This is a genomic window from Labrenzia sp. 011 (assembly GCF_003075075.1).
GTDB lineage: Bacteria > Pseudomonadota > Alphaproteobacteria > Rhizobiales > Stappiaceae > Roseibium.
This window is the reverse complement of the sequence record NZ_QCYM01000001.1, coordinates 1-56,838: the sequence shown is the minus strand read 5'-3', so window position 1 is coordinate 56,838 and position 56,838 is coordinate 1. Positions and strand designations below refer to the sequence as shown.

Sequence of the window (56,838 nt, the reverse complement as noted above, 5' to 3'; positions counted from 1 at the left end):
GACTGCCCCTCGGACAGACCGATCAGCGCCACGCCTATGGGCGTCAGGATAGACACCTTTCCTTCGGCGATATCCGCCTCGCCCGGAAAGACGAGGGTGACATGCCGGTCTTCGCCAAGGTCACTGGTGAAGCGAAGGGCCGACCCCATGCGCACGACGGTTGCGGCAATGCGGGTATCATCGACAATGCGTGCCCGGTCGAGTTCTCCCAGCAGCACCTCGGCAAGGTCCTCATCGCGCGCTGCATGGGTTTCGGCCAGCAGCGACAGCCGCTCGTGCTCGGATCGGGTCACCGTTATGGCGGGTTTGCGGTGTTTCTTTTTCTGGGGAGCCATCCCGGCCTCCTTGCCACGCTTGCTGCAGATGCACCTGTGGCGTTGTTGTCGTCCTGATTTTCGGGGGTGATGTCGCTTGTGTTCCTGTTGACCGTCAATCAGGTCAACCGCCTGTGCCCCGCGGCTGGCGCGACGCGACCGAGCCGGGGGTTAAATGCCCGGGATGGGGCATACCCGATTGAAATTCAAATGGAGCGGCTCGAACAACATGCTGCGAGCTTGGCGTCAGCCGATACGGAAGTCAAGGGACGCGGCGGCACGGTCCTGGCAAAGGGGCCGGCCCCCGCCGCATTGCGGCTTTCCGCCGCGCCCGAACGCGGTGGATGGTCCCAACAGGCCCTGTCACAAAGCTGCGGGCGCCTTGCTCAACGCTCCCTTCCGCCGGCGGAGGATGCGGGCTCGGCGGGCGCTTGTCGCAGACAGGACAGCACCAGGAAACTCTGACCGACGACAAGGGGTAGAAAGCTCATCGAGACAGCGAGAAGCATCCCCTCCGTGCCTGGCCAGTGAAGGCCAAGAACATCGGCAAGGGCGGGATGTCCCATCGCAATACCCAGGAGGCCGAGACAGAGCGCCAGGGCGCCCCAGACATATGGATTGCGGCTGACATCATTGCGGACGATGGACAGGGAGGGTCGGCGGACGTTGAACACGTTCCACAGCTGCCCCAGGGCAAGGGTCAGAAACGCAACGACCACCGCGCTCTCCGTTCCCAGGTCAAAGTAAAAAAGCGCCAGCGTGAAGGCCGCGAGCGTGGCCAGGGTGATCGCCCCGCCCAGCAGCCCGATCAGGATCCATCGCGTCCTGTCTATGATCGGCTCGCTCGGATCCCGGGGAGGTTCCGACATGGTTTCGTCGTCTCCCCGGCCGAGCCCCAGCGCGAAGGCGGGAAAGACATCCGTGACGAGATTCAGGAACAGGATCTGCAGAGGCAGGAGCGGAGCCGGCAGGCCGACGCCGACGGCAATGCCGACGATCAGGATTTCGCTGACATTGCAGGACATCAAGTAGACCACGAATTTGCGGATGTTTTCGAAGATCGTCCGTCCCTGGCGCATGGCCGCGATGATCGTCGCGAAGGCGTCGTCCTTCAGAACGATGTCGGAAGCCTCGCGGGCCACCTGCGTGCCACGCAGCCCCATGGCAATGCCGATATCCGCCTTTTTCAACGCCGGCGCGTCGTTGACACCGTCGCCCGTCATGGCGACCACATGCCCCTGATCCTGAAAAAGCGACACCAGCTTGAGTTTCGTATCCGGCGCCACGCGTGCGAAAACGTCTGTCTGAAGCACGCTCTCACGGGTTTCCGCGTCGGCGGTTTCGGGATCGATACCGGCAAGCTCGCGCCCCGTCAGCACCTTGAGCGGCCCGGCGCCGAGACCGGCTTCCTCGGCGATCTTGGCGGCGGTGTCCGCATGATCCCCGGTCATCATCACGACGCGCACGCCCGCATGCTGGCTTGCCCGGATGGCCGCGGGAATATCCTCGCGCAGGGGATCGAGAAAGCAGACCAGCGCGACCAGCGTCAGCCCCTCGTAGGGGTCTTCGCCTTCCGTTGCCGCCGTCTTCATGGCCAGGGCCAGAACCCTCAGCCCTCTGCCTGCCGCGAGATCGCTGCGCGCGCGCCATTGCGCCAGATCCTGCGCGCTCATCTCCCGCGGGCCGCCGTCCGCAAGAACCGACCGGGACACCTCGAGCACGGATTCGGGTGCGCCCTTGACCGCATAAAGGATGTCGCCATTGCAGGAAAAGACCGTCGCCATCATCTTGCGGACCGGGTCGAAAGCATACTGCCTGAGCGGCCGGAACTGCGCGGCAAGGGACGTCCGGGTCAGCTCCGCCCGGGCGGCAACCGCCAGCAGCGCGATTTCCATGGGGTCACCTATGCGGGCGCTGCCGTCCTGCAGGTCCGGTTCGGCCGTGTTGCACAGCACACCGACCTTCAGAGCCCAGTCCAGAGTGTCCGGTCCGGCAGTGTCATCACCGCTGTCAGCCAGGCGGAAGGGAACCTCTTCCCCCTCGCGCGCAACCTCGACGTCATGGCCATCGAGGAGATAGCTGACCACCGACATCCGGTTCTCCGTCAGCGTGCCGGTCTTGTCGGTCAGAATCAGGGTGGTGGCTCCGAGGGTTTCCACCGAAGACAATTGAGTGACGATCGCATTGCGGGCCGCCATCCGCCACATGCCGCGCGCCAGACACAGTGTGGCGACCACCGGAAGCCCCTCCGGAATCGCCGCCACGGCCAATGCCACTCCGGTCTTGATCATCTCGGCAACGGAGTTCCCCCACAGAATACCCGCCAGGCTGGTGAGCGTCGCCAGGCCGAGCGTCAGCCAGACCAGCTTCTGTCCCAGTTTGTCGAGACGCTGCTCCAGGGGGGACGCATCGGCATCGGCTTCCTCGGCGAGCGCGCTGATATGACCGAGCTGCGTCGCCATCCCGGTGGCGACGACAATCCCCTCCCCGAGGCCCTGGGTGACCGCCGTTCCGCTGAACGCCATGTTCGTCCGCTCCGCGACAGCGGTGTCGGGGTCGATGCTTTCGGTCTGTTTCACAACGGGCGCGGATTCCCCGGTGAGCAGGGATTCATCGCAGAATAGATTCGATACGTTCACCAGCCGCAGATCCGCGGTAACCACGTCGCCGGCTTCCAGAACGACAATATCTCCCGGCACCAGCTCGTGCGCGTTGATCTCCTGCACCTGCCCGTTCCGCCGCACGCGCGTGCGCACTTCGGTAATGCGCATGAGTGCTTCCATCGACCGTGCCGCGCGCAGTTCGGTGAAGAATCCGATCGCGCCATTGAGCAGCAACACGATCACGATTGCGATGGAGTCCGCGACATCTCCCAGAACGAATGACAGAACCGCTGCAGCCGCGAGCATCCAGACGATGATGCCTGTGAACTGATGGGCCAGGATGAGCAGCGTGCTGCGGGTCTTGTGTTCCCGGAGCCGGTTGGGGCCATGGACCCGGCGCCGGCGAATGGCCTCGGCCTCCGTCAGCCCCTGCGCCGGCTGCGTGGCCAATCTCTCGGCGACCTCTCCAGCCTCCAGAGCAAAGGCGGTCTCAACGGTTCCGGTCTTTTCCATAGTTCCTCGGGTCAGGCTTTCCACTTTGTTGCCGCCGGGCAAGGCGCGTCGCACCGCGCCACCTGAAGCGACCGGAGCCTTCTTGTTGCTGAAAAACGAAAAGGATCATCGCATCCGGCGGCAGGCCTGTTCCAGCCCCCCCGAACGGGGCGCCCCGGCATAGCGGCAGCGACAGGCGTGTCACGGGCGCTTACCGGCATTCAGGAACACCTCAGGCCCTTGCGGTCGGAGCCCAAGCCGGAAATGCCTGAAGAGAGTGATTTCCACCTGCCCTCTGTCCGGGCGGCATGCCGCCCGGACAGAGGGCAGGTCGCGCCCGTCGCAGGGCCTGATCAGTCGGGTTTCGGATTCGAATCCGGTTCCAGCATTGCCGGCGGATCGCTGGCCGGGAAGGTTTCGTCCAGGGCCTCGTCGAGCAGATCCTCGATATGCTCGCGCTTCTCCTGTGGCGTGCTGCCGCTTTTCGGCTTTTTTCCGGGGGCTTCGGGTCTCGGCACCATTTCTCGTCTCCACAGTACGGGCGAATTCACCCGGTTCAGAGAGCATGGAAAGAACAGCTGCACATTGAGCGGAATCAATCGCCGGCAACCATGCTCCAATTTCGCCTTTGGCATCCTCTTGCCGCAGACCGGGAGATAACGGTTCCGGTAAAGAGCTCCTGTTCGGGGGGCACCACGCTCAGGCAGCTTCGCGTTTCGCCCGTTCGATCCGGCCGATGAAATCCGACAGCCAGGCAATTTCCTTCAGGTAGACATCCATGCTGAGCGAGGCGAGTTCCATCAGCAGCGCCTGCGGATTCGGGTTTTCCAACCCGGTCTCCTGCAAGAAACTCTGATATTCTTCCCTGAAAGCCTCCGGAATACGCATAACGGCCTCACGCACTTCATAAATCGCTGATCTTGAGCGGGATCGGCTCACCCCGCGTTAACGAACTGTTAAGAATCCCGTTCTCCCGCCGTTATCGTCAAATCTGCCCTTTCCTCGCTATCCCCAGGCGGTATCCTCACCCGCCGGAAAAAGCATGAATAACTGCGAAAAACGGAACGGACCCCGCGCTTTCCGCTTGCAAGCGTCCGGCGAAATCCCCGACGCTGCCAAGAATCACAATTGTATCCGATCCCTGGCTGCCTCAAGAGTCCTCCATGACGCCGTCCACAGACCTTTGCTTCGATCCCCTGTCAGCCGAATTCGCCCGGGATCCCTACCGCCATTATGCGGCTCTGCGCGCCAGGAACGGCCTGACCTACTATGAGGATTTCGACATCTGGCTGGCCTCGCGCTTCGATGACGTCTCGCAAATCGTCCTTGACGAGAACATGGTCCGCTCTCTCGACCATATCGCCGCACCGGAGGAAATCGCGGCCCGGAAACGGGCGCAAAACTGGCATGACATGCCGCATCATTCCCGCTTCGTGCAATTCTCCCTGCTGGACAGCGACGGCGCGGTGCACGACCGGCTGCGCAAGCAGGTGTTCAGGCTGTTCACGCCGGTCATGGTGGGCAAGCTGAGGGAGGACATCCAGGCATATGTCGACACGCTGATCGACAATCTGAGCGATCAGGACGAGATCGACTTCATCGGCGAGCTGGCCGCCCATGTGCCCGGTCACATCATCGGCCGGGTTCTGGGCGTGCCCGACGAGGACTGCCCGCAATTGCGGATCTGGTCGGAAAACATCGTGCAGTTCTTCGATATCGACCGCTCGGATGAACGCAAGGAGCTGGCCGAACGCAACACCACCGAGTTCTACCGCTATCTGCTCAAGCTCAAGGCCGAACGGGAAGCCAACCCCGAAGACGACCTGATGAGCCTGATGATCGAGGCCGAACGGCAGGGGCAGATGAACCATGACGAGTTCATCTCCACCGCCATGCTGATCCTGATGGCCGGACACGGATCGACCATCGACGTGCTGGGCAGCGGCATGCATGCGCTGCTCAGGTTCCCGGAGGAAATGCAGCGCCTGCGCACCGAGCCGGGCCTGATGAAGACGGCGGTCCAGGAAATGTTCCGCTATGAATCTCCCCTGCCCTTCTTTCACCGTTACTCCACGGAAGATGTCGAGATCGGCGGGCGGAGGTTTCCGAGCGGCACCAGGTTCGGCGTGCTGTACGGGTCCGCCAACCGCGATCCGGCGCAGTTTCCCGATGCGGACAGGTTCGACGCGGGCCGCACGCCCAACTGGCATATCGCCTTCGGACGCGGCGCGCACTTCTGCCTTGGCAATCACCTTGCGCGGCTGGACATGGACATCATCTTCTCGACCCTGCTGAAACGCTTCCGGACGATCGAACTCGCCGAGGAGGCCGTCACCTACAGGCGGGGCCTGTCCGTACGCGGCCCCGAGGCCCTGAGGATCGGCTGGAAGGCGGCCTGAGTCGTTGTTGCCCCGGGCCGCCGGTCCTCTATATATCGACAGAAGCCCAGGTTGCCCTGGTTCCCGCCCTCGTGACTTACCGGAAAAAAGATGCGTTCTGCCCTTGCCGCCCTCTCCCTGACCGGACTGACACTCGCCTGCCCTGCACAGGCAGAGCATATCGAACTCGGCCCGCGCCCGGCCTATCTCGTCAGCCAGATGCCGGCAGGGCCACTGAAGGAGAAGCTCGCCGCCTGTATCGGCCAGCCGGCGAAACGGACGCTGTTTTCCGTCAGCCATCGCGGCGCGCCCCTGCAGTTTCCCGAACATACGGAAGAAGGCTACCGGGCTGCCAGCCTGATGGGAGCCGGCATTCTGGAATGCGATGTCACCTTCACGAAGGACAAGGAGCTGGTCTGCCGCCACTCCCAGAACGATCTGCATACGACCACCAACATTCTGGCGACCGACCTGGCGGAGACCTGCACGCAAGGCTTCACGCCGGCCTCGGGCGATGCCCCTGCATCGGCGGAATGCCGGACGTCCGATATCACGCTGGCGGAATTCAAGTCCCTGCGCGGAAAAATGGATGCAGCAGACAAGACCGCGAGCACCGTGGACGCCTATATGTCCGCCACCGCACCGTGGCGGACAGACCTTTATGCGGGGACCGGCACGCTGCTGTCCCACAGGGAGTCCATAGAGCTTTTCAGGGATCTGGGCGTGAAGTTCATGCCGGAGCTGAAGGGGCCTGCTGTCGACATGCCCTTTGACGGCCTTACCCGCGAAGCCTACGCGCAAAAACTGATCGAGGACTACAAGGCCGCCGGCATTCCGCCGGAAGATGTCTACCCGCAGTCGTTCGATCTCGACGATGTTCGCTACTGGATCAGCCATGAGCCGGAGTTCGGCCGGCAGGCGGTCTATCTCGACGGGCGCCGCGGGCTCGACCCCATGGATCCGGGCACATTCTCTCCGTCCATGGCCGAGCTGAAGGCGATGGGGCTGAATTACATCGCACCGCCGCTCTTCATGCTGCTGACCCTCGAAGACGGCAGGATCGTGCCCTCCGCCTATGCGAAGGCCGCCAGGGATGCGGGCCTGGAGATCGTCACCTGGTCTCTGGAGCGCTCCGGTCCGCTCAATGGCGGCGGCGGCTGGTATTACCAGAGCGTGAGCGACGCCATCGATGGCGACGGGCGCATGCTGGAGGTGGTTGACGTGCTGGCGCGGGACGTCGGCGTGAAGGGCATCTTTTCGGACTGGCCGGCAACGACCAGCTTCTATGCGTCCTGCATGGGACTGGAGTAGGGCCAACGCGCCTCGAAGCCGCACAGGAGGGCGGGTGTTCCGGACCGATCGGCCCGGGTCTGCCGCGGGCCGTCAGCGGGCCTGATCGAGGGTGCGCTTGCACTCAAGCAATTCGAACAGCGTGGCCTGCAGCCGGCGGATATCGTCCTTGGAGACGGCGGACTGAGCCGCGGCAACGCCTGCGGCCGGCTTTTCCCCGCGAAGCCTTCCGAGAATGTTCAGCCCGCCGGAGGAGCCATGGCCGGCTTCGGGAGCCGCTTCAGCCAGAACGCCGCTCGGCAGTTTTTCCTGATGTCCGTTGGAGGCAGGCTGTGGCGCCGTCCGGGCCTCCTGCCCGCCGTTGCCAGGGGCCGCGGCCTGCGGCTGCGCGATGACCTGCAGCGGTGAGGCATCCTCCCGCCAGATCTGCATGACAAACCTCGGGCCCTGCTCCTTCAGGATTCGCTGCACCCCTTTGATGGTGTAGCCTTCTCCATAGAGCAGGTGCCGGATACCCTTCAAAAGCTCGATGTCGTCCGGACGGTAATAGCGCCGGCCGCCGCCTCTTTTCAGCGGCTTGATCTGGGAGAACCGCGTTTCCCAGAACCGCAACACGTGTTGCGGCAGATCCAAGTCGTCAGCGACCTCGCTGATGGTTCTGAAGGCGTCCGGGCTTTTATCCAGTGAACTCATCCGGTCTTGTTTTATTTGCTGGCCTGTCCTGTGAGCGCATCATTGATCCGCTGCTTCAAAACATTGGATGGCTTGAACACCATCACGCGGCGCGGTGAAATCGGAACTTCTTCGCCAGTCTTCGGATTGCGGCCGATACGCTCGCCCTTTGAGCGAACCACAAACGAACCGAAGCTTGACAATTTTACCGATTCTCCTGTGACAAGACAGTCTGAAATTTCAGAAAGTACACGTTCGACCAGTTCGGACGACTCCGTGCGTGACAAACCCACTTTTTGATAAACTGCCTCGCACAGATCCGCACGGGTAATAGTCCGGTTGCCCATAACCCCTCCTCAACGACGCCAGTGATCTGGCTGATTTTGCAAGAGAACTCCGACGCAATACAATACGGTACGGCCTCCCGGCGGGCCGGTCAACCAGAACTCCGCGACAAGTTAAGATTTGTCGCAAGAAGGCCGCAGCGCCGATTACCAGCGCAGGAGAACCGATCCCCAGGTGAACCCGCCGCCCATGGCTTCCAGCATCAGGAGATCGTTCTTCTTGATCCGGCCATCCCGGACAGCCGTGTCGAGCGCCAGCGGAATCGAGGCTGCGGACGTGTTGCCGTGCAACTGCACGGTTGTAACGACCTTCTCCGGCGCGATCTTCAGTTTGCGGGCACTGGCGTCGATGATCCGCTTGTTGGCCTGATGGGGCACGAACCAGGTCAGATCCTCGGACGTCAGTCCGGTTGCCTTGTAGGCGTCCTCGATCACATCCGTGATCATGCCGACCGCATGCTTGTAGACCTCGCGGCCTTCCATGCGCAGATGACCGACAGTCTGCGTGGAGGACGGCCCCCCATCCACGTAGAGTTTGTCCTTGTGGCGGCCGTCGGAGCGCAGATGCGACGTGAGAATGCCACGGTCGTCGTTGCTACCGACACCTTCGGACGCTTCCACGACCACAGCCCCAGCCCCGTCGCCGAACAGCACACAGGTCGTGCGGTCCTCCCAGTCGAGGATCCGGGAAAAGGTTTCCGCGCCGATGACGAGGCAGCGCCTGGCCAGTCCAGAGCGGATATAGGCATCGGCGGTGGTCAGCGCGTAGACGAATCCCGAACAGACCGCATGGATGTCGAAGGCGGCCCCGTGATGGATGCCGAGACCGGCCTGCACGGTGACTGCCGTCGCCGGAAAGGTGTTGTCCGGTGTTGCCGTCGCAAGAATGATGGTGTCGATGTCCTGGGCATCCCGGCCGGCATCGGCCAGCGCCCTGCGGGCGGCGGCCAGGGCCAGGTCCGAGGTCATCTCGCCCTCCCCGGCAATATGGCGCTGCGTGATGCCGGTGCGCTGAACGATCCATTCGTCAGACGTATCGACCATCTTGGACAGGTCGTCATTTGTCAGGATTTTTTCCGGCAGGAAACTTCCGCAGCCGGTCACGGTTGAACGGATCACGCTCACAAATCACCTTCCGATGTCGGCGCGGCTTCTGCGAAACGGCCGCGATGATAATGCACAAGATCCTGGGCGATCTTGTGGGTCAATTCGTTTTTCACCATGTCATAGGCCAGATCGATCGCCGAGGCATAACCCTCGGCATCCGTCCCGCCATGGCTCTTGATCACGATGCCGTTCAATCCCAGAAAAACACCGCCGTTGACCTTGCGCGGATCCATTTTCTCGCGCAGCAGATCAAAGGCTCCCTTGGCGAAAAAGTAGCCTATTTTCGACATGAAGGTGCGGTTCATCGCCGACCGCAGGTAACTGCCGATCTGCTTGGCCGTGCCTTCCGCCGTCTTGAGGGCGATATTGCCGGCAAAGCCTTCGGTCACGACCACGTCGACCGTGCCCTTGCCGAGATCGTCGCCTTCGACGAAACCGGCGTATTTCAGCGAACGCAGAGGAGTTTCGCGCAGCAGGCGACCGGCCGTGCGCACTTCTTCCAGACCCTTGACTTCCTCCACGCCGATATTGAGCAGCCCGACCGTCGGCTGCTGAACGCCGAACAGGGCGCGTGCCATGGCACCGCCCAGAATGGCGAAATCGATCAGCTGCTGCGCATCGGCACCGATGGTCGCGCCGACGTCCAGGACAACCGATTCTCCGCGCATCGTCGGCCAGATGGCCGCGATGGCGGGCCGGTCGATATTGGCCATGGTGCGCAGGCAGAACTTGGACATGGCCATCAGCGCGCCGGTGTTGCCGGCGGAAACGGCAACGGACGCCTCTCCGGTCTTCACGGCCTCGATGGAGCGCCACATGCTGGACCGCCACCGCCCCTGGCGCAGGGCCTGACTGGGCTTGGTATCCATTGCAATGGCGACTTCGCAATGATGCACACTGGAAGCATCCCGCACCCGGGGATATTTTTCCAGAAGCGGGCGGATCACCTGCTCATTGCCGTAGAGAAGAAACCGGATATCAGGGTGGCGGACGAGCGCGATTTCCGCACCCGGAATAACAACTTCGGCCCCGTTATCGCCGCCCATGGCATCCAATGAAATCGGAATCGTTTTCGCCATTTAGAAGGTCTTTTTAACGTTTTGCTACCAAGGACGGCGCCTGGACGGCGCGCCCGAAATGTCCCACCGGTCCGGCGGGGGCCTGATCCGGCGCGAACATAACGGTTTTGAGGGGAGTGACAACCGTTTTCCGCACCCCCGCAGGCGAAGAGGTTGATAACCGGCGGGAAATCCGCGACAGGAACGCACGCCTGCGGCGCGAAATCAATACCGGATCTCCTTCCCCCCTGCTGTCGGCAGGACTCAGCTTTCCGTGCTGTCCTTGAGCGCCTGAAGGGCCGCGAAGGGAGACGGCTCCTTTTCCTCTTCCCCGTCATCGGCCCCAGTATCCCCGCCGTCGAAGGCGACGCCGGGCTTGCGCGGAAAGGGATCAAGCGACAGGGCCAGTTCCTCACAGATGACCGCGCCCAGATCCAGCACCCCGTCGATGATGACATCGGGCGGGTCCAGCGTTTCCAGATCGATCTCGATTTCGCCGTCCGCGTTCAGATCCCGGATCTTCCGCGGCTTGCTCGAATGCGGTTCGAAGGTCCTGTCGACCTCGAGTTCCAGCGCGCTTTCGAACGGTTCGAGCGAGACGACGCAGATCTGGGTGATGGAGGCATTGACAGGCCCCACGACCCTGAGACCGGCCTTGCGATAGGGCTTCAGGGTGAACCTTGCCTTCAGGCTGCGGACCGCTTCAAGGTCGAACGCCCCGGCGATCGCCTTCAGCCCGGCCGCATCCGGCTCCACGACGACTGTCTGGTCCTTGTCGACCACACTGGCGGCGGTCACCTTGAAGGAATAGGGAAACTTGTTGGTCGTCATTGTTCTTCCTTCCTGTTGCCGTTGACCCTTGCATTTCAGACGACTTCACACCGGAAGATCCCTGAACGCCTCCGGATCGGCCCAGTTGATCTGTCCACTCATCAGCTCCTGCGCCGTCTGCTCGCCAAGACGCCTTGCGGAGGCCAGCATATAATGCGCCAGACGCGTCTGCGCGACAGGCTCGGGGTTGTCCGGATAAAGATTGCGGCCGAGGGCCGCGGCCAGATCCTCGACATTTTCGCCGTCGATGGCAGGATTGTAGACATCGGCGCGGCCGAAAAAGGCCTCGCCCATCACCTTGACCTTCTTCGGCACACGGGTATCGCTGACGCCCATCTCACGCAGGGAGGCATCCATGTCCTGGAAAAACAGGTCGAACACATACTGGGTAAACTCCGAAGCCTCCTTGCCTTCCCCGCGCATGCGCCGGAAATACAGAACCGCATGAGCGACGATCAGGTCGAACCGACCGTCCACCGTGTCCGGCACATGGAAGCCGCTATAAAATACCGGTTGCCGTGCTTGAGCCACGATTTCACAATAGACCTTGTGCTCGGCATCGCGGTTGCGGCGGCGGAACATGCCGAAAATCATGACGGTCTCCAAAGTCTTCGCACGAGTCAGGTGTTGTCATGTGCCCTATCCCACGATAGAGATTTTGCCAAGCAACGAAATTCAAGAGCAGCCAGACCGGTCTGGCCAAACGGGACGTCCTAAATGAACTTCAAGGCGAGCGCCCTGATCCTTCCGCTTCTGGCCACGCTGCCGCTGGGCGGCTGTTTCACATCCACCTATACGCATGGCCATGTCGTCACCACCGACATGCTGAACCAGGTACAGGTCGGCTCCAGCCGAGAACAGGTGGAACTGGTGCTGGGGTCCCCGTCGACGACCTCGAGCCTCAATGGCGATGCCTATTATTACATTTCGCAAAAGACCGCGACGACGGCCTTCATGGCCCCCGACATCGTCGAACAGCGCGTTGTCGCCGTCTATTTCGACAAGGACGGCTACGTCCAGGATCTGGGCAACTACTCGCTGCAGGACGGCAAGATCGTCGACATCGTCACCCGCAAGACCCGAACCGGCGGCGCCGACTACGGCTTCCTGACGCAGATCCTCAGGGGCGCAACGAACCCGAGCCTGGGTCTCTAATGCAAAACCCCGGCCGAAGCGGCCGGGGTTTTTCTTTTCTGCACCAGTGCGATCAGTGCGCCAGAACCGCCAGAAGCAGCAGGGCGACGATGTTGGTGATCTTGATCATCGGATTGACCGCGGGACCTGCAGTGTCCTTGTAGGGATCGCCGACGGTATCACCGGTCACCGACGCCTTGTGCGCCTCGCTGCCCTTCTGGTGGGTGACACCGTCCTTGTCGGTGAACCCGTCCTCGAAGGACTTCTTGGCGTTGTCCCAGGCACCGCCGCCCGCCGTCATGGAAATGGCGACGAAGAGACCGGTGACGATCACCCCGAGCAGCATGGCTCCCAGTGCGGCAAAGGCATCGGCTGGTGTTGCCACCGCCTTGACCACGAAGAAGACCACTAGCGGCGAGAGCACCGGCAGCAGCGACGGCAGAATCATTTCCTTGATTGCCGCCTTGGTCAGCATGTCCACTGCCCGGCCGTAGTCCGGCCGTTCCGTGCCCTCCATGATGCCCGGCTTTTCCTTGAACTGACGGCGGACTTCCTCGACCACCGCTCCGGCTGCCCGGCCGACGGCCGTCATTGAGATGCCGCCGAAGAGATACGGCAGCAGGCCGCCGAACAGGAGTCCCGCCACCACATAGGGATTGGAGAGCGAGAACAGGGTGGAGACATCGATGCCCTGGAAGATCGACCCATCGACCGCCGTGCTGGAGAAGTGCTTCAGGTCCTCCGTATAGGCCGCGAACAGCACCAGTGCCCCCAGACCGGCCGACCCGATGGCATAGCCCTTGGTCACCGCCTTGGTGGTGTTGCCGACTGCATCCAGCGCATCGGTCGTGGCCCGGACTTCCGCCGGAAGGTCCGCCATTTCGGCAATGCCGCCGGCGTTGTCGGTCACCGGTCCGAAGGCGTCCAGCGCCACGACCATGCCCGCCAGTGCCAGCATGGTCGTCACCGCGATGGCGATGCCGAACAGGCCGGCGAACGTGTGGGTGACGAGTATGCCGGCGATGATGATGATCGCCGGCAGCGCCGTGGCCTCGAGAGACACGGCAAGGCCCTGGATCACATTGGTGCCATGGCCGGTCACCGACGCCTGGGCGATCGATCTCACCGGACGATATTCCGTGCCGGTGTAATATTCGGTCACCCAGATGATCAGGCCGGTAATGATCAGACCGACGAGACCGCAGATGAACAGATCGAACCCGTTGAAGGTGAATCCGCCCGAGGTGGTGTACTGGGTCCCGGCGCCGAGCCATCCGAAGATAATGCCGGCAAGGGCGACCGCCGACAGCAGGGCGGTGGCAATGAACCCCTTGTAGAGGGCCCCCATGATCGAGTTGTTCTTGCCGAGCTTGACGAAGAAGGTTCCGATGATGGATGTCACCACACAGCTTGCACCGATCAGGAGCGGCAGCAGCATCAGTTCGATGGCCTGCCCGCCGGTGAAGTAGATGGAGGCCAGGACCATGGTGGCGACGACGGTCACCACATAGGTTTCGAACAGATCGGCCGCCATGCCCGCGCAGTCGCCGACATTATCGCCGACGTTGTCCGCGATGGTCGCCGGATTGCGGGGGTCGTCCTCCGGGATCCCCGCTTCCACCTTGCCGACAAGGTCACCGCCGACATCCGCCCCCTTGGTGAAGATGCCGCCGCCGAGACGGGCGAAGATCGAGATCAAGGAGGCACCGAAGCCGAGCGCGACCAGCGCGTCGATCACCGTGCGGTCCGTCGGGTCGTATCCCAGTCCCCTGGTCAGGACGGTGTAGTAGACAGCCACGCCCAGCAGGGCCAGGCCGGCAACCAGCAGGCCGGTGACGGCACCGGACTTGAAGGCGATCTCAAGCCCTGCCCCGAGGCTCTGGCTCGCCGCCTGGGCGGTCCGCACATTGGCGCGGACGGAAACCATCATGCCGATGTAACCGGCGCTTCCGGAAAGGATCGCACCGATGGCGAACCCGATCGCCGCCGGGCCGGAAAGCAGCAACCATGCAATCACGAAGACAACCGCGCCGACAATGGCGATGGTTGTATACTGACGGTTGAGATAAGCCTTGGCCCCTTCCTGGATCGCCTCGGCGATCTCCTGCATCCGGGCGTTGCCCGCGTCCGCCGCCATGACGGATTGAATTGCCCAGGCGCCATAGGCGATGGACAAGAGGCCACAAATAATGATGACGACAAGCTCGATCATGCTTCCTCCCAAAACTGCGGCGGACAGATTTTGTTTGTCTTTTTCCCGCCTGGCTGTGCCTCACGTCGATTCCTCTGCGTGAAGGACAAACACGATAGCAGCAAAGCGGAGCTCTTCGTCAAGCTCTCACATCGACTAAATGGGCGGTTCCGTCGCGGTATTATTTGGTGCGGTGCAGTATTTATGCTGCGCTGACGAAGTCTGCTTTCGCAAGAACTTTAAGAGGTTGTAACCGCTTTTCTTTCAGCCATAACGAGCCAGGCGATAAGGCCGAGGCACAGGACCACGAACGGGAAAACAAGAATGTTCACCGTGCTCCATCCGTAGACATTGAGAAGCGCTCCGGAGGAAAAGGACGCCGCCGCCACGAAGCCGAACACCAGGAAATCGTTGACCGCCTGGACCAGATTGCGCTCTTCCGGACGATAGGTGTCGGTCAGCATCGCCGTGGCGCCGATGAAGCCGAAATTCCAGCCCAGACCGAGCAGGATCAATGCCGACCAGAAGTGTGCGAGTTCGACTCCCGTCAGCGCCACCACCGCACAGCCGGCCAGCAGGGCAAGGCCGATGGAGACGATCCGTTCCTTGCCGAAGCGGGCGATCAGGTTGCCCGTGAAAAAGCTGGGCCCGAACATGGCGAGCACGTGCCACTGAATGCCGAGCGCGGCATCGGTTTCCGTCAGGCCGCAGGCGATCATGGCCAGCGGGGTCGCGGTCATCACCAGGCTCATCAGGGCATAGGAACAGATCCCGCAGGCGACTGCCACGAGGAAGCGCGGCTGGGCCATGATCACACGCAGCGGGCGTCCTCCGGCCTGGGCATGGCTGCGCCGGGGCGGAACGGGAATCCTGATGAAGGCCACAAGACACAGGGCAATCAGCGCCAACCCGGCCTGTGCCAGATAGGTGCCAGCAAAGAGGATCGGTTCGAAAAGATCCTTGGTGGCAATCACGGTTTGCGGGCCGACCACACCTGCCAGCACGCCGCCGGCGAGTACCCAGGAAATCGCCTTGGGCTTGAAGGCGTCGCTTGCGGTGTCGGCCGAGGCGAAGCGGTATTGCTGGACGAAGGCACCGGCCAGACCGCCCAGACAACAGGCAAGCGCGAACAGCAGAAACTGGTTCTGAAACACCGCGTAGCAGGCCAGGAGGCCGGAAAACGCCCCCAGCAGCGCAGCCCCCATGAAGCCCGCCCTGCGCCCGAAGCGGCGCATGATGATGCCCGCCGGTATCGTGCCGAAAGCCGTTCCCAGAACCATGGCCGAAACCGGCAGCGTGGCCAGGGACTTGTCCGTATCCAGCATCATGTAACCGACAAGCGGACCGGTCGCGATGACGATGGATGCCGAAGCGCCACCGAGGGCCTGGGCGAGGGCGAGAAGCAGTGCATTGCGTCTGGCCAGACGGTCATCGACAAAAGCGTCCGGAGTTGCGGCAGTCATGGCAGGTCTTTCGAAAGGCTTGAATCATTGCAGGCAAGGCGGGAATTCTATCACGCGTGCCAGACGCGGGATAGCCGCAGCAACAGGTCAGAAATGGCGGAAGCCACCCTGTGAACCGAGTGTCACCGGTCGTCCGGATTCGGTCAGGCGAACCGCGCCATTGCCGCTCTCGACCCGGCCGATCTGGACCACGGGACACCCGGCCACCTCCGCCGACAGCAGAAAGGCGGTTGCCTCCTCCGCCGGGACGCTGGCCAGGATCTCATAGTCATCGCCGCCATTGAGGCAGCGTGCGAAGTCCTGCGGCGCCTTCACCCTGAGATGCTGCAGCGCACTGGAGAACGGCACGCGATCCAGATCGATGGTCATGTCGACAGCCGAGGCTTTCGCCATGTGAGTGCAGTCGGCGATCAGACCGTCGGATACGTCGAGGGCGGCGCTGGCATAGCGGGTGACGAGAGGCGCCAGCCGGGTTCTGGGCCGCGGCAGCAGATAGCGATCGAGAATGTGCAGCTCTTCGCTTTCGGTCAGATCGTGACCCCGGCTGAAGTCCGGCCGAAGCCGTGCCTCGAGGCCGGCGGCGGCATCGCCTATGGTTCCTGAAACGAAAAGCGCATCCCCCGGCCGTGCCCCCGACCGGCGGACCGTCCGGCCCTTTTCCACTTCACCGATCGCGGTAATGGAGATCTGCAGGCCGTTGCCGGAGCGGATGGTGTCTCCTCCCAGCAACTGAATGTCGTAGGCCGCCTGGTCGGCAGCCAGTCCCTTGCAGAAGCGTTCCAGCCAGGCTTCCGTCCAGTCGGCGGGCAGCGCGAGTCCCATCAGGTAGCCGCGCGGGCGGGCGCCCTTGGCGGCCAGATCCGACAGATTGACCCGGATCGCCTTGGCGGCGATCGCTTCCGGTGCGTCCTCGGCAAAAAAGTGAATATCCGCCGCCAGCATGTCCTTCGTCAGGACAAGATCCAGCCCGGCTTCCGGCGTCAGGACCGCGGCATCATCCGTCAGCCCGAGACTGCCCGGATCACTGGCCAGCGGCGCGAAATACTGCCTTATGAGTGCAAATTCGTCCGGACGGTCCCCACCCATGATCAGGAGGCACCGTCTGCCTTCTTGACCGGTCCTTCTGCGTCGAACTCTCCGTTGCGCAGGTCATGGGCCAGACGATCGAGCACACCATTGACGAGGCCCGGCTCGTCATCCTCGAAAAAGGCTTTCGCGACGTCGATATATTCGGAAATGATGACCTTGGCCGGGACATCCTTGCGGCGCAGCAGTTCATAGGAACCGGAGCGCAGGATGGCGCGCAGCAGACTGTCGATCCGCTTCAGCGGCCAGTCTTCGGTCAGCGCGGTATGGATGAAGGGGTCGAGAAACTTCTGATCCTCGACCACGCCGGAGACGATCTGCTTGAACCACTGTTCGTCGGCATCGCGGTACTGGGCGCCGTCGATTTCCTTGCCGAGACGGAAGTCGGTGAATTCGCTGATCACATTCGTCAGCGGCGATCCGCCCACATCCATCTGGTAGAGGGCCTGAACCGCCGCAAGGCGGGCCACGCCGCGTTTATTCGCCGGGCGCACAGTTTTTGCTGCCGGATTTTCCGGGTCGGCCTTTCCGGTCATTTTTCTTATACTCCAAGCCGTTCACGCAGGGCGATCATCTGCAGGGCCGCCTCGGCCGCCGCCCCACCCTTGTTCTTGTCATCCACCTTCGCCCGGGCCCACGCCTGTTCGCCGTTCTCGACGGTCAGGATTCCGTTGCCGACAGCCAGATCGGCGTCAATGATCAGATCCATGATCGCACGGTTCGATTCATTGGCGACAATGTCGTAATGCGAGGTCTCGCCGCGGATCACAACACCCAGCAGCACGAAGCCGTCGTAGAGTTCGCTGTCGTTCTCCATAGCCGTCATGACCATGGACAGGGCGGCCGGTATTTCCAGCACGCCCGGAACGGCGATCCGGTCGTAAGTGGCGCCTGCCGCTTCGATCGCCTTGATTGCTCCTTCTGCGAGTGCGTCGGCGAGATCCTCGTAGAATCGGGCTTCGATGATCAGCAGTTTCGGTGCAGAGCTCATGGGTTTTACCATCCAGTGTCAGGCCGCGACAGGAACCACGTCTGCCCCGGTTTGTCCAGTCATTCATGAAGGATCGCCCGGTGGCGGCAAGACCCCACTGCGAACGTGGTTGACGATCCCGGCCACCATCAAAAGTGACGTTGCGTCTTCAGTTGTTCCCGGCGAACTCCGCCAGCCGCGCCGCATAGCGGGCCATCATGTCCACTTCCAGATTGATCCGGTCACCCACCTGGCGCGCGGACCAGGTCGTCACCTCCAGCGTATGCGGAATGAGGAAGACGGAAAACAGCAGGCCGTCCACCTCATTGACCGTCAGCGAGGTGCCGTCGAGCGCCACCGAGCCCTTTTTGGCAATGAAGGGCGCGGCTTCCGCCGGGGCCTGGAACTGGAAATAGACCGTATCGGGGTGATCTTCCCGCCGGGTGACCGTCGCGACACCATCCACATGCCCCAGAACCAGATGGCCGCCAAGTTCGGCCCCCATGGTGAGGGAGCGTTCCAGATTGACCTTCTGGCCCGCCTTCCAGTCCGAAACGGTTGTCAGCGCCAGGGTTTCGGCAGCCGAAACCACCTCGAACCAGTTCCCGTCCGGGCCGTTGTCCTTTGCGGTGACCGTGTGACAGACGCCGGCACAGGAGATCGACGCGCCGATATCGATGCCTTCGGTATCGTAAGCGGTTCGTATACGGGTGCGTTTTCCGGCCGGAATGTCTTCGATGGAAAGAATTTCGCCGAGGTCGGTCACAATGCCGGTAAACATGTCAGGCTCCACACCGTCTCAAATAGATAAAGCTGTCCGGTCCGAATTTACCGGCATCGACCCGCTTGAATCTGGGGTCGCGGAGAACATCCGCAAGAGCGAGGCCGTGCAGGGCCGGTATGCCGTCCGCCCCGATGACGATATCGCCGGTGACGACACACAGGTCATCGACGAGATCGGCCTTCAGGAAGGACGACGCCATCCGCGCGCCGCCTTCCACCATCAGCCGGGTGATGCCGCGGGTTGCCAGGGCACTGAGGATCACCGAAGGCTCAATGCCGGTTTCGGTCGCCGGAACGCGGATGACGTTCACTCCGGCCTCCGCCAGGGCATCCATCCGGTCCGGGTCGGCGGCATTGCCGCAGATGACCCACACGGGCACATCGGCGCAGCCGCGCACCAGTTTCGACTCCAGGGGCAAGCGGGCGAAACGATCGACAACCACGCGGACGGGCGAGCGCTCCGCCAGCCCGGGCAGACGGCAGGTCAATTGCGGATCGTCCGCGAGCGCCGTACCCGATCCGATCAGAATGGCATCGTGAACGGCACGAAATCCGTGAACCTTGCGCATCGACAGCTCACCGGAAATCCTGACCTGGCCCTCCCCGGCCCGGCCGATATAGCCGTCCGTGGATGCGGCCAGTTTCAGGAACACATGCGGGCGATGCCGGAGCTGGCGCAGCGTGAAGCCGTGATACAGCACCTTCATGGCGGCTTCGCGCACACCGACAGTGACGTCGATCCCGGCCTCTTCGAGCATTTTCACTCCGCGCCCCGCAACGCGGGGGTTGGGATCCAGCATGCCGACGATCACACGGCTGACGCCCGCATTGGTCAGGGCGAGCGCGCATGGCGGCGTCCGGCCGTAGTGGGAGCACGGCTCGAGCGTCACGTAACAGGACGCGCCTCTTGCCTTGTCGCCCGCCTGGTTGAGCGCGTTCACTTCCGCGTGGGCCATGCCCGGGCGCGAGGTCACGCCGCGCCCGACAACAACCGCGCCCCCCGCCTCCTCCCGGACAATCAGGGCGGCAACGGCGGGATTGGGCCAGACATGACCAAGGCCGCGGCGGGCCAGACGTTCGGCCGCCGCCATGAAGCGCTCATCTGAATTGGACATATCTGACATGAAAAGCCGTCTGCGAGAGGTCAGTCGTTCTTGACCGGATGATTTACCGGATCGCTGAGCTCATCCAGAAGAGCCTCGAAATCCTTGGCTTCACGGAAATTCCGGTAAACGGAGGCAAAGCGCACATAGGCGACGTCATCGATGGCCTTCAGGCCTTCCATGACGTGATTGCCGATGGTTTCCGCCGTGATTTCGCTTTCCCCGGAACTTTCCAGCTGCCGAACGATGCCGCTGACCATGCGTTCGATCTTTTCCGGATCGACGGGACGCTTGCGAACGGCGATCTGTACGGACCGCATCAGCTTTTCCCGATCGAACGGAACCCTGCGGCCGGAGCGCTTGAGCACCATCAGCTCCCGCAGCTGGACCCGTTCGAATGTCGTGAACCGGCCGCCGCAGGTGTTACAGATCCTGCGCCGGCGGATGGCGGTGTTGTCCTCGGTCGGGCGGGAATCCTTGACCTGGGTTTCCTCGCCGCCGCAAAACGGACATCTCATCTTTCAAAGCTCCTGACCGAGCCCGTTGATTACTCCCCGTAGATCGGGAACCGGGCCGTCAGTGCTTCTACCTTGGCTTTGACGGCCGCTTCAACTGCCGCGTTGCCTTCTTCGCTGTTGGCGGCCTTCAATCCGTCCAGAACTTCGGTGATCAGCAGGCCGACCTCGCGGAATTCCGCCACGCCGAATCCGCGTGTCGTTGCGGCGGGTGTCCCCAGCCGGATGCCGGAGGTGACGAAGGGCTTTTCCGGATCGAAGGGAATGCCGTTCTTGTTGCAGGTGATGTTCGCCCGGCCGAGAGCCTTTTCGGCGACCTTGCCGGTGGCGTTTTTCGGACGCAGGTCAACCAGCATCAGGTGGTTGTCCGTTCCGCCGGAGACGATATCCAGGCCCTGTTCCTTCAGGACCTCGGCCAGCACCTTGGCGTTTTCGGCCACTGCCCGGGCATAGATCTTGAATTCCGGCTGCAGCGCTTCCCTGAAGGCGACCGCCTTCGCCGCGATCACATGCATCAGGGGACCGCCCTGGAGACCGGGAAAGACGGCGGAATTGATCTTCTTGGCAATCGCCTCGTCATTGGACAGGATCATGCCGCCGCGCGGGCCGCGCAGGGACTTGTGGGTGGTGGTGGTGGTCACATGGGCATGGGGAACCGGGGACGGATGCACCCCGCCAGCCACAAGGCCCGCGATATGGGCCATGTCGACCATCAGATAGGCACCGACGCTGTCGGCGATCTCACGGAACTTCTGCCAGTCCCAGACACGCGAATAGGCAGTACCACCGGCAAGAATCAGCTTCGGCCTGTGCTCTTCGGCCAGGCGCGCGACTTCTTCCATGTCGAGCAGATGATCGTCCTGGCGTACCCCGTAGGAAACAACGTTGAACCACTTGCCCGACATGTTGACCGGAGAACCATGGGTCAGGTGACCGCCCGAGTTCAGGTCGAGCCCCATGAAGGTGTCGCCCGGCTGCAGCAGGGCCAGGAATACGGCCTGGTTCATCTGGCTGCCGGAATTGGGCTGAACGTTGGCAAATTCGCAACCGAACAGCTGCTTGGCGCGCTCGATCGCCAGGGTCTCGGCCACATCGGCGAATTCGCAGCCGCCGTAATAGCGCTTGCCCGGATATCCTTCGGCATATTTGTTGGTGAAGATGGACCCCTGCGCTTCAAGAACGGCGCGGGAGACAATGTTCTCCGAAGCGATCAGCTCGATTTCATGCCGCTGACGGCCGAGTTCATTCTCGATGGTGCCGAAAATGTCCGGATCGACATCCTCGAGACTGCGGGTAAAGAATCCGGACTGCAGGGACTGACTGGAGCTTTCCATCAAAGACATCGCACCATCCTTTGTTTCTGGCCTTCGTTTCCGGCCCAAGTGTTTTCGCCAAATTTTCCGATGCGCCCCGCATCCCCGGGAACATCCCGCCAATGCACGGCAAGCCGCTCGTTTTTCCAGATGCCCGGGCGGATTGTCCGCCTCGTTGTCGAGGCGCCAGGCTCCGGGCGGGCGCGGGCGTGACAGCGTCCAGGGGGACGGTATCCGGCGGCCCAGCCAACTCGAGGCGAGGAATTAACACAGGCCCGGAAAAGAACCAAGGGGCTTACCGACGCGCGCCAACTTGAAAACGACGCGGCCACGCGGATGTGCAGGCCGGCGCCGCAATGAAGCGTCGAAAGGGAGGAACGCTCAATAAAGCGTCGGATCGGACTGCGACGCCCCTGCCTGACGTTCCTGCAGAATACGGCGCTGAAGTTTGCGGACGACGATCCGTTTCAGATCTTCCTGGGAAGCGGACGCCGGTCCGAATGCGGACACCTCTATCCCGGTCGCAGCATCCATCGCGATCACCTGAACCTGCCGGCCGACAGGACGGAATTCAAGGTAGATCTCTCCGGAATTGGGCTCACGACTCATTGCAGCGGTCCTTGCGCGGGGGCACCCAGAATCCACGAAACGCCGGCCCGATCAAGGGCCGACGTTTCGCGGTAAACATACACGATCGGGTCGTGGCTGCGGAAAGGCGCGTCAGAGACGGGCCTGCGCCCCGGTACCATAGAGATCGTCCCGGTCGTAGATATCTTCGCGGAAATGAACGACCCCATCCGCATTTGCCCAGGCGGTGACATAGGTCAGATAGAGCGGAACCTGGCCCTTGAGCTTCACATCTTCGCGCTCGCCGGTGCGGATGACGGAATCGACACGGGAGCGATCCCAGTCCGGCGTGGTCGACTGCAGGATCCAGGTCACAAGTTCACGCACGTTCTGAACGCGCACACAGCCCGAGGAATGGAACCGGTAGTCTTCGCCGAACAGCGTCTTGGACGGTGTGTCGTGCAGATAGACCTGATGCTTGTTGTGGAAGTTGATGCGCACGGAGCCGAGCGAATTGTCCGAACCCGGATCCTGGGTAAACCGGTACTGGGTCGCCTCTTCGGTGTTCCAGTCGATCTGCTGCCAGGACAATTCGTTTCCGCTCCAGTCGTAGATGCGGATGTTGTTCTTGGCCAGATACTGCGGGTCCTCTTTCATCTTCGGGATCAGATCCTTGCGGATGATCGAGACCGGCACGGTCCAGTAGGGATTGAAGTTCAGCTCGTAGATCTTGCTGTTCAGGATCGGCGTCTGACGGTCAATCTTGCCGACAACGGCGGTATGGCGTGAACGCACGCGGCCGTTTTCCACCGCTTCGATTTCGGCGGCGGGGATATTCACCATCACGTAGCGATCGCCGAGAAATCCGGACATGGAGCGCAGGCGCACCAGGTTGGTTTCAAGCTGACGCAGGCGCACATCGGCGGGGATGTTCAGGGCCGTCACAGTGCCCTCGCCCAGAACCCCGTCCGGGATCAGGCCGTGGCGAAGCTGAAAGCGGCGCAGCGCCGTGTCCACGTAGGAATCGAATGTGTTCGAAAGGCCGGCCTGCTGTTCCAGATCGCCGGAGACGATGAGACGGCGGCGCAGTTCGACGACGCGAGGGTCCTTCGCACCGATACGCAGGGATTTGCCGCCAGGCGTGACCTTGGGCCAACCACCTGCCTGAACAATGCGCTGATAGCGATTGATCGCGACGGAAATATATTCGGCGGTTTCCGGCGACAGGGTCGGTGCGGACGACTTCACTTCCTTGATGGTGTCCGTTGCGATATCGAAATTGTCGGCCCATTCAACCTGCTGATGAGCGGATTGCGCTTGCGCCTGGGCGCCTGCCATGACGGGTACCACAATCCCGAAGGCACACAGGCTCGCAAGCGTTTGCCGCGTAATCCACCCGTGTTGACGCTTTATCCCGAACTGTCCGGATAATAGGTTCATTGCCGACCCCATGTTGTTGCGTTTCACACGCTGACCTGTTCCTGCAGTAACCTGCGTTCGATTGCATGCAGTCAGGATGCCCTGACATGTTTAGAACAATCAACTCATGAATGATCGGCCGATTCCAATCGGTCATTCAAAAACTGATCGCATATTTCCGTGCGGGAAGGCAAAGGAATATTTGCCAGACCGCTTCTCCGGGATCGAGACTATCGAAAGGGAGTTAACAAATCGCTTGATTTTTAACTGTCACATCGCCGGAGGCACCGAACAAAGCCATTTCAATGTGACCTAAAGATGTCGGCGGCCGCAAGTTGGACCGTCTGCGCGCTCACCGAAGAAAATTCGACATGTTTTTATCGCGCGGCCGCGCAAATGCAGGTGCGCAGCACAAAGAAAAGCACCGCCCAGCGGGCGGTGCCATCCGGATCTGCCGTTTTCATCGCCGTTAAAGGCGATAGAGGATCTGGTCGGTCCAGAAGCGCTCCAGTCGGCGCAGGGACTTGTTGAGGATCGTGAAATCCTCGGCCCCGATCTCACCGACCTGTTCCACGGACAGAACGTGACGCTCGTAAAGGTCGTTGACGATCTTCGCCACTTCCCGACCCTTTTCCGTCAGGCTGACGCGGACCGAACGCCGGTCCATGCGGGAGCGCTGGTGGTGGATGTAACCGGTCTCGACCAGTTTCTTCAGATTGTAGGAAACGTTCGATCCCAGGTAGTAGCCGCGGGTCCGCAGCTCACCGGCCGTCAGTTCCGCATCGCCGATGTTGAACAGCAGCAGTGCCTGCACGCTGTTGACATCTGACCGGCCCATACGATCGAACTCATCCTTGATAACGTCGAGAAGACGTCTGTGCAGACGCTCGACGAGCGTCAGAGCCTCAAGATAAAGCGGCTTGATTTCCGCTTCTTCGCTTTGGCCGGGTGCAACAGCGTCAACTGCCCTGCTTGCTGTAATCATCTGATTGTGCCTCTTCAAGTACCTGTCGTTCGACGGTTATTGTTCCCGCCTTACTAAGCAATTTAACCGACCGATTCTAAAATCTGCTTAAGAGACACGCTGAATCATTGGTTAATTTGCAAAAGGTGTTTCAAGAGGCCAATTAATATCTTGTTTATGCTGTTCCCCGCAGAAACCTGACGATGGCGGAGAAGTCCTGGCCATCCCCTCCGGAATTGCAGAACAGCGCATAAAGGGCCGCCGCCTCCGCCCCCAGCGGCGTTGCCGCGCCGGAGGAATTCGCAGCTTCCTGCGCCAGTTTGAGATCCTTGAGCATCATTTCCGCGGCAAAGCCCGGCTGATAATCCCTGTTGGCCGGGCTGGTCGGCAGCGGTCCGGGAACCGGACAGTAGGAAGTCAGCGCCCAGCACTGGCCGGAAGCGGTGGAGGAAATATCGAAGAGTTTCTGAGCGTCCAGCCCGAGACGTTCGGCAAGCACGAAGGCTTCCGACACGCCGATCATGGAAATTCCCAGGATCATGTTGTTGCAGATCTTCGCAGCCTGACCGTTGCCCGCACCGCCCGCATGCACGATCGTCTTGCCCATGATGTCGAGATAGGGTTTGGCCGCCGCGAAGGCGTCATCTGCCCCGCCGACCATGAAGGTCAGCGTTCCGCCCGCGGCGCCCGCAACGCCGCCGGACACCGGCGCGTCGACCATGGGCATGCCCGCTTCTGTCGCGGCCGCGATCACGGCGCGCGCGCTGTCGACATCGATCGTCGAGCTGTCGATCAGCAGGGTTCCCGGCCTGGCGTTTTCCAGGATACCGCCCTCGCCCTGATAGATCTGGCGCACATGCTTGCCTGCCGGCAGCATCGTCACGATCACATCCGCGGCGCCGGCAAGCTCGGCAATCCCGGCCGCCTTCTCGCCGCCGGCTTCCGCATGGGCGGACATGGCCGCTTCCGACAGATCGAACCCCAGCACCCTATGCCCAGCCTTGACGAGATTGATCGCCATGGGGCCGCCCATGTTGCCAAGTCCGATGAATCCGATTGTCTGTGACATGGTTTCCCTCCCAAAAGAAAATTCGTGATGTTTTTGAATCTGTTGTGCGGAGCCGCTCAGGCCTGGAATCAACATGCGCTCCCGGCAACGACCGGAACGCGCGTCAGCCGGACCCGGCGCGGTTTTCCTTTTCCATCAGATAGAACAGCAGGCCGAAGATCGCGATTGTCAGCAGATAGAACGTGATCTCATAGGGGCGCCTGCCGTAGAGATCGGAAAAAACCGTATGCATGACAATCTGGCTGACGCAGCGAAAGAGCCACATGACCGTTCCCCAGGACACTGTCAGCCACAGGCCGGTCGCGGCGACCAGATCCAGTACGGCGAAGAAGACGATCGCGCCCTGAAGGGCAACCGGCATGTCCCAGAACCACAGGCCGCGCCACTCGACAATGCCGATGATACGCGCCCAGTAGATGATGCCCCCGCCGAACAGAAGAATCGCGATAGCGCGCAGGTACCAGACCAGAACGGTGCTCCACGGCGGGCGGGAGTCGATCAGGTCCTGAAAACTGGTAATCATCGGCGGTCCGGTCCCGGATTAAAGTGGAAGATCTCCATCAGACGGTTCCTCGAAATACGACGCCAGATCCGCCCTGTCCACCTGACTGAAGTGGGAAGGTGTCCATTTCGGAGTCTGATCCTTGTCGACCAGCACCGCACGGATGCCTTCGAAAAAGTCCGTGCCCCGGAGAATGCGGCACAGGATGCGATATTCGAGCCGCATGCAGTCCTCGAAGGAAAGCGTCGCGCCGCGCCTCATCTGTTCGAAGGCGATCAGCACGCTGGTGGGCGACTTCTGCCGGATCGCTTCCGCGGTCTTTTGGGTAAAACTGTCCGGAGCGGCTTCCAGACGGTCGAGAATCTCTTCCACGGACCCGGCTGAAAACGCCTGCTCGATCAGCTCTGCGTTCTCACTGACCGGTCCCTTTTCCGGCGTGACAAGATGGGGCGCCAGGGCCGCGTCGATATCCCCGGCGGTCTCGAGCGCCCGTTCCAGATCCGGCAGGGAAGACTCCTCGATCGCATGGGTCAGCACACCGGTGGCCAGCGCATCCCCCTGCTTCATGCGGCCGGCGCTCAGGGCACAATAGACCCCCGTCCTCCCGGGCATGCGCGGCAGGAACCATGTGCCGCCCACGTCGGGAAAGAAGCCGATACCCGTTTCCGGCATGGCGAAAAGGGTCTTCCGTGTGCCGATGCGGTGGCTGCCATGCACCGACACGCCCACTCCACCGCCCATGACGATGCCGTCGATCAGGGCAATATACGGCTTCGGAAAGGCCTTGATCCGTGCGTTGAGAATATATTCGTCGCGGAAGAAAGCGCTGAGCCCGTCCAGCTGCCCTGCCTGGCGCGCATCATAGATGCTGCGGATGTCCCCACCGGCGCAAAAGGCCTTCTCGCCCGCGCCCGTGATGACCACATGGGCAATCCCAGGGTCCTGCGCCCAGCGCTCGAGCTGGGAGGCCAGCGCCGTGACCATGGCGTGATTGAGCGCGTTGAGCGCCTTCGGGCGGTTCAGGGTGACAAATCCGGCCAGGCCGCGTTTTTCAAACAGGATATCGTCGGTCACTTAGGCGCCTCACGGGATTGTGGAGTCGTTTCAAGGAGTAAGGGGAACCGCTTCACTCAGTCTTTCAGAAGCTGCCGGGCGATGATCAGCCGCATGATCTCGTTGGTGCCCTCAAGGATCTGGTGCACCCGGACATCCCGGAAGAAGCGTTCGATCGGATAATCGCGCAGATAGCCATACCCGCCATGAAGCTGCAGTGCGTCGTTGACCACCTTGAAGCCGGTGTCCGTGGCAAGCCGCTTGGCCATGGCTGCAAGGCCGGTGGCATTCGGCGCCTTGCCCTCCACTGCCTGCGCGGCCTTGTGCAGCAGCAGGCGGGCCGCCTCCAGTTCGGTGGCCATATCCGCAAGGCGGAACTGCAGACCCTGGAACTCGGCAATCGGCTTGCCGAACTGCTTGCGTTCCTTCACATAGGCGATGGCATGATCCAGACAGGCCTGCGCGGCCCCCAGGGAGCACGCGCCGATGTTGAGCCGGCCACCGTCGAGCGCCGCCATGGCGATCCGGAAGCCCTGCCCTTCGTCACCGACGAGATTGGCCTTGGGGACCCGGCAATCGGAAAAATTCACCTGCGCGGTGGGCTGGCTCTTCCAGCCAAGCTTGATTTCATTGGCGCCGAAGCTGAGGCCCGGCGTGCCCTTTTCCACCAGCAGGCAGGAGATGCCCGACGGCCCCTCCCCGCCGGTACGGGCCATCACCGCATAAAGATCACTGACACCACCGCCGGAGATAAAGGCCTTGGAGCCGTTCAGGACATAATGGTCGCCATCGTCGCGGGCGCTGGTGCGCAGGCTGGCCGCATCGGACCCGGATCCGGGTTCGGTCAGGCAATAGCTGGTCAGCAGGTCCATGGTGCACAGCCGGCCCAGATATCTTTCGCGCAGCTCCTGCGACCCGTAGGTGTCGATGATCCAGGAAACCATGTTGTGGATGGACAGATAGGCGGCCGTCGAGGTGCAACCCCTGGAGAGTTCCTCGAAGATCAGCGCCGCGTCCAGGCGGGTCAGGCCCGAACCGCCAACGTCCTCGCGCACATAGATGCCGGCAAAGCCGAGTTCGGCGGCCTTGCGCAGGGTCGGCACCGGAAAATGGCTGTCCTCGTCCCACTGACCGGCAAAGGGCGCCAGTTCGTCGCGGGTAAAGCTTGCCGCCATGTCCTGAAAGGCGCGCTGATCTTCATTCAGAGAAAAGTCCACGGATAGTCCTCCCAAACGCAGTCGAGACCGGGGCTCCCGTCCCGGGTTCTCTGTCGCAGAATTCTGTCTCCTGCATGTTTCGTCAGCACTAAAGCACATTTGACGCACACGTCAAACAAACTCTTTTTCTCCATTAATTTCAGTTATTTTACAGAATGTTGGAAAGCGCAGATCTGCATGATAGATTGCGGCACGCATTTGCGGCAACGCAGATTCACCAACACTCTCACCACGCAGACAGGGTCCATGCCGTCCAGATTCCAGCTTCCGCCCATCACCCCAGACCATATGGATTCACTTCTGGCAGGCACGCGCATGCGCCGCAACCGCCAGACGGACTGGTCCCGCCGTCTGGTGCGCGAAAACACACTGACGGTCGATGACCTGATCTGGCCGATTTTCCTGGTCGACGGCGAGAAGGTGCGCGAGCCCGTTGCCTCCATGCCCGATGTTTTCCGCCTGTCCGTGGACGAGGCTGTGCGCGAAGCCGAACGGGCCGCGGCTCTCGGCATTCCGGCGATGACCCTGTTTCCCTATACGGATCCCGACCTGCGCGACGAGACCGGCTCGGAAGCCCTCAACGCGAACAACCTCACCTGTCGCGCCCTCAGGGCGATCAAGGCGGAAGGGCTCAACCTCGGCCTGATGACCGATGTGGCGCTCGATCCCTATACCAGCCACGGCCATGACGGCCTGATGGAGGGCGAGAGAATTCTCAACGACGAAACCGTCGACCGGCTCTGCCGGCAGGCCCTGGTCCAGGCCGAGGCGGGAGCCGATGTCATCGCCCCTTCGGACATGATGGACGGCCGTGTCGCCGCCATCCGCCAGTCGCTCGACGGACAAGGCTTCCGGGACACCCAGATCATGGCCTATTCGGCCAAATATGCCTCCGCCTTCTACGGGCCGTTCCGCGAGGCGGTCGGCTCTTCCGGCACGCTGAAGGGCGACAAGCGCACCTATCAGATGGATCCGGCCAATACGGACGAGGCCCTGCGGGAGGCGGAACTGGACATTGCCGAAGGCGCCGACATGATCATGGTCAAGCCCGGCATGCCCTATCTGGACATTGTCCGGCGCATCAAGGACACCTTCCGCGTGCCGACCTACGCCTATCAGGTCTCTGGGGAATACGCGATGATCCGGGCGGCCGGCGTCAACGGCTGGCTGGACGACGAACGCGCCATGATGGAAAGCCTGATGGCGTTCAAGCGCGCAGGTGCCGACGGTATCCTGACCTATTTCGCGCCCAGGGCCGCCTCCATCCTGGCGGACGCAAGATGACGGACGGCGCCACAGGCGCACCCGAGACCGTCACTTTCGAAGATATCCGCCAGGCCGCCGGCCTGATCCGCGGCGCGGTGCTGGAAACGCCCTGCCTGCCCGCCCCGCGCCTGTCGCAGCTCACCGGTGCGGATGTCTTCGTCAAATACGAGAACATGCAGGTTACGGGCGCCTTCAAGGAGCGCGGTGCACTGGTCAAGCTCGCCAGCCTGACCGAGGAGGAAAAGGCGCGCGGCGTCATCGCGGTTTCGGCCGGCAACCATGCGCAGGGCGTTGCCTATCATGCCGGGCGCCTCGGCATTCCGGCGACCATCGTGATGCCGGTTCTGACGCCCTTCGTGAAGATCTCCGCGACCCGCGGCTATGGTGCCGACGTGGTACTGGCCGGCAATACGCTTGCCGAGGCCAAGGCGGAGGCCGACCGGCTGGCGGAAACCCGCAATCTGGTCTGGGTGCACCCCTACGACGATGCCCATGTGATCCGCGGACAGGGCACGATCGCGCTCGAGATGCTGGCCGCGCAGCCGGATCTCGACGTGCTTGTGGTTCCGATCGGTGGCGGCGGGCTGATTTCCGGCATGGCGACGGCGGCCAAGGCCGTGAAACCCTCCATAGAGGTCATCGGCGTGGAGACGGTGCTTTATCCGGGCATGTGGGGCGCGCTCTACGGCAAGGAAGTCCGCTGCGAGGGCGCAACCATCGCCGAAGGCATCGCCGTGCGCGACATCGGCGTACTGACGACGGAAATCGTGCGCAAGACCGTCGACGACATCCTGCTGGTGTCCGAAAGCAGCATCGAACAGGCGATCAACGCCTATCTCACCCTGCAGCGCACGATTGCCGAAGGCGCGGGCGCCGCCGGTCTTGCCGGTCTTCTGAGCGAACGGGAGCGCTTCGCGGGCAAGCGGGTGGGCCTTGTGCTGTGCGGCGGCAATATCGATCCGCGGCTTCTGTCGAAGATCGTGGTGCGCGAGCTGGCCCGCGACGGAAAGCTGGTCTCCATCCGCATCGACACGCCGGACCGCCCGGGCGTTCTGGGTGAGATCGCCACGGTGATCGGCGACCTGCAGGGCAATGTCGTCGATGTGGAGCATCACCGGCTGTTCCTGAACGTGCCGGCCAAGGGGGCGACGCTGGATGTCACCTTCGAGGCCTTCGACCGACCGCATGGCGAGCGCATCGTGGCCGCCCTGCGCGAACACGGCTACGGAGTGCGCTATCTGGAAATCGGCGAGCGCATGGACTGACGGAACCCGCAAGAGTGCCGGAAATTTGCGAATCCCGGTAAAGCGCCCCACATTCACCTGACCACAAACCGGGAGCCGGATCATGTCAGTCGAAACTTCATCGGATCACGTCCGCAAGGACGTCTTCGAAGCGGCCCGCCATCCGGAGCTGTTTTCCGGCGTACGCAGCCGGCGGATCTTCGCGTTCTTCATCGACGTGATCGTGATCGCGCTCCTGACCCTCGCCGCCGGTGTGCTGGTATTCGTGCTCGGTGTGTTCACCCTCGGCCTCGGCTTCCTGCTCTATGCCATCCTGCCGACCGCCGTCGCACTGCTCTATGTGGCCTTCACCCTCGGTGGTCCGCAGTCCGCGACACCGGGCATGCGCGCCATGGGTCTGGAGATGCGCCTGTGGTACGGTGCCCGGCCCTATCCGCTGCTTGCGGCGGTCCACGCCATTCTCTTCTGGTTCTCCATCTCCCTGCTGACCCCGTTTGTCCTGCTGGTCTCCCTGTTCTCCGACCGCAAGCGCCTGCTGCACGACATGGTGCTGGGCGTGGTGGTGATCAATTCGGCCTATTACCGGGAGCATGTGGCGCAGCGCGGGTAGGCCCCTCCCTCTGGAATGGCATCAGGATCACGCGCCGGATCATGGAATGAGGATAGGACCCGGGTGAGCCGTTCATGCGGGACACATCGATCGCATCCGATTGACTGATCTGTATATGAACCATATACATTTCGTATATAGATCAGCAGAAAGAGACATCCATGGGCATCGTAAAGATCGCAGACGAGTTGCATGAGGAAGCCCGCAGGGCCAGTACGGTCATGTGCCGGTCCATCAACGCGCAGGCCGAGTTCTGGATGAAAATCGGCATGCTGGCCGAAACCAATCCGACCCTGTCTTTCAACGACATCGTGAAGATGCAGCTGGAGGCGGCCCAGGAGCCGCATGCGGATCTGGCGGTCGCCTGAGATGGTCAAGACACCCGACGACCTGGCACTCATGCGCGTTTCAGGCCGATTGCTGGCGTCCGTCTTCGAAATGCTCGATGGGACGGACCTTGTCGGCATGTCGACATTGCAGGTCAACGATCTGGTCGACCGCTTCATCACCGTGGATCTGGACGCCCGCCCGGCGAGCAAGGGGCAATACGGCTTCGAATATGCCCTGAACTGCTCGATCAATCATGTCGTCTGCCACGGCGTTCCCGATCCGCACGAGTTTATCCGTGACGGCGATATCATCAATCTCGACATCACTCTCGAAAAGAACGGCTTCATTGCGGATTCGAGCAAGACCTATCTGGTCGGCAATCCGCCACCTGCCGCACGGCGCCTGGTGCGGGTTGCACAGCAGGCCATGTGGAAGGGCATCAAGCAGGTGCGGCCCGGAGCACATCTGGGAGACATCGGTTTCGCAATCGAACGGCATGCCAAGAGGAACGGCTGTTCGGTCGTGCGCGAATATTGCGGGCACGGCATCGGCCGCGAGATGCACGAGGAACCGCAGGTGCTCAATTACGGGCGGCCTGGAACGGGCTTGAAGCTGTGCAAGGGCATGGTCTTCACCATCGAGCCCATGGTCAACCAGGGCACCCGCAAGATCTCGACCGGGGACGACGGCTGGACGGTGGTCACAAATGACCGGAAACTCTCCGCGCAGTTCGAGCATACGGTTGCCGTCACGGACAATGGCGTCGATGTCCTGACCATGCGCCGTGACGAGGCCCCGGCACACGGAACCTGATCACGGGACCGAAGCTGCGGCACCGCTTTGCCGCAGTCATTCGCCACCTTCACCAGCTGCAACAGCGGCTCCGCGCTCGAAACCGGCGCGGAGAACCGGACGCACGTCTCAGTCGCGGCTGGCAGATCAGGAAGATCATTCCGCGGGAAGACGCGTGTCCTTGCGGATGATCCGCTCCGGCAGAACGAAGGCCACGGCAACGAAGACCAGCCCCAGAACGATGCCGAGAATGTCGCCGGGCAATCCGGTCAGTCCCGGATACTCCGTGCCCTGGATCATTCCCAGCGTCGCGTTTCCGCCAAGGATCGCGTCCAGAAGACCCGTGGCCTTGACGGCCGGATAGGTTGTCATGTAGGCAGCCGCGCCCAGAAGACCGCCCGCGATGAAGGCAAATGCGTCCCGGCGGCCCGCACCGGCTGCGACGACCCCGGTGCCCGGGCAGTAACCGGCGAGCGCCCAGCCGACACCCAGCAGAAGACCGCCCACGAAGACGCCCAGATAGGCCGTTTTCACCGACATGTGGCCCACATCGACAATGCCCAGCATCTGCCCGGCGAACATCAGGACCGCTCCGGTGCCGATGGCCAGCAGGATGGCTTTCATCAGCCTCAGGTCGGTAAGGTTCAGCATGCGCCCGATCATATTCGGGTTGGAGGCCCCGACGCGGTCCAGCACCGCGCCAAAGGCGCCGCCGATGAGGAGAGCAAGAAAGATTTCCATGGTTCAGGCCTCCTGGCGATAGAGAAACAGGGCCGTCGGCACACCCGCAGCGAATGCGCCGGCAGCAAACAGGTACCCGGATACCGCCGTCTGCATCATGCCGGACATCATGTGCCCGGAGGTGCAGCCGCCCGCCAGCCGCGCGCCGTACAGAACAATGAAGCCGCCGACAAAGGCCGCCGCATAGCGCTTGATCGGACTGTCACCGAAATTCGCGCGCCAGAGTTCGGGCACGCGTCGCTCTTCGGCGCCGACACCACCGCGCAGCCAGGCCGAAGCGGCACCGCCGAGCAACATGGCCAGAACGAAGACGAAACTGTAATTCAGGGGTTCGGCGACCGCCTTGGCGTATTTGCCGCCGGATTTGGCAAGATAGGCGTTCGTTGACGTATAGCCGTCTTCCGTCTGCGTCACCGCCGCCGGATTGACCGCGTCCCACAGCACTCCGTCGAGGATCACGAACTGAGTCGAGACCCCGATGGGTTTGACCAGCAGAACCGCCGCGAAAAAGACCAGCCCCAGAGCCAGCCCTCCAATTTTCCAGTCGAGCGTCATTTCAGCCTCCGAATTATATTCATATGTTTGAATATAATAACTCAAATGAGGTTCGGCCTTGATTCTTGTCAATTTCTCCGGGGTCCGGAGAACTTTGCGTAGGAGAAAAACCGACCTGCGGACAGACGCACCTGAAATCGCATGGCGTTCCGGAAATTGGTCCCGTTCAAGAACATTCCAGCAATGATTGTTAATTCGACAGGAATACAGCCCGTCAGGAAACGTGCGCGGAGTGGGCTTCCTGCCCGGTCAAGCACGCTGACGACACGGAGTGAAGCCATTTCCTGCGCCTTCCCTCCTTGATGAAGACCAGGTCGCCTCAAACCATTTCATCTTCATTTAAGAGGTCACCCCCCTGATGCCCGATCAGTTCAAAACGGCAATCGAGAGGTTCAGGAGTCCGGCGAAAGCGACCCAGGCCGCGTAGGGCAGGAACAGCAGCGCAGCCATGCGGTCGGCGTTCCAGGCGCGGATGATGAAAATGAGAACCAGCGCGAACAGCAGGACAATGACCGCAAATGCCGCCCAGATCTGCTGGAGCGAGAAGAACACCGGTGTCCACGCCCAGTTGAAAAGCATCTGTACGCCCCACACGCCCATCAACAGACTGCCTGGCGCGAAACGGTAGATTCGCCAGCCGGCAATGGCGATCAGGACGTAGATGACTGTCCAGACCGGTGCAAAGATCCAATTTGGCGGATTGAAGGGCGGCTTGCGCAACGCCTCGTACCAGGGTCCGGGCGCGGACAGGGTTCCGATCAGGATCCCGATGCCGACAACGCCGACAATGAACAGCCCGAGAGTCAGCAGCGGGCGGCGGGCCGGTTGCAGTGGTTCCGATGTCTTCATGATCTTATCAACGCGCTCCTGGCCGGCAGGTTCCCTCCGGCGGGACATTTTCGCCCGGTCCGCATGACATGGCGCACAACGAGTGTCCGTCAACCGGCCGGCCTTCCCGGCTCCCCCACCGTCCGGTCGCCGCCTTGTGCGGCGCTCGGACCTTTCCCCTTAGTATCTACGACATTCTGGTGACTTGCCTCTTTCAATATCGAGGCCGCCTGCTTTAAAGTACGCACTCGTCAGCTTCGGCGATGATGTCCTTGGGCAGGTGAATGGAATCAGTTGATATTGCAATGGCGCTGACCTTCTTGGTGATCGCGTCGACTGTCGTTCTCTATGCCATTGAGCGCTATTCGATTGAAACCATCGCGCTGGGATCGGTTGCCGCCTTCATCGTCATCTTTTCGGTCATTCCCGTCACCAGGCCGGACGGAACGCCTGTTGTGGCCGGCGATTTTCTGGCCGGCTTTTCCAATCCGGCGCTGATCACGGTCATCTGCCTGCTGATCATCGGTCAGGGTCTGTTCCAGACAGATGCACTGGAGGGTCCGGCGAAAACGATCGTGCGGATGACCCGCGGCCGCTCGCACCGGGCGGCGATCCCCATTCTGCTCACCGTCGCGGTGCTCAGCGCCTTCCTGAACAATACGCCCGTGGTGGTGATGTTCCTGCCGATCCTGACCGCAGTCGCGGCGACTGTCGGACAATCTCCCGCCCGGGTGCTGATGCCCCTGTCCTTTCTCGCGATCCTGGGCGGCATGACCACCCTGATCGGCTCGTCGACCAACCTTCTGGTCGCCAATTATGCCGCCCAGAGCGCCGACCTGAAGCTGACGTTCTTCTCCTTCACGCCGATCGGCCTGATCGTGGCGGGCACCGGGGCACTCTACGTCCTGTTCCTCATGCCGCGCTTCCTCAAGACCCGCAAGACCATGGCCGAGGAGTTTCAGGCCACTTCCGGCAAGCAGTTCATCGCGCAGATCGAGATCACCTACGGCCATCCGCTGGTGGGGGTGGAATCGGTCTCCGGCATGTTTCCCAAACTCAAGGACATGACCGTGCGCCTCGTCCAGAGGGGCCAGAAGCCGATCCTGCCGCCGTTCGAGAATGTGGTGCTGTCGCCGGGCGACACTGTGATCGTTGCCGCCACCCGTACGGCGCTGGCCAACGCCCTTGCCGGGCGCCAGCCGCTCATGGAAGCGGAAACGGACAGCAACGCCGGCGGTCGTGAGTCCTCGGCCGCGGCACCCGGCTCCATCAGCCTGGCGGAAGTGGTGGTCGCCCCCGCCTCGCGCCTGATGGGCCGGACACTGCCGCAATCGGGCTTCTACAGCGATACCGGCTGCCTGGTCATGGGCATCCAGCGGCGCAGCCGCATGCCGCGCATGGCGATGAACGATATCCGCCTGGAAGCCGGCGATGTGCTGCTGGTGGCCGGCAAGGAAGACGAAATCGGCCGCCTGCGCGGCAACCGCGACGTACTGCTGCTGGACTGGTCGACGGCGGAACTGCCCCGGCGGCGCTACGCTCCGCACGCACTGATCATCTTTGCCTGCGTGGTCCTGCTGGCCGCCAGCGGCTGGGTGCCGATCGTCTCGACTGCAGTCGCGGGAACCTTCGCGATGATCGCGTCGGGCTGCCTCAACGTCCGTCAGGCCCTGCGTGCCATCGACAGCCGCATCTTCATGCTGGTCGGCGCCTCGCTCGCGGGCGCGGTGGCGCTGGAGGTGACCGGTGGCTCGACGGCCATTGCCTCGGCAATGGTCTACGTGCTGCACGGTGCCTCGGCCCCGGTCATGCTGTCGGCGCTGTTCTTCGTCGTGATGCTGCTGACCAATTTCCTGTCGAACAATGCGGCCGCGGTGCTGTTCACGCCGATTGCCATCAATCTGGCCGACCAGATCGGCCAGAAGCCGGAGGCCTTCGTGGTCTGCCTGATCTTCGCCGCCAACAGTTCCTTCGCCACGCCCATCGGCTATCAGACCAACCTGATCGTCATGGGCCCCGGTCACTACAGATTCATCGATTTCGTGCGTGCCGGCGCACCGCTGGCCCTTATTTTATGGTTGACCTTCTCTCTGGTCGCTCCATGGTATTACGGATTGTAAGTGTGGAGGACGACCGAAGAGCCTTGATCATTCCCCATCGAACCGCCCCTTGCCGGCAAGGCGCGTTGCCCGGACCGGCCCCTTCGCCCTGGCAAGCTGTACAGCGCCTCCCGGCAGGCGACGGTGCGCTCCTTGACCGGCGCAGCTGCGGGTTTGCGGCAGACCTCTCGGCTCTGGCGCGGAAATGGGATATGACCACCGCTCTGCGGTCTTCGATCGAACCCAGAAGTTTCGCGGGATAAAACGGTGACACGGCACCCAACGGATCATCCGCAATTCTATCTGACGGCGCCCGCGCCCTGCCCCTATCTGGAGGGCAGACAGGAGCGCAAGGTCTTCACGCATCTGGTCGGGCACAACGCTCCGGCGCTCAACGAGGTTCTGACGCAGGGCGGTTTCCGCCGCAGCCAGAACATTGCCTACCGGCCGGCCTGTGAAAAATGCCAGGCCTGCATTTCCGTGCGCGTGCGCGTGGACGATTTCAAATGGACCAGATCCTTCAAGCGCGTCTGGAAGTCCGGCACGGACATTGTCGGCACCCGCCTTCCCCCGAGCCCGTCGGCCGAACAATATGATCTCTTCCGCGACTATCTGCAGGCCCGGCACGAGAACGGCGGCATGACGGAGATGAGCGTTCTCGACTATGCGATGATGGTCGAAGACACCCATGTCGAGACGCTGGTGCTGGAATACCGGCGCCGGGGGCCGGACAGTTTCCTGACCGGCGCAGGCGAAGGCCCGCTACTGGGCGTCGCGCTCTCCGACCAGCTCTCCGACGGGCTGTCGATGGTCTATTCCTTCTACGATCCGGCCTATGAGCGCACGGCGCTGGGCACCTACATGATTCTCGACCACATCAACCGGGCGCGGAAACTGCGTCTGCCTTACGTCTATCTCGGCTATTGGGTCGAAGGCTCCGCCAAGATGGCCTACAAGGCCCGGTTCCGGCCTCAGGAACATCTGGGACCGAACGGCTGGGTGCTTGTCGACGCGGACGCGCATATCAGGACTTGACCGCCCCCTGGGGAACGGCTGCGAAAAGCGCGGCTGCTAGGGAATATGCAGGCGGATCTTGTCGAAGACGGATCTGAACATGTCTTCCGTCAGACGGCCGGTATTGGTGTTGTAGCGTGAGCAGTGATAACTGTCGAACAGGTCCATGCCGTATCCGGGCAGTTCATGCTGCGCCCCGTGGGAGAAGGGAAATCCCGCCCGCCTGAGCTCCAGCGCCGACAGGAAGGTCTCATGGGCGATCCGTCCGAGCGCCAGCACGGCGCGAATGGAGGGATTGGCGGCCAGTGTCGCCAGCAGATAGGGCCGACAGGTCCTGATCTCCTCGCCGGTCGGCTTGTTCTGCGGCGGCAGGCAGCGAACCGCATTGGTGATCAGGGCGTTCTTCAGCATCAGGCCGTCATCGAGCCGCGCGAGATAGGTGCCCTCGGCGAAGTCATAGTCCAGCAGGGTTCGGTAAAGCAGGTCGCCGGCGTAATCGCCGGTGAACGGCCGGCCGGTGCAGTTCGCCCCCTTCATGCCCGGCGCCAGTCCGATGACCAGAAGACGCGGCGAGGCCGACCCGAAAGACGGTACGGGTGCATTGTGCCAGTCGGGATGAAGCGCCTTCAGCTCGTCGCGAAAAGCGACAAGCCGGGGGCATGCGGAACAGTTCGAAGGCGGCTCGACCGGTCCCAGATCTGCGTTCGCCAGAGGCATGGGCCGGCCTTAGTAGTCGTCGTCCTCGTCATCGTCGTCGACTTCGGCGACCATCTGCGGACGCACGGGACGCTCGGACGGATCGCGACCGATCTTGTTGGCAAGACTTGCCAGGTCGATGAAGTGGTCCGCCTGCCGGCGCAGATCGTCGGCAATCATCGGCGGCTGGGTTTTCAGCGTCGAGACAACGCTGACCTTGCGGCCCTTGCGCTGCAGCGCCTCGACAAGCGACCGGAAATCGCCGTCGCCGGAGAACAGCACGATATGATCAACGGATTCGACCAGCTCCATGGCATCGACAGCGAGCTCGATATCCATGTTGCCCTTGACCTTGCGGCGACCGGCACTGTCCACGAATTCCTTCACGGGCTTCGTGATGACCTTGTAGCCGTTGTAGTCCAGCCAGTCGATCAGGGGACGAATGGAGGAATATTCCTGATCCTCGATCAGCGCCGTGTAATAATAGGCGCGCAGAAGATACGCATGTCCCTGAAATTCTTTCAGCAGACGCTTGTAGTCGATATCGAAGCCGATGGCTTTGGCCGTCGAATACAAGTTGGCTCCGTCAATGAACAAAGCAACTTTCTCTCGAGCGTCAAACATCTTATTTGAAACCTTTCCGAGTGGATATGTGCTGTTTTTCAATCCGTGACGGCGAACCCTGCTTCCCGCAGCCCGGTCCGGCTTGTCCAATGGTTTAAACAACACATATTTGCTGTGCTGAAACTGCCGATTTTTGCAGCTCCAGACAGCTTATTTTCTTGTTTTTTCCAACGATCTTTTTGATTCTTTGTCGGACCGTTGAAGTGCCCTACACCATTATATTGGAGTGCCGCAATGCAAAAGCGAGAGCCCCTTTGAAAAAACAGGCGAGAATTCAGGCAAAAGTAACTGCCTCCCCCCAAAACCGCAACTGTGCCGCCTCTGACCGGGCGGGGGGTTGCTTTTTGGAAACGTGAACACTATACGCTGGTTCTTCAAGTTCCTTAAGCCTATGGAGACGTCGAATGGCGCGCGTGACCGTCGAGGACTGCATCGACAAGGTCGAAAACCGGTTTGAGCTGGTGTTGATTGCTGCGCATCGCGCTCGCATGATTTCCAGCGGTTCTCCGCTGACCATCGATCGCGACAACGACAAGAACCCTGTCGTTGCCCTGCGTGAAATCGCCGAGCAGACCGTCAGCCCGGAAGACATGAAGGAAGACCTGATCCACTCGCTGCAAAAGTTTGTGGAAGTCGACGAGCCGGAAGCGGATGCCGTTCCGGTCGTTCCTTCCGCCGGTCAGCAGCAGGTCACCCAGGTCAATGCTGTGGACGACGGCGCGGTGGAATTCGACCGCATGTCCGAAGAAGACCTTCTGCGTGGCCTCGAAGGCCTGGTCCCGCCGGAGCGAACCGACGACGTGTGATTTTTCGTCACAGGCAGGTCTGAAGCGCACCCGGCCCCGGCTGGCGCTTCGGCCTGTTTTTTTTGTACATCCTGCTGATGCCCCGGCCGGTCGCCGGAGTCGGTTACGGCCATGATGCGTCAATACGAACTCGTAGAACGGGTTACACGCTACAATCCGGACGCGGACGAAGCCTTGCTCAACAAGGCTTACGTCTATGCCATGCAGAAGCATGGCTCCCAGATGCGCGCATCGGGCGACCCCTATTTTTCCCATCCTCTCGAAGTTGCCGCCATCCTGACCAATCTGCGTCTGGATGATGCGACCATTGCCGTCGCGCTGCTGCACGACACGATCGAGGACACCGACGCCACCCGTGCGGAAATCGACAGTCTGTTCGGCGAGGAAATCGGCAAGCTGGTCGAGGGCCTGACCAAGATCAAGCGGCTGGACCTGGTGTCCCAGAAAGCCAATCAGGCGGAGAACTTCCGCAAGCTTCTTCTTGCCATTGCCGACGATGTGCGCGTGCTGCTGGTGAAACTGGCAGACCGCCTGCACAACATGCGCACGCTTCACCACATGCCGGAACACAAGCGCGGGCGCATCGCGGAAGAAACCATGGAGATCTATGCGCCGCTGGCCGGCCGCATGGGCATGCATGACATGCGCGAAGAGCTGGAGGACATTTCCTTCCGCACCCTCAATCCGGAAGCCTATGAAACCATCACCGAACGGCTGGATGACCTGCGCGAGCGCAACCGGGACCTGATCCTGGAGATCGAAACCACCCTGACCGAACGGCTCAGCGAGCGCGGCATGGCCGCCGTGGTCAAGGGCCGCGAGAAGCGCCCCTATTCGATTTTCCGCAAGATGCAGCGCAAGGCGATCGGTTTCGAACAGCTTTCCGACATCTACGGCTTCCGGGTAACCGTCGGCACGGTCGAAGCCTGCTACCGGGTCCTGGGGGTCATCCACACGACCTGGCCGACCGTTCCCGGCCGGTTCAAGGATTACATCTCGACGCCGAAGCAGAACGACTACAAGTCGATTCACACCACCATTGTCGGCCCCTCGCGCCAGCGTGTCGAACTGCAGATCCGGACCATTTCCATGGACCGGGTCGCCGAATACGGTATCGCGGCGCATGCCCTTTACAAGGACGGTGAATTCGGCGGCCGCAACATTGCCCACTACTCGGAGGACTTTCGCGCCTTCGAATGGCTGCGGCGGACCACGGAACTGCTCGCCCAGGGCGATACGCCCGAGGAGTTTCTGGAAAACACCAAGCTGGAGCTTTTCCACGACCAGGTGTTCTGCTTCACGCCCAAGGGCCGCCTGATTGCCCTGCCGCGCGGCGCGACGCCGATCGATTTCGCCTATGCGGTCCACACCGGCATCGGCAATACCTGTGTCGGCTGCAAGATCAACGGCAAGATCATGCCGCTGGTGACAGAACTCCACAATGGGGACGAGGTGGAAATCATCCGCTCGCCCGCGCAAACTCCGCCGCCCGCCTGGGAAACCATCGCGGTGACAGGCAAGGCCCGCGCGGCCATCCGACGCGCCACACGCGAATCCGTGCGCAAGCAATATGGCGCGCTCGGCGAGCATATCCTCAAGCGGGCCTTCGCCCGGGCCGAGAAAGCCTATTCGGAAGATCTTCTGGAAGCGGTTCTGGACGAACATCACCAGGCCAGCGTCGCCGATCTGCTGGCTGCCGTCGGTAGGGGTGACCTGAGTGCCCAGGCGATCCTGAAGTCGGCGCATCCCGACTATCAGGACGAGCGGGTGGCCATTGCCGGGCCGCCGATGGAAGAAGGCTGGTTCGGCCTGAAAAAGGGACAGGGGCTGAAGTTCCGCATTCCGCCGGGCGAAGTGGACCAGGACCTGCAGGTCTCCGGCCCCGCCGATGCAAGCGGGGACGGTCCCGCCCTGCCGATCCGCGGTCTGTCCGGCGATATTCCGGTCACCTTCGCCCCCGATGGCGGCGCGGTTCCCGGAGATCGCATCGTGGGTATCTTGACCCCTTCGGAAGGATTGACCATCTATCCCATACAGTCGCCCGCCCTGAAGGAATTCGACGATCAGACCGAGCGCTGGGTGGATGTCAGGTGGGATATCGATGTCGACAATCCGGAACGGTTTCCGGCGCGTCTGAAGATCTCGGCGATCAATGAGCCCGGCTCACTTGCTACCATCGCCCAGGTGATCGGAGAAAACAGCGGAAACATCGGCAATGTGAAAATGATGCAGCGGGCGGCCGACTTCCATGAAATGGTCATCGATCTGGAAGTCTGGGACCTGAAGCATCTGAACCGGATCATCAATCAATTGCGTTCCAAACCGAATGTTTCAAGCGTCAGCCGGGTCAACGGATAGCTGCGCACCAGATTGAGGGAACATATTTTATGACACGAGACGAAGTATTGTCCCTGTTCCGGGAGGCCGGCGCGATTCTCGAAGGGCATTTCATCCTGACATCCGGGCTGCGCAGCCCGGTGTTCCTGCAAAAGGCCCGGGTGTTCATGTATCCGGACAAGACCGAGAAGCTGTGCAAGGCGCTGGCGGAAAAGATCCGGGCTTCCGGCCTCGGCAGGATCGACTATATCGTCTCCCCTGCTCTGGGCGGCCTCATTCCGGGATACGAAACCGCGCGTCATCTCGGCGTGCCGGCAATGTGGGTGGAGCGCGAGGACGGCGAATTCCGCCTGCGCCGTTTCGAGCTTCCCGAGGGAGCACGGGTCATTGTTGTCGAGGATATCGTGACAACCGGGCTCTCCAGCCGGGAAACGGTAACCTCGTTGAAATCTCTTGGTGCTGAAGTCCTCGCAGTCGCATGTCTCATCGACCGCTCGGGCGGTGAAGCGGATGCGTCCGTTCCGGTCGTCGCCCTGGCGCAATACAAGGTGCCTGCCTATGAACCGGACAAACTTCCGCCCGAACTGGCGGCCTTGCCTGCGGTCAAGCCGGGCAGCCGCGGATTGAGCTGATCAGGAACGCGCTGGAACAACGGAGATCACCTCAACCCCATGCTGTTTCGTCGAAGAAATAGGCCGACCCGTATCGAGCGCCTGCGGGTTGCCGTGTGGCCACGCAACAGCTGGGCCCGGTCGACGCGCTATTTCGGCAAACGGGTGCTGCGGCTGACGGCAACACCGCATACCATCGCCATCGGTTTCGCCGCCGGGGCCTTCGCGTCCTTCACGCCGTTGATCGGCTTTCACTTCCTGACCGCTTTCGCCCTTGCCTATGTGCTTCGCGGCAATCTTATTGCCGCCGCGCTTGGCACTTCCGTCGGCAACCCGCTGACTTTCCCCTTCATCTGGGCGCTGACCTACAAGATCGGCCAGTGGGTTCTGCACGGGCGGGCGCCGAGAGCCGACCCGCACCAGGTCCACCAGCAGTTTCAGCACGGGCTTTGGGAAAGGTCCTTCGACGCCCTGTGGCCGATGCTCAAACCGATGTTCATCGGCGCGGTTCCTCTTGGCCTGATCGTGGGAACGATTTCCTACGTGGTCGTCCTCAAGAGCGTCGAGGTCTATCAGCGCCGTCGCCGGAGGACACTCGCCGGCAAGAACGGCCGTCTTTTCCCTGCACCGGACAGGGCGATGGGGGACGACGGCGGCGCTTGAGCGCGCGCCGGACGTTTCTCGCACGCGACTGCGGCCACAACGGCGGGCTCCTGCACGCGCGAACGGACCTCTCTCCGGTCCGGGCGAGACAAAATGGCGCGGTGTTTTGCAGATCTGTCCGCGACGGACCAGTCTGTCCGTTTTTTAAGGGTATGACCATTCACGGGAAGCCATCCCCGCATTGCTTCCACTCGATTGAAGAGCTAAGAGTCCCGCTGAACAGCGGCTACTCCCTCCGGATTTCCGGACAACCTGTCTAAGGGACAATATGAGCGTGTCAGATAACAAGAAAGAAAAGGATGGCGGCCTTTATGAAACCGTGAAGGTTATCGTCCAGGCGCTTCTGCTGGCCCTGATCGTCCGGACCTTTCTGTTCCAGCCGTTCAATATCCCGTCCGGATCCATGAAGGACACGCTGCTCATCGGCGACTATCTGTTCGTTTCCAAATTCAGCTACGGCTACTCGCGTTTCTCCTTTCCCTTCGGCCTGGGTCCGTTCTCCGGTCGCGTCTTCGCTTCAACTCCGGAACGCGGGGATGTGGCTGTCTTCAAGCTTCCGACCGACACGTCGATCGACTATATCAAACGGGTGATCGGCCTGCCCGGCGACACGATCCAGGTGATCGAGGGTGTCGTTCATATCAACGGCGAACCGGTCAAGCGCGAGCGGATCGACGACTATATCGAACAGTCCCCGTCCGGCATCGTGCGCAGGGTCCCGCGGTTCCGCGAAACCCTTCCCAACGGCGTCTCCTATGACACGCTCGACCTCACGACCCGCGGACAGCTCGACAACACGCGCGAGTACAAGGTGCCCGAGGGGCATTATTTCATGATGGGCGACAACCGCGACAACTCCATAGACAGCCGGGTTCTGAGCCGCGTCGGCTATGTGCCGTTCGAGAACTTCATGGGACGCGCCGAGGTTCTCTTCTTCTCCATCAAGGACGAAACTCCGGCCTGGCAGATCTGGACCTGGCCCTGGAGCGTCCGCTGGGAGCGGATCGGCCGGACGCTTTAAGCGCCCGGTTCGGCGACCGACCCCGTTGAAGGACCAAGCAGGCCGCATGATCAAGCAACCGTTACAACAGAAGAATTCCATTTCAGCCCTGAAGGCAGCGCTGGATTACGAGTTCAAGGACCTGGAGCTGCTGCGCATTGCCCTCACGCATGCCAGCGCCCTCGCCCCTTCGGAAACGGTCGCGGGAAGCTATCAGCGTCTGGAATTCCTCGGCGACCGGGTGCTCGGCCTGGCGATTGCCTCCATGCTGCATCATCACTTTCCCAAGGCGGACGAAGGCGAACTGGCCCGGCGTTTCAACCATATGGTCAAGCGTGAGACCTGCGCGGAGATCGCCCAGGAACTGGGTATCGGCGATGCCATGCGTATCGGCCTGGCGGAGGCCCAGACCGGCGGACGCAAGAAAACCGCCCTGCTGGCCGATATCTGCGAGGCAGTGATCGCCGCGATCTATCTGGATGGCGGCTTCGAAGCCGCCGAGGCGTTTATCCAGCGCCTTTGGGAGCCGCGTATGCTATCGTGGTCCGGACCGCTCAGGGACGCCAAGACCACCTTGCAGGAATGGGCGCAGTCCAAGAGCCTGCCGACACCCCATTACGAGGTTACGAGCCGGGACGGACCCGATCATGAGCCGAATTTCACCGTTTCGGTGACCGTGCAGGGCCTGAAGCCCGGCGAGGGCAAGGGCGGCTCCAAGCGGATCGCAGAACAGAGCGCGGCCGAGGCCGTGCTCCGCCGGGAAGGCGTTTGGAAGGAATAAGAGAACCTTGAGCGACGAAGACCAGGACCCGACCTCTGCCGGTGAGCCGGATGAAGAGGACAACGGATACCAGCCTCCCAAGGGCCGGTTCGACTTTCCCCTGCCCGATCCCCTGTCGGCCATGCCATCGGACACGAAAGCCGGCTTTGTCGCCCTGATCGGGGCGCCCAATGCGGGCAAGTCCACCCTGATCAATCAGCTTGTCGGCACCAAGGTCTCCATCGTGACCCACAAGGTGCAGACCACCCGCTCCATCGTGCGCGGCGTCGCCATGCACGGCAAGGCCCAGCTGGTGTTCATCGACACGCCCGGCATCTTCAAGCCGAAACGCCGTCTGGACCGCGCCATGGTCGACACCGCCTGGGGCGGGGCCAGGGACGCCGATCTGATCGCGCTTCTGATCGATGCCCGCAAGGGCATCGACGAGGAAGTGGAAAACATCCTGAAGCGGCTGTCCGGCCAGTCGGCGCCCAAGGTCCTGATCCTCAACAAGACCGATATCGCCAAACGCGAAAAGCTTCTGCAACTGGCGCAGAAGGTCAACGACTTCACCCGCTTCGAGGAGACCTTCATGGTTTCGGCGCTGACCGGCGACGGAACCTCGGCCATCCTGGACTATTTCGCCTCAAAGGTGCCCGAAAGCCCCTGGCTTTACCCGGAAGACCAGCCCTCGGACCTGCCGCTGCGCATTCTGGCGGCCGAGATCACCCGGGAAAAGCTGTTCGAACGGCTGCATCAGGAGCTGCCCTATATTTCCACCGTCGAGACGGAGCAGTGGGAAAGCCGCAAGGACGGATCCGCCCGCATCGAGCAGACCATTTATGTGGAACGCGACAGCCAGAAAAGCATCGTGCTTGGAAAGCGCGGCCAGACCATCAAGGCCATTTCCCAGGCCGCGCGCGAGGAACTCGCCGATATCATCGGCGCGCCCGTGCATCTGTTCCTCTTCGTTAAGGTCAGGGAAAACTGGGCCGACGACCCGGAACGCTACCGGGAAATGGGGCTCGAGTTTCCGAAGTAGTTGGCACGCAGACCGGAGTGCGCCAAACTCCCCCCGGACCTGAACAGGGAAGCCGCATTTGGAATGGACCGGACGCGGGATTGTCCTGACCACCCGCAAGCATGGCGAGAACGATGTCATTCTGGAGGTGCTGACACCCGACCGGGGCCGGCACCTCGGTCTGGTGCGCGGCGGGCGCTCGAAGCGTCAGCGTCCGGTGCTGCAGCCCGGCAACGAGGTGCAGCTGGTCTGGAAAGCCCGTCTGCCGGATCATCTCGGCCAGTTCCAGATCGACCCCCTCACGCTTCGCGCCGGCGACCTGATGACCAGTTCCCTGGGACTGACCGGGGTTCAGCATCTGGCCTTCCTGGTCAGACTGCTTCCCGAACGCCAGCCCTACCCCAGCCTGTTCAGCGCCGTGAGCGTCGTGCTCGAGCACCTGAATGCGCCGGAGACGGCAGGAGCGCTCATGGTCCGCTTCGAACTGGAGCTCCTGCGGGAACTCGGGATCGGTCTCGACCTGTCCTGCTGCGCGGCGACCGGAACCCGCGAAGACCTGGCCTATGTGTCGCCGAAATCGGCGCGCGCGGTCAGCCGCGAAGCGGGCCTGCCCTTTCACGACAAGCTGCTGCCCCTCCCCCCGTTTCTCGTGGACGGCCAGCGTCAGGCGGGCAGCGAACTGACCTGGAGCGACATCACCCAGGGCTTTCATCTGACAAGCTTTTTCCTGAACCGGCACCTTCAGGAAAGCGAGGCCGGCGACAGCGGTACGCGTGCACAGCTTCTGGGCGCCCTGGAAAAACGCTACCGCGAGGACTTTCCGTGGAACTTTTAGGCAGGCGAAGCGGCTGAAAGAACTCACAGGCGGTCGAAATCCGTTGAAAATCCGCCGATCCTGCCTGTGAATGCACGCAAGCGAATTGCGCTGATTGCCCGAACCGGATAGCAAGCAGATATGGGAAAAGAGACCACACTACCGCCCGGCGGCATTGAAGGCATCAACCTGAAGGACGCGCTGGAAGAGCGCTACCTGAACTACGCGCTGTCGACCATCATGCACCGGGCCTTGCCCGATGTGCGCGACGGACTGAAGCCGGTTCACAGGCGCCTTCTCTATGCCATGCGTCTGCTGAAACTGGACCCGGGTTCGGGCTTCAAGAAATGCGCCCGTGTCGTCGGCGACGTGATCGGTAAATACCATCCCCATGGCGACCAGGCCGTCTATGACGCCCTTGTGCGGCTCGCCCAGGAATTCGCGCAGCGCTATCCGCTGATCGACGGCCAGGGCAACTTCGGCAATGTGGACGGCGATAACGCCGCCGCCATGCGTTACACCGAAGCGCGCATGACCGACACGGCCAAGCGCCTTCTGGACGGACTGGACGAGAACGCGATCGACTTCCGGGAAACCTATGACGGCGAGGACAAGGAGCCCATTGTCCTGCCCGGCGGTTTCCCGAATCTGCTCGGCAACGGCTCCTCAGGCATCGCCGTGGGCATGGCGACCTCGATTCCGCCGCACAATGCCTTCGAACTGTGCCAGGCCTGCGACCACCTGATCCGCAACCCGAACGCGGAGGTCGACGAGCTTCTGGAGCATATCAAGGGTCCCGATTTCCCGACCGGCGGGCTGCTGGTTTCCGACCAGGGCTCCATCCGGGAAGCCTATGCGACCGGACGCGGCAGCTTCCGGGTGCGGGCACGCTGGGAAGTGGAGGATCTGGGGCGCGGCCAGTGGGCGATCGTCGTCACGGAAATCCCCTATCAGGTTCAGAAATCACGCCTGATCGAGAAGATCGCCGAGTTGCTTACGGCCCGCAGGCTGCCGCTGCTTGACGATGTGCGCGACGAGTCCGCGGAAGATATCCGCGTTGTCCTGGTGCCGCGTTCACGCAATGTCGACGCCAACCTTCTGATGGAATCGCTGTTCAAGCTGACGGACCTTGAAAACAGGTTCTCGCTGAACATGAACGTGCTGTCCATGGGCAAGGTGCCCAAGGTCATGGGCCTGAAGCAGGTTCTGCGGGAATGGCTGGACCATCGCAAGGAGGTCCTGATCCGGCGCTCCGAGCACCGGCTGGGCCAGATCAATCACCGTCTCGAGGTTCTGGAAGGCTATCTGATCGCCTATTTGAATCTGGACGAGGTGATCCGCATCATCCGCGAAGAGGACGATGCCAAGGCCGAGCTTATCCGGACCTTCGAGCTGACCGACGTGCAGGCGGAAGCCATCCTCAACATGCGCCTGAGATCCTTGCGCAAGCTGGAGGAACTGGAAATCCGCAAGGAGCATGACAAGCTCTCCGCGGAGAAAGACAGTCTCACAACCCTGCTAGGCTCCGACGCGCGTCAATGGACCCGGATTTCAAAGGAAATCGCCGAAATTTCCAAGGTCTACGGACCGGAAACCGATATCGGCAAGCGCCGCACCGACAGGGCGGAGGCGCCCGAGGCGGATCTTGTCGATATCCAGCAGGCGATGATCGAAAAGGAACCGATCACCGTCATCATTTCGGAAAAGGGCTGGATCCGCGCGCTGAAGGGCCATCAGGCCGACCTGTCTTCCCTCACCTTCAAACAGGGCGACAAGCTGAAACTGTCCTTCCATGCGGAAACCACGGACAAGATCCTGATCTTCTCCACGGGCGGCAAATTCTTCACGCTCGGCGCGGACCGGCTGCCGGGCGGGCGCGGGCATGGCGAGCCGATCCGCCTGATGGTGGAAATGGACGAATCCCAGGATGTGGTGAGCGCCTTCGTGCACAAGCCGGGCCGCAATCTCCTGCTTGCCAGCAACGAGGCGCGCGGCTTCGTCGTCAGCGAGAACGATGTGATCGCAAACACCCGCAAGGGCAAGCAGGTCCTCAATCTGACCGCTCCCGCCGAAGCAACGCTTTGCGTGGAGGCCAGCGGCGACCAGGTGGCGATCATCGGTGAAAACCGGAAACTTCTCCTGTTCCCGCTCGCCCAGATCCCGCAGATGGGCCGCGGGCGTGGTGTGCGCCTGCAGCGCTACAGGGACGGCAATATCGCCGATATCCGTGTCTTCAAGGGCGAGGACGGCCTGACCTGGACCGATAGCTCCGGCCGCAGTTTCACCCGCTCCCTCGAGGAACTCGCGGAATGGCGCGGCGAACGCGGCCAGGCAGGACGCCTGCCGCCAACAGGCTTCCCGCGGTCCAACAAGTTCGGACCGGGGCGCTTGTAGGCACGAGGCAATGCAACGTTCCTGCCCTTACGGCAGGAACGTAACTTTCTCTTCTGATTCTTATGCTTTTTCTTCTCGACGGGCCCCATGCCAGCAGGCAATCTACGGGGAAAACACGGCCGGGAGGGATCGATGATCAGTGCTTTTACGTTCAATACCAGTCAGCGCATCATCTTTGAAAATGGTGCGGCGTCCGCGCTCAGCCGCCATGCCGCCGCCTTTCTTGGTGATCGCCCCCTGCTGGTGACGGATCCGGGCATTGTATCCCTCGGTCTTCAGGAACCATGCGAAATCGCCTTGCGGCAGGCCGGATGCAAGGTGGCGCGGTTTTCCGATGTCTCCGCCGATCCCCCCAGAGCACTTGTGGACAAGGCCATCATGGCGGCGAAGATCCACAGTGCGACGTCCGTCATCGGATTTGGCGGCGGCTCGTCTCTGGATGTCGCCAAGCTGGTGGCGCTGATCGCGAAAAGCGGCGAAGATCTTGATGATGCCTGGGGGATAGGCAACGCCAAAGGCCCCCGCTTGCCGCTGATCCTGGTGCCGACGACCGCAGGGACCGGCTCCGAGGTCACGCCGATTTCGATCATCACCGTGGGAACGGAAGAAAAGCGCGGTGTTGTCTCTCCACTTCTGCTTCCGGATCTGGCTGTTCTGGACCCTCTGCTGACCCTGGGGTTGCCGGGACCTGTGACGGCGGCCACCGGCGTGGACGCCATGGTACACGCCATCGAGGCCTATGCGTCGAAATCAGCCAACAACAATCCGGTTTCCAGGACACTGGCGATGGAGGCACTGAAGCTTCTGGGAGCGAACATCGAGCGTGCCGTCCGTTACCCGGCGGACAAGGATGCAAGAGGCGCAATGCTGCTCGGCTCCCTGCTGGCGGGCATGGCCTTCGCCAATTCACCGGTTGCCGCCGTGCACGCCCTCGCCTATCCGCTCGGCGGAACCTTTCACGTGCCGCATGGACTGTCCAACGCTCTGGTCCTGCCGCATGTTCTGGCATTCAACAATGCGGTCGCCGCACAAACCTACGCGGACATTGCCCCGCTCGTCTTTCCCGATCTCGCCGGTGTCGAGACCGCGCCGGAACGCGCAGCGCATTTCGCCGATCGGCTGACGGCGCTTTGCGAAAAGCTGGGGCTGCAGACCCGATTGCGGGAGCTCGGCATCGGAGAAACCGATCTGCCGAAGCTGGCAGCAGATGCCATGAAACAGACCAGGCTTCTGGTGAACAATCCCAGGGAGGTCACCGAAGCCGATGCGCTGGATATTTACAGGGCCGCCCTATGAGCTCCACCGGTTATCCACCATCTCCGCGCCCGGAACCTCTTGGGCGTGAAGTTTTCAGGGACTTCCTCGAAATCCCCACCCGGTGGATGGATGTGGATATCTACGGCCATGTGAACAACGTACAGTATCTGAGCTTTTTCGACACGGCGGTAAACAGCTGGTACGTGAAAAACGGCATTCTTGAGCCGGCGAATAGTCCGCAGATCTTTCTTGTGGTCGAGACCGGCTGCCACTATTTCAACGAGCTGAATTTTCCGGATGTGATCACGGCAGGCCTGAAACTGGAAAAAATCGGCTCAAGCTCGGTGGTTTTCCAGGTTGGACTGTTTGCCGGAACAGCCTCCACAACCGCTGCCCATGGGCGGTTCGTGCATGTTCATGTCGACCGAGTTTCCCGGCGCCCCGTGCCGATTCCGGAGCAAAAACGGACAATTCTCACCCGTTTGACGGCCTGACGGGCGCCTCGTCTGCGGTCTGGCACCTGCCGGCAACCGCTCACAGTTTCCGCACAGGAAAAGCTCTGGAGAAATCCGTCAGGCGCCGCGGTCTACACACAGGAAACTCACAGCTTTTACCCATCTTTTCAACAGGATACGCACAGGTCGGGCACTCCGTCCCCTGCCGGAGCGCTCATGCCTGGACGTTTGCAAGCCCGCGGATCGGGACGGACTCAGCCGGCGTTCTTCATGATACGCGACTTCTCCCGGTCCCAGTCGCGCTTCTTCTCCGTTGCCCGCTTGTCGTGCAACTTTTTCCCGCGCGCCACGGCCAGCTCCAGCTTGGCACGACCCTGGTCGTTGAAATACAGCTTGAGCGGAACGATCGTCTTGCCGTCCTTCTGGACGGCACCGGCCAGCTTGCCGATTTCGCGTTTGTGCAACAGCAGCTTGCGGGGCCGGCGCGGTTCATGGTTGAACCGGTTGGCCTGAAGATACTCGGGAATATAGACGTTGTAGATCCAGACCTCGCCGCCACGTTCGGCCGCATAGGATTCGGCGATATTCGCCTTGCCGTTGCGCAGGGATTTCACTTCCGTGCCCTTCAGCTCGATCCCGGCTTCCAGCGTATCCTCGATCTCGTAGTTGAACCGGGCTTTCCGGTTGTCGGAAATGATGGTCCGTCCCGGAACGCCCCCTTTTTTCGGAGCCATTTTTATCCTTCCGAGCTATCCCTGCTCAATTGACCAGTCCGGCATGCGCCATTGCACTGCGAACTTCAGCTTGCGCCGCTTCGGAAATCGGCACCAACGGCAGGCGCAGCTCTTCATCGACCCTGCCAAGCAGCGAGAGGGCGTATTTCGCGCCGCCCGGGCTCGGCTCCAGGAAGAGTGCACGGTGCAAGGGAGCCAGACGGTCCTGGTATTCCAGCGCTTTCCTGAAATCCCCGGCCAGCATGGCGGCCTGAAATTCCGCACACAAGCGCGGCGCGACATTCGCGGTCACCGAAATGCAGCCCACTCCGCCATGCGCATTGAAGGCCAGGGCGGAGATGTCCTCGCCGGACAGCTGAATGAAGTCCTGGCCGCACAGATGGCGCTGGCGGCTTGCCTTTGCAAGATCGGCGGTCGCATCTTTCACACCCTTGATGTTCTCGCAGGTCTCGAAAAGCTCCGCCATGGTTTCCGGCGTCATGTCGATGACGGAGCGGCCCGGGATGTTGTAGATGAGGATCGGCAGACCGACAGCATCGTTGACTGCCCTGAAATGGGCCTTCAGACCGGCCTGGTTCGGCTTGTTGTAATAGGGCGTGACGACCAGGAGAGCGTCGGCTCCGGCCTTTTCCGCATATTGGGCGAAATCGATCGCCTCCACGGTGTTGTTGGACCCCGCACCCGCGATGACCGGAACACGGCCCGCAGCCGCTTCCACGCACAATTCGATAACCCGCTTGTGCTCATCATGCGTCAGCGTCGGGCTCTCGCCGGTGGTTCCCACCGGGACAAGGCCCGTGGACCCTTCGGAAATCTGCCATTCGACGAAGTCCTGAAACCGTTTCTCATCAAGCGCTCCGTCCTTGAACGGGGTAATCAGCGCTGGAATGGAGCCTTTGAACATCTCGGTTTCCTCTTGGATGAAGCTTTCGGCGGCTGCGATGTGTACTTTGCCGGTTTCAATGGAGGCGCACCATACTCATCTGCCGGTCGGGGGGCAATGCTCCGCTCGTCATTCCGGCCCGGCTTCGCGACATTTCTCGCCCGTGTTGCCATTTTTCAGCCAGCAGCGGCCCGCGACATAAATGCATCAGGCATATAAGGGGTCTTCCTATTGGCGGGCACTCGGAAAGGCCTCTATCCTTGCCGCATACAGCCCTTATACGAATATGGCGCGGGAGGCGCAGATGACCATTGGCCTGAAGACAGTGGCGACGGGTTCCGAACCGGTTCCGGTACCCAGCCGGTTTACCTGGAAGAGCCCGGACGGCCTCACACTGGCGGGATACGAATGGCGCCCTGCCCGGCAGACAGCGGAGACGACCACGTCCCCCATCGCCGTTCTATGCCTCCCCGGTCTTTCAAGAAACACACGCGATTTCAATGATGTGGCTAAATTTCTTCAATTCGTCGGTCATCATGTGATCGCCCTGGATTACCGGGGCAGAGGCATGAGCGAATGGGACCCCGACTGGCGAAACTATGATCTGACCATCGAGGGCCACGACATCGACGCGGCGATTGCCCATCTTGGCCTGGACCGGTTTGCCGTCCTGGGGACATCCAGAGGCGGCATGCATGCGTTTGCCATGGCCGGCCGCTATCCGGCGGATCGCATGGCGGCGGTGATCCTGAACGACATCGGTCCCCATATCGAGATGCGGGCCATTCACCGGATTGCGGCAACGCTCGGACACAACATGACGCATGCCTCGCTGGAAGAGGTGGCGATTTCGCTGCAACGAACACTCGGGCAGCAGTTCCCCGCGTTTCAGATGGCAGACTGGCGAAAATTCGCAGGTCAAATCGCGTCCGTTTCCGACGGCCGGGTTGTCCTGGACTACGATCCCGCTCTCGCGCGGCAGCTGGCGAGCCTCGACGATGCGGGGCCCGTCGCCGATCTCTGGCATTTATACGAAAAACTGACTGACCGCCCGGTGCTCATTCTCCGTGGAGAACATTCCGATCTCCTGAGCGAAGAGACCTGCCGGCGAATGCTGGATACCCATCCGAATGCGCGCCTGAAAACGGTTCGGGAACAGGGACATGCCCCCATGCTCTGGGAACGCGAAACACACGAGGAAATCGCCCGCTTTCTGAAGGGGCTCTGATCCGTTCACCGCGTCCGAGTGCCCTGCCCTGACGCGCGTGCGGTCAAAATTCGTGACGTTTCCCTGAAACGAACAAAAGAAAACCCGGCGTTTCCGCCGGGTTTTCCCTCAAACCTCAAGATAAGGATTGATTAGAAAGTGCGCTGCATACGAACACCGAAGAGGAGTTCGTCGGTGTCGCCAGTGTTGTCATAGTCGGTGTTGGCGTAACCAACATCAGCACCCATGACGAAGCCGGAGACCGGCTCCCACTGTACGGAACCGTCGATTGCATAACGGGTCACGTCGTTCAGGCCAGCAGCTGCGTCAACATCGAGGTAAGAACCGTCGAGTGCGAGGCCGATGGTGGACGTTGCCTGGATGTAGGCACCAGCGGACAGGGAGTAACCGGTAGAAGTGTCACCCGAGCCGTTGCTGTCAGCTACACCGCCGAAGGTGGAGATGTAGGCCATTGCGCCGTCGCCGTAGAAACCCTGGAAGAAGATGTTGGAACCAGGAGTAACCATCGGCAGGTTAACGACAACACCACCGCCGACTGCAAAGCCCATTTCGTCTTCGCCGCCATTGTTGTTGGCGTTAGCAGCTGCATCCGGATAGACCTGATGCAGAACACCGGACAGCTGTGCGGAACCCCAACCCTGGGAGATGCCGAGAGCTGCAACAACGTCCGGAGCACGCGTGCCGCCGTAGTTGACTACGCCGCCGCCAGCTACAGAACCGGTCGTTTCGCGGCTGGAGCGATCTTCAAGAGCGATGGTTGCGGAGAAGCCGTTGCCGAAAGCAGCGGTGTAGGCAACCTGGTTCACGGTCACGTCGGACCAGTCACGATTGACAACACCGATGAAAGCCTGACCGGTGAAGATGTCGAAGTTCGACGTCAGACGACCAGCTGTCAGACCGCCCCACTGGATGTAGGCGTTGTCCATGGTGAAGCCGGAAGCATCGCCATTGGAGGAGTCACCATACATGGAGACGTATGCGCGCAGCGTACCGAATTCGGTAGCCGTACGGGCGTCGAGGTACAGGTAACCACGAGCCAGCCAGGAGTAACCGTCAGAATCGCGGTCAGACCAGTTGCCGTCTTCCAGAACGTTGTTGGCTACGATCTGGGTACGAACACGGCCGCCAACGCGGAGGCAGGTTTCGGTGCCCGGGATGTAGTAGAAGCGTGCGCCGTAAGCGTCACAGACGCGAACGTAATCGACCGGCTCCGGAGCAACCGGAAGATCGGCTGCCTGGGCGGTGGTGGCTGTAGCAACTGCTGCAGCGCCGAGCATCAAGCTCTTGAGTTTCATATCTGACCTCCAATCAGTCATTTCAATTGGCACTAACAAATGAGTACCATTGTCCCCGCGAATTAAGTCTGTGTTTGCCACCGATCGAAGGTTGGACGTCCGAGGTATGCAAACCAGTGCGGCTCGAAGCCGCTCGCATGGATGACCATACCCATCCGCTTTCCCGGTTCAACATCGAAAACGCTCTCCCCCCTTCAGGCGGGCTGCTTTCAAATGCCGGTGTGGCGCGAATGTCACAAAAACGGAGGGGAAATTTACACTCTGTTAGGAAACAGCCCGGGAAAGAGCCTCTTTGAGCCCTTTCAGGACACGGCCGGAGCGATTCAAGTGCTCCGTTTCCGCCTTCTGCACAGAATCACAAAAGGGGACGGCCCGGCAGATTGGAGCCTGCCGGGCCGCATGACTGACTGGAGTTCAGAGCGTCTTCAGTCAGAGTCTGATTCTAATCGTGCGATTAGAACGTACGCTGCATACGAACACCGAACTTGAGTTCGTCCTGGTCGCCAACAGTGTCGTAATCGGTGTTGGCGTAACCAACGTCAGCACCCATGACGAAGCCGGAGACCGGCTCCCACTGTACGGAACCGTCGATTGCGTAACGGCTCACGTCGTTCAGGCCAGCAGCTGCGTCAACATCGAGGTAAGAACCGTCGAGTGCGAGGCCGATGGTGGACGTTGCCTGGATGTAGGCACCAGCGGACAGGGAGTAACCGGTAGAAGTGTCACCCGAGCCGTTGCTGTCAGCTACACCGCCGAAGGTGGAGATGTAGGCCATTGCGCCGTCGCCGTAGAAACCCTGGAAGAAGATGTTGGAACCAGGAGTAACCATCGGCAGGTTAACGACAACACCACCGCCGACTGCAAAGCCCATTTCGTCTTCGCCGCCATTGTTGTTGGCGTTAGCAGCTGCATCCGGATAGACCTGATGCAGAACACCGGACAGCTGTGCGGAACCCCAACCCTGGGAGATGCCGAGAGCTGCAACAACGTCCGGAGCACGCGTGCCGCCGTAGTTGACTACGCCGCCGCCAGCTACAGAACCGGTCGTTTCGCGGCTGGAGCGATCTTCAAGAGCGATGGTTGCGGAGAAGCCGTTGCCGAAAGCAGCGGTGTAGGCAACCTGGTTCACGGTCACGTCGGACCAGTCACGATTGACAACACCGATGAAAGCCTGACCGGTGAAGATGTCGAAGTTCGACGTCAGACGACCAGCTGTCAGACCGCCCCACTGGATGTAGGCGTTGTCCATGGTGAAGCCGGAAGCATCGCCATTGGAGGAGTCACCATACATGGAGACGTATGCGCGCAGCGTACCGAATTCGGTAGCCGTACGGGCGTCGAGG

Annotated in this window: 57 protein-coding genes (1 of these 57 only partly in view); 22 read left to right on the top strand and 35 right to left on the bottom strand. The window is 61.6% G+C overall.

Going from position 1 to position 56,838, the window contains the following annotated elements; genetic code table 11:
• The 4 genes from rnk to DCO57_RS24035 form a co-directional block, all read right to left on the bottom strand.
• On the bottom strand, positions 1-335 hold the 5' portion of the coding sequence (rnk, locus tag DCO57_RS00280; RefSeq protein WP_116696863.1) for a nucleoside diphosphate kinase regulator. Its footprint begins 112 nt before the window's first position; the window shows 335 of its 447 coding nt (coding positions 1-335); its start codon is at positions 333-335; its stop codon lies beyond the left edge, outside the window.
• A gap of 365 nt (positions 336-700) precedes the next feature.
• Positions 701-3,430 (bottom strand): cation-transporting P-type ATPase, encoded by a 2,730-nt coding sequence (locus tag DCO57_RS00275; RefSeq protein WP_116696862.1) that lies wholly within the window; start codon positions 3,428-3,430, stop codon positions 701-703.
• 332 nt (positions 3,431-3,762) lie between these two features.
• Positions 3,763-3,930, bottom strand: coding sequence for a hypothetical protein (locus DCO57_RS23425; RefSeq protein WP_165814585.1), 168 nt, complete (start codon positions 3,928-3,930; stop codon positions 3,763-3,765).
• A 178-nt stretch (positions 3,931-4,108) separates the two neighbouring features.
• Positions 4,109-4,240: a hypothetical protein gene (locus DCO57_RS24035; RefSeq protein ID WP_279629122.1), complete on the bottom strand. Its 132-nt coding sequence runs from the start codon at positions 4,238-4,240 to the stop codon at positions 4,109-4,111.
• A 332-nt stretch (positions 4,241-4,572) separates the two neighbouring features.
• On the opposite strand from DCO57_RS24035, the gene DCO57_RS00265 reads away from it, so the two are divergent.
• Together DCO57_RS00265 and DCO57_RS00260 are read left to right on the top strand one after the other, a co-directional pair.
• Positions 4,573-5,808 carry a cytochrome P450 gene (locus DCO57_RS00265; protein WP_116696860.1) on the top strand — a complete coding sequence of 412 codons (1,236 nt, stop codon included), beginning with the start codon at positions 4,573-4,575 and terminating at the stop codon, positions 5,806-5,808.
• 90 nt (positions 5,809-5,898) lie between these two features.
• Positions 5,899-7,098 (top strand): glycerophosphodiester phosphodiesterase family protein, encoded by a 1,200-nt coding sequence (locus tag DCO57_RS00260; protein WP_116696859.1) that lies wholly within the window; start codon positions 5,899-5,901, stop codon positions 7,096-7,098.
• Between the two features lie 72 nt (positions 7,099-7,170).
• Here DCO57_RS00260 and DCO57_RS00255 read toward each other — a convergent pair whose 3' ends face one another.
• From DCO57_RS00255 to DCO57_RS00230, 6 genes are all read right to left on the bottom strand, one after another.
• Positions 7,171-7,761, bottom strand: coding sequence for a MerR family transcriptional regulator (locus tag DCO57_RS00255; RefSeq protein WP_116697304.1), 591 nt, complete (start codon positions 7,759-7,761; stop codon positions 7,171-7,173).
• Positions 7,762-7,781: 20 nt separating this feature from the next.
• Positions 7,782-8,096, bottom strand: coding sequence for an integration host factor subunit alpha (locus DCO57_RS00250; protein ID WP_023003819.1), 315 nt, complete (start codon positions 8,094-8,096; stop codon positions 7,782-7,784).
• A gap of 144 nt (positions 8,097-8,240) precedes the next feature.
• Entirely contained in the window at positions 8,241-9,218 is a 978-nt protein-coding gene (locus DCO57_RS00245) for a beta-ketoacyl-ACP synthase III (RefSeq protein WP_116696858.1), read from the bottom strand.
• Complete coding sequence (gene plsX / locus DCO57_RS00240; RefSeq protein ID WP_116696857.1) at positions 9,215-10,279, bottom strand: phosphate acyltransferase PlsX; 1,065 nt, start codon at positions 10,277-10,279, stop codon at positions 9,215-9,217. Before plsX ends, DCO57_RS00245 begins: the two co-directional genes overlap by 4 nt.
• A gap of 243 nt (positions 10,280-10,522) precedes the next feature.
• Entirely contained in the window at positions 10,523-11,089 is a 567-nt protein-coding gene (locus tag DCO57_RS00235) for a DUF177 domain-containing protein (RefSeq protein ID WP_116696856.1), read from the bottom strand.
• A gap of 45 nt (positions 11,090-11,134) precedes the next feature.
• A complete protein-coding gene (locus tag DCO57_RS00230) occupies positions 11,135-11,683 on the bottom strand; it encodes a ubiquinol-cytochrome C chaperone family protein (protein WP_116696855.1) in 549 nt (182 codons plus the stop codon).
• 123 nt (positions 11,684-11,806) lie between these two features.
• On the opposite strand from DCO57_RS00230, the gene bamE reads away from it, so the two are divergent.
• Positions 11,807-12,244: an outer membrane protein assembly factor BamE gene (gene bamE / locus DCO57_RS00225; RefSeq protein WP_116696854.1), complete on the top strand. Its 438-nt coding sequence runs from the start codon at positions 11,807-11,809 to the stop codon at positions 12,242-12,244.
• 52 nt (positions 12,245-12,296) lie between these two features.
• Here the strand turns inward: bamE and DCO57_RS00220 are convergent, their stop codons facing one another.
• The 16 genes from DCO57_RS00220 to DCO57_RS00145 all read right to left on the bottom strand — a co-directional run bounded on the left by DCO57_RS00220 (position 12,297) and on the right by DCO57_RS00145 (position 28,438).
• Positions 12,297-14,435, bottom strand: coding sequence for a sodium-translocating pyrophosphatase (locus DCO57_RS00220; protein ID WP_116696853.1), 2,139 nt, complete (start codon positions 14,433-14,435; stop codon positions 12,297-12,299).
• 218 nt (positions 14,436-14,653) lie between these two features.
• Positions 14,654-15,877, bottom strand: coding sequence for an MFS transporter (locus DCO57_RS00215; RefSeq protein ID WP_116696852.1), 1,224 nt, complete (start codon positions 15,875-15,877; stop codon positions 14,654-14,656).
• Between the two features lie 87 nt (positions 15,878-15,964).
• Positions 15,965-16,963 carry a thiamine-phosphate kinase gene (gene thiL / locus DCO57_RS00210; RefSeq protein WP_116696851.1) on the bottom strand — a complete coding sequence of 333 codons (999 nt, stop codon included), beginning with the start codon at positions 16,961-16,963 and terminating at the stop codon, positions 15,965-15,967.
• Positions 16,964-16,965: 2 nt separating this feature from the next.
• On the bottom strand, positions 16,966-17,499 hold the full coding sequence (nusB, locus tag DCO57_RS00205) for a transcription antitermination factor NusB (RefSeq protein WP_116696850.1): 534 nt from the start codon (positions 17,497-17,499) through the stop codon (positions 16,966-16,968).
• A gap of 5 nt (positions 17,500-17,504) precedes the next feature.
• Complete coding sequence (gene ribH / locus DCO57_RS00200; protein WP_116696849.1) at positions 17,505-17,954, bottom strand: 6,7-dimethyl-8-ribityllumazine synthase; 450 nt, start codon at positions 17,952-17,954, stop codon at positions 17,505-17,507.
• 148 nt (positions 17,955-18,102) lie between these two features.
• A complete protein-coding gene (locus DCO57_RS00195; protein WP_116696848.1) occupies positions 18,103-18,714 on the bottom strand; it encodes a riboflavin synthase in 612 nt (203 codons plus the stop codon).
• 1 nt (position 18,715) lies between these two features.
• Positions 18,716-19,840: a bifunctional diaminohydroxyphosphoribosylaminopyrimidine deaminase/5-amino-6-(5-phosphoribosylamino)uracil reductase RibD gene (gene ribD / locus DCO57_RS00190; protein WP_116696847.1), complete on the bottom strand. Its 1,125-nt coding sequence runs from the start codon at positions 19,838-19,840 to the stop codon at positions 18,716-18,718.
• A 20-nt stretch (positions 19,841-19,860) separates the two neighbouring features.
• Positions 19,861-20,337 carry a transcriptional regulator NrdR gene (gene nrdR, locus DCO57_RS00185; protein ID WP_116696846.1) on the bottom strand — a complete coding sequence of 159 codons (477 nt, stop codon included), beginning with the start codon at positions 20,335-20,337 and terminating at the stop codon, positions 19,861-19,863.
• A gap of 29 nt (positions 20,338-20,366) precedes the next feature.
• Positions 20,367-21,677, bottom strand: a complete 1,311-nt coding sequence (glyA, locus tag DCO57_RS00180) for a serine hydroxymethyltransferase (protein ID WP_116696845.1) — start codon at positions 21,675-21,677, stop codon at positions 20,367-20,369.
• Between the two features lie 351 nt (positions 21,678-22,028).
• Positions 22,029-22,256: a serine hydroxymethyltransferase gene (locus tag DCO57_RS00175; RefSeq protein ID WP_116696844.1), complete on the bottom strand. Its 228-nt coding sequence runs from the start codon at positions 22,254-22,256 to the stop codon at positions 22,029-22,031.
• 111 nt (positions 22,257-22,367) lie between these two features.
• Positions 22,368-23,552 (bottom strand): L,D-transpeptidase family protein, encoded by a 1,185-nt coding sequence (locus tag DCO57_RS00170; RefSeq protein WP_208977705.1) that lies wholly within the window; start codon positions 23,550-23,552, stop codon positions 22,368-22,370.
• A gap of 550 nt (positions 23,553-24,102) precedes the next feature.
• A complete protein-coding gene (locus tag DCO57_RS00165; protein ID WP_116696843.1) occupies positions 24,103-24,618 on the bottom strand; it encodes a MarR family winged helix-turn-helix transcriptional regulator in 516 nt (171 codons plus the stop codon).
• Between the two features lie 154 nt (positions 24,619-24,772).
• Positions 24,773-25,741 carry a 3-hydroxyisobutyrate dehydrogenase gene (mmsB, locus tag DCO57_RS00160; protein WP_116696842.1) on the bottom strand — a complete coding sequence of 323 codons (969 nt, stop codon included), beginning with the start codon at positions 25,739-25,741 and terminating at the stop codon, positions 24,773-24,775.
• A 28-nt stretch (positions 25,742-25,769) separates the two neighbouring features.
• Positions 25,770-26,189, bottom strand: coding sequence for a DUF6163 family protein (locus DCO57_RS00155; protein ID WP_116696841.1), 420 nt, complete (start codon positions 26,187-26,189; stop codon positions 25,770-25,772).
• Between the two features lie 18 nt (positions 26,190-26,207).
• The gene (locus DCO57_RS00150; RefSeq protein WP_116696840.1) at positions 26,208-27,242 is read right to left on the bottom strand and encodes an enoyl-CoA hydratase/isomerase family protein; all 1,035 of its coding nucleotides are present in this window, start codon (positions 27,240-27,242) and stop codon (positions 26,208-26,210) included.
• A gap of 56 nt (positions 27,243-27,298) precedes the next feature.
• Positions 27,299-28,438 carry an isobutyryl-CoA dehydrogenase gene (locus tag DCO57_RS00145; protein WP_116696839.1) on the bottom strand — a complete coding sequence of 380 codons (1,140 nt, stop codon included), beginning with the start codon at positions 28,436-28,438 and terminating at the stop codon, positions 27,299-27,301.
• 288 nt (positions 28,439-28,726) lie between these two features.
• Here DCO57_RS00145 and hemB point away from each other — a divergent pair, with 288 nt between their 5' ends.
• The 5 genes from hemB to map all read left to right on the top strand — a co-directional run bounded on the left by hemB (position 28,727) and on the right by map (position 32,701).
• A complete protein-coding gene (gene hemB / locus DCO57_RS00140; protein WP_205756057.1) occupies positions 28,727-29,722 on the top strand; it encodes a porphobilinogen synthase in 996 nt (331 codons plus the stop codon).
• The gene (locus DCO57_RS00135) at positions 29,719-30,969 is read left to right on the top strand and encodes a threonine ammonia-lyase (RefSeq protein ID WP_116696837.1); all 1,251 of its coding nucleotides are present in this window, start codon (positions 29,719-29,721) and stop codon (positions 30,967-30,969) included. Before hemB ends, DCO57_RS00135 begins: the two co-directional genes overlap by 4 nt.
• 82 nt (positions 30,970-31,051) lie before the next feature.
• Positions 31,052-31,558: an RDD family protein gene (locus tag DCO57_RS00130; protein ID WP_116696836.1), complete on the top strand. Its 507-nt coding sequence runs from the start codon at positions 31,052-31,054 to the stop codon at positions 31,556-31,558.
• Positions 31,559-31,719: 161 nt separating this feature from the next.
• Positions 31,720-31,926 carry a ParD-like family protein gene (locus tag DCO57_RS00125; RefSeq protein ID WP_116696835.1) on the top strand — a complete coding sequence of 69 codons (207 nt, stop codon included), beginning with the start codon at positions 31,720-31,722 and terminating at the stop codon, positions 31,924-31,926.
• A gap of 1 nt (position 31,927) precedes the next feature.
• Entirely contained in the window at positions 31,928-32,701 is a 774-nt protein-coding gene (map, locus tag DCO57_RS00120; RefSeq protein ID WP_116697303.1) for a type I methionyl aminopeptidase, read from the top strand.
• A 135-nt stretch (positions 32,702-32,836) separates the two neighbouring features.
• Here map and DCO57_RS00115 read toward each other — a convergent pair whose 3' ends face one another.
• The 3 genes from DCO57_RS00115 to DCO57_RS00105 all read right to left on the bottom strand — a co-directional run bounded on the left by DCO57_RS00115 (position 32,837) and on the right by DCO57_RS00105 (position 34,825).
• On the bottom strand, positions 32,837-33,421 hold the full coding sequence (locus DCO57_RS00115; protein WP_116696834.1) for a YeeE/YedE thiosulfate transporter family protein: 585 nt from the start codon (positions 33,419-33,421) through the stop codon (positions 32,837-32,839).
• 3 nt (positions 33,422-33,424) lie between these two features.
• A complete protein-coding gene (locus DCO57_RS00110; RefSeq protein WP_116697302.1) occupies positions 33,425-33,976 on the bottom strand; it encodes a YeeE/YedE thiosulfate transporter family protein in 552 nt (183 codons plus the stop codon).
• 366 nt (positions 33,977-34,342) lie between these two features.
• Positions 34,343-34,825 (bottom strand): TspO/MBR family protein, encoded by a 483-nt coding sequence (locus DCO57_RS00105; protein WP_116697301.1) that lies wholly within the window; start codon positions 34,823-34,825, stop codon positions 34,343-34,345.
• Positions 34,826-35,088: 263 nt separating this feature from the next.
• On the opposite strand from DCO57_RS00105, the gene DCO57_RS00100 reads away from it, so the two are divergent.
• Positions 35,089-36,924 carry an SLC13 family permease gene (locus DCO57_RS00100; protein WP_116696833.1) on the top strand — a complete coding sequence of 612 codons (1,836 nt, stop codon included), beginning with the start codon at positions 35,089-35,091 and terminating at the stop codon, positions 36,922-36,924.
• 246 nt (positions 36,925-37,170) lie between these two features.
• On the top strand, positions 37,171-37,938 hold the full coding sequence (locus tag DCO57_RS00095; RefSeq protein ID WP_116696832.1) for an arginyltransferase: 768 nt from the start codon (positions 37,171-37,173) through the stop codon (positions 37,936-37,938).
• Positions 37,939-37,974: 36 nt separating this feature from the next.
• Here the strand turns inward: DCO57_RS00095 and DCO57_RS00090 are convergent, their stop codons facing one another.
• Positions 37,975-38,634 carry a uracil-DNA glycosylase gene (locus DCO57_RS00090; RefSeq protein ID WP_116696831.1) on the bottom strand — a complete coding sequence of 220 codons (660 nt, stop codon included), beginning with the start codon at positions 38,632-38,634 and terminating at the stop codon, positions 37,975-37,977.
• 9 nt (positions 38,635-38,643) lie between these two features.
• Complete coding sequence (locus tag DCO57_RS00085) at positions 38,644-39,237, bottom strand: NYN domain-containing protein (RefSeq protein ID WP_116696830.1); 594 nt, start codon at positions 39,235-39,237, stop codon at positions 38,644-38,646.
• Positions 39,238-39,641: 404 nt separating this feature from the next.
• On the opposite strand from DCO57_RS00085, the gene rpoZ reads away from it, so the two are divergent.
• The 11 genes from rpoZ (at position 39,642) to DCO57_RS00030 (ending at position 51,394) form a co-directional block, all read left to right on the top strand.
• Positions 39,642-40,043, top strand: coding sequence for a DNA-directed RNA polymerase subunit omega (gene rpoZ, locus DCO57_RS00080; protein WP_116696829.1), 402 nt, complete (start codon positions 39,642-39,644; stop codon positions 40,041-40,043).
• A 111-nt stretch (positions 40,044-40,154) separates the two neighbouring features.
• On the top strand, positions 40,155-42,401 hold the full coding sequence (locus DCO57_RS00075) for a bifunctional (p)ppGpp synthetase/guanosine-3',5'-bis(diphosphate) 3'-pyrophosphohydrolase (protein WP_116696828.1): 2,247 nt from the start codon (positions 40,155-40,157) through the stop codon (positions 42,399-42,401).
• 29 nt (positions 42,402-42,430) lie between these two features.
• Complete coding sequence (gene pyrE / locus DCO57_RS00070; RefSeq protein WP_116696827.1) at positions 42,431-43,012, top strand: orotate phosphoribosyltransferase; 582 nt, start codon at positions 42,431-42,433, stop codon at positions 43,010-43,012.
• Positions 43,013-43,051: 39 nt separating this feature from the next.
• Positions 43,052-43,654 carry a DUF2062 domain-containing protein gene (locus DCO57_RS00065; protein WP_116696826.1) on the top strand — a complete coding sequence of 201 codons (603 nt, stop codon included), beginning with the start codon at positions 43,052-43,054 and terminating at the stop codon, positions 43,652-43,654.
• Between the two features lie 268 nt (positions 43,655-43,922).
• Entirely contained in the window at positions 43,923-44,675 is a 753-nt protein-coding gene (gene lepB / locus DCO57_RS00060; RefSeq protein ID WP_116696825.1) for a signal peptidase I, read from the top strand.
• A gap of 46 nt (positions 44,676-44,721) precedes the next feature.
• A complete protein-coding gene (gene rnc / locus DCO57_RS00055) occupies positions 44,722-45,435 on the top strand; it encodes a ribonuclease III (protein ID WP_116696824.1) in 714 nt (237 codons plus the stop codon).
• 121 nt (positions 45,436-45,556) lie between these two features.
• A complete protein-coding gene (gene era, locus DCO57_RS00050; RefSeq protein WP_116697300.1) occupies positions 45,557-46,456 on the top strand; it encodes a GTPase Era in 900 nt (299 codons plus the stop codon).
• A 58-nt stretch (positions 46,457-46,514) separates the two neighbouring features.
• On the top strand, positions 46,515-47,270 hold the full coding sequence (gene recO / locus DCO57_RS00045) for a DNA repair protein RecO (RefSeq protein WP_116696823.1): 756 nt from the start codon (positions 46,515-46,517) through the stop codon (positions 47,268-47,270).
• 120 nt (positions 47,271-47,390) lie between these two features.
• Complete coding sequence (gene parC / locus DCO57_RS00040) at positions 47,391-49,643, top strand: DNA topoisomerase IV subunit A (RefSeq protein ID WP_116696822.1); 2,253 nt, start codon at positions 47,391-47,393, stop codon at positions 49,641-49,643.
• 132 nt (positions 49,644-49,775) lie between these two features.
• Positions 49,776-50,939: an iron-containing alcohol dehydrogenase gene (locus DCO57_RS00035; RefSeq protein WP_116696821.1), complete on the top strand. Its 1,164-nt coding sequence runs from the start codon at positions 49,776-49,778 to the stop codon at positions 50,937-50,939.
• Positions 50,936-51,394, top strand: a complete 459-nt coding sequence (locus tag DCO57_RS00030) for a thioesterase family protein (RefSeq protein ID WP_116696820.1) — start codon at positions 50,936-50,938, stop codon at positions 51,392-51,394. Before DCO57_RS00035 ends, DCO57_RS00030 begins: the two co-directional genes overlap by 4 nt.
• Positions 51,395-51,609: 215 nt before the next feature.
• Here the strand turns inward: DCO57_RS00030 and smpB are convergent, their stop codons facing one another.
• Positions 51,610-52,089 (bottom strand): SsrA-binding protein SmpB, encoded by a 480-nt coding sequence (gene smpB / locus DCO57_RS00025; protein ID WP_116696819.1) that lies wholly within the window; start codon positions 52,087-52,089, stop codon positions 51,610-51,612.
• A 25-nt stretch (positions 52,090-52,114) separates the two neighbouring features.
• Complete coding sequence (gene dapA / locus DCO57_RS00020; protein ID WP_116696818.1) at positions 52,115-52,993, bottom strand: 4-hydroxy-tetrahydrodipicolinate synthase; 879 nt, start codon at positions 52,991-52,993, stop codon at positions 52,115-52,117.
• A 283-nt stretch (positions 52,994-53,276) separates the two neighbouring features.
• On the opposite strand from dapA, the gene DCO57_RS00015 reads away from it, so the two are divergent.
• Positions 53,277-54,200: an alpha/beta hydrolase gene (locus DCO57_RS00015; protein ID WP_116696817.1), complete on the top strand. Its 924-nt coding sequence runs from the start codon at positions 53,277-53,279 to the stop codon at positions 54,198-54,200.
• Positions 54,201-54,331: 131 nt separating this feature from the next.
• Here DCO57_RS00015 and DCO57_RS00010 read toward each other — a convergent pair whose 3' ends face one another.
• The gene (locus DCO57_RS00010; RefSeq protein WP_116696816.1) at positions 54,332-55,495 is read right to left on the bottom strand and encodes a porin; all 1,164 of its coding nucleotides are present in this window, start codon (positions 55,493-55,495) and stop codon (positions 54,332-54,334) included.
• A gap of 454 nt (positions 55,496-55,949) precedes the next feature.
• A partial coding sequence (locus DCO57_RS00005) for a porin (RefSeq protein WP_116696815.1) occupies positions 55,950-56,838 on the bottom strand: 889 nt, incomplete at its 5' end.

Bases quoted from the DNA above. Each gene is read 5' to 3' on its own strand.
- DCO57_RS00275 (WP_116696862.1), bottom strand. From the start codon at position 3,430: ATGGAAAAGACCGGAACCGTTGAGACCGCCTTTGCTCTGGAGGCTGGA.
- DCO57_RS23425 (WP_165814585.1), bottom strand. From the start codon at position 3,930: ATGGTGCCGAGACCCGAAGCCCCCGGAAAAAAGCCGAAAAGCGGCAGC.
- DCO57_RS00265 (WP_116696860.1), top strand. From the start codon at position 4,573: ATGACGCCGTCCACAGACCTTTGCTTCGATCCCCTGTCAGCCGAATTC.
- DCO57_RS00260 (WP_116696859.1), top strand. From the start codon at position 5,899: ATGCGTTCTGCCCTTGCCGCCCTCTCCCTGACCGGACTGACACTCGCC.
- DCO57_RS00250 (WP_023003819.1), bottom strand. From the start codon at position 8,096: ATGGGCAACCGGACTATTACCCGTGCGGATCTGTGCGAGGCAGTTTAT.
- plsX (WP_116696857.1), bottom strand. From the start codon at position 10,279: ATGGCGAAAACGATTCCGATTTCATTGGATGCCATGGGCGGCGATAAC.
- DCO57_RS00235 (WP_116696856.1), bottom strand. From the start codon at position 11,089: ATGACGACCAACAAGTTTCCCTATTCCTTCAAGGTGACCGCCGCCAGT.
- DCO57_RS00230 (WP_116696855.1), bottom strand. From the start codon at position 11,683: ATGATTTTCGGCATGTTCCGCCGCCGCAACCGCGATGCCGAGCACAAG.
- bamE (WP_116696854.1), top strand. From the start codon at position 11,807: ATGAACTTCAAGGCGAGCGCCCTGATCCTTCCGCTTCTGGCCACGCTG.
- DCO57_RS00220 (WP_116696853.1), bottom strand. From the start codon at position 14,435: ATGATCGAGCTTGTCGTCATCATTATTTGTGGCCTCTTGTCCATCGCC.
- DCO57_RS00215 (WP_116696852.1), bottom strand. From the start codon at position 15,877: ATGACTGCCGCAACTCCGGACGCTTTTGTCGATGACCGTCTGGCCAGA.
- thiL (WP_116696851.1), bottom strand. From the start codon at position 16,963: ATGGGTGGGGACCGTCCGGACGAATTTGCACTCATAAGGCAGTATTTC.
- nusB (WP_116696850.1), bottom strand. From the start codon at position 17,499: ATGACCGGAAAGGCCGACCCGGAAAATCCGGCAGCAAAAACTGTGCGC.
- ribH (WP_116696849.1), bottom strand. From the start codon at position 17,954: ATGAGCTCTGCACCGAAACTGCTGATCATCGAAGCCCGATTCTACGAG.
- DCO57_RS00195 (WP_116696848.1), bottom strand. From the start codon at position 18,714: ATGTTTACCGGCATTGTGACCGACCTCGGCGAAATTCTTTCCATCGAA.
- ribD (WP_116696847.1), bottom strand. From the start codon at position 19,840: ATGTCAGATATGTCCAATTCAGATGAGCGCTTCATGGCGGCGGCCGAA.
- nrdR (WP_116696846.1), bottom strand. From the start codon at position 20,337: ATGAGATGTCCGTTTTGCGGCGGCGAGGAAACCCAGGTCAAGGATTCC.
- glyA (WP_116696845.1), bottom strand. From the start codon at position 21,677: ATGTCTTTGATGGAAAGCTCCAGTCAGTCCCTGCAGTCCGGATTCTTT.
- DCO57_RS00175 (WP_116696844.1), bottom strand. From the start codon at position 22,256: ATGAGTCGTGAGCCCAATTCCGGAGAGATCTACCTTGAATTCCGTCCT.
- DCO57_RS00170 (WP_208977705.1), bottom strand. From the start codon at position 23,552: ATGGCAGGCGCCCAGGCGCAAGCGCAATCCGCTCATCAGCAGGTTGAA.
- DCO57_RS00165 (WP_116696843.1), bottom strand. From the start codon at position 24,618: ATGATTACAGCAAGCAGGGCAGTTGACGCTGTTGCACCCGGCCAAAGC.
- mmsB (WP_116696842.1), bottom strand. From the start codon at position 25,741: ATGTTGATTCCAGGCCTGAGCGGCTCCGCACAACAGATTCAAAAACAT.
- DCO57_RS00155 (WP_116696841.1), bottom strand. From the start codon at position 26,189: ATGATTACCAGTTTTCAGGACCTGATCGACTCCCGCCCGCCGTGGAGC.
- hemB (WP_205756057.1), top strand. From the start codon at position 28,727: ATGGATTCACTTCTGGCAGGCACGCGCATGCGCCGCAACCGCCAGACG.
- DCO57_RS00135 (WP_116696837.1), top strand. From the start codon at position 29,719: ATGACGGACGGCGCCACAGGCGCACCCGAGACCGTCACTTTCGAAGAT.
- DCO57_RS00130 (WP_116696836.1), top strand. From the start codon at position 31,052: ATGTCAGTCGAAACTTCATCGGATCACGTCCGCAAGGACGTCTTCGAA.
- DCO57_RS00125 (WP_116696835.1), top strand. From the start codon at position 31,720: ATGGGCATCGTAAAGATCGCAGACGAGTTGCATGAGGAAGCCCGCAGG.
- map (WP_116697303.1), top strand. From the start codon at position 31,928: ATGGTCAAGACACCCGACGACCTGGCACTCATGCGCGTTTCAGGCCGA.
- DCO57_RS00115 (WP_116696834.1), bottom strand. From the start codon at position 33,421: ATGGAAATCTTTCTTGCTCTCCTCATCGGCGGCGCCTTTGGCGCGGTG.
- DCO57_RS00110 (WP_116697302.1), bottom strand. From the start codon at position 33,976: ATGACGCTCGACTGGAAAATTGGAGGGCTGGCTCTGGGGCTGGTCTTT.
- DCO57_RS00105 (WP_116697301.1), bottom strand. From the start codon at position 34,825: ATGAAGACATCGGAACCACTGCAACCGGCCCGCCGCCCGCTGCTGACT.
- DCO57_RS00100 (WP_116696833.1), top strand. From the start codon at position 35,089: ATGGAATCAGTTGATATTGCAATGGCGCTGACCTTCTTGGTGATCGCG.
- DCO57_RS00090 (WP_116696831.1), bottom strand. From the start codon at position 38,634: ATGCCTCTGGCGAACGCAGATCTGGGACCGGTCGAGCCGCCTTCGAAC.
- DCO57_RS00085 (WP_116696830.1), bottom strand. From the start codon at position 39,237: ATGTTTGACGCTCGAGAGAAAGTTGCTTTGTTCATTGACGGAGCCAAC.
- rpoZ (WP_116696829.1), top strand. From the start codon at position 39,642: ATGGCGCGCGTGACCGTCGAGGACTGCATCGACAAGGTCGAAAACCGG.
- DCO57_RS00075 (WP_116696828.1), top strand. From the start codon at position 40,155: ATGATGCGTCAATACGAACTCGTAGAACGGGTTACACGCTACAATCCG.
- pyrE (WP_116696827.1), top strand. From the start codon at position 42,431: ATGACACGAGACGAAGTATTGTCCCTGTTCCGGGAGGCCGGCGCGATT.
- DCO57_RS00065 (WP_116696826.1), top strand. From the start codon at position 43,052: ATGCTGTTTCGTCGAAGAAATAGGCCGACCCGTATCGAGCGCCTGCGG.
- lepB (WP_116696825.1), top strand. From the start codon at position 43,923: ATGAGCGTGTCAGATAACAAGAAAGAAAAGGATGGCGGCCTTTATGAA.
- rnc (WP_116696824.1), top strand. From the start codon at position 44,722: ATGATCAAGCAACCGTTACAACAGAAGAATTCCATTTCAGCCCTGAAG.
- era (WP_116697300.1), top strand. From the start codon at position 45,557: ATGCCATCGGACACGAAAGCCGGCTTTGTCGCCCTGATCGGGGCGCCC.
- parC (WP_116696822.1), top strand. From the start codon at position 47,391: ATGGGAAAAGAGACCACACTACCGCCCGGCGGCATTGAAGGCATCAAC.
- DCO57_RS00035 (WP_116696821.1), top strand. From the start codon at position 49,776: ATGATCAGTGCTTTTACGTTCAATACCAGTCAGCGCATCATCTTTGAA.
- DCO57_RS00030 (WP_116696820.1), top strand. From the start codon at position 50,936: ATGAGCTCCACCGGTTATCCACCATCTCCGCGCCCGGAACCTCTTGGG.
- smpB (WP_116696819.1), bottom strand. From the start codon at position 52,089: ATGGCTCCGAAAAAAGGGGGCGTTCCGGGACGGACCATCATTTCCGAC.
- dapA (WP_116696818.1), bottom strand. From the start codon at position 52,993: ATGTTCAAAGGCTCCATTCCAGCGCTGATTACCCCGTTCAAGGACGGA.
- DCO57_RS00015 (WP_116696817.1), top strand. From the start codon at position 53,277: ATGACCATTGGCCTGAAGACAGTGGCGACGGGTTCCGAACCGGTTCCG.
- DCO57_RS00010 (WP_116696816.1), bottom strand. From the start codon at position 55,495: ATGAAACTCAAGAGCTTGATGCTCGGCGCTGCAGCAGTTGCTACAGCC.